This is a genomic window from Amphritea sp. GJ51-11 (genome assembly GCF_055808735.1).
In genome coordinates, this window is sequence record NZ_CM147881.1 from 3,325,001 (window position 1) to 3,382,671 (window position 57,671).

Annotated in this window: 56 protein-coding genes, 1 rRNA gene and 1 riboswitch (2 of these 58 running past the window's edge); of the genes, 21 read left to right on the forward strand and 36 right to left on the reverse strand. The window is 49.1% G+C overall.

Annotated elements, in window-relative coordinates:
• The 3 genes from AC0L4K_RS14845 to aceK form a co-directional block, all read right to left on the reverse strand.
• Window positions 1–254, reverse strand: a 16S ribosomal RNA gene (locus AC0L4K_RS14845) (it extends 1,287 nt beyond the left edge of the window).
• Window positions 255–895: 641 nt separating this feature from the next.
• Window positions 896–1,879 carry a TAXI family TRAP transporter solute-binding subunit gene (locus tag AC0L4K_RS14850; RefSeq protein WP_473266928.1) on the reverse strand — a complete coding sequence of 328 codons (984 nt, stop codon included), beginning with the start codon at window positions 1,877–1,879 and terminating at the stop codon, window positions 896–898.
• A gap of 121 nt (window positions 1,880–2,000) precedes the next feature.
• The gene (gene aceK / locus AC0L4K_RS14855) at window positions 2,001–3,722 is read right to left on the reverse strand and encodes a bifunctional isocitrate dehydrogenase kinase/phosphatase (RefSeq protein ID WP_473266930.1); all 1,722 of its coding nucleotides are present in this window, start codon (window positions 3,720–3,722) and stop codon (window positions 2,001–2,003) included.
• A gap of 146 nt (window positions 3,723–3,868) precedes the next feature.
• On the opposite strand from aceK, the gene pfkA reads away from it, so the two are divergent.
• Window positions 3,869–4,873, forward strand: a complete 1,005-nt coding sequence (pfkA, locus tag AC0L4K_RS14860; protein WP_417228064.1) for a 6-phosphofructokinase — start codon at window positions 3,869–3,871, stop codon at window positions 4,871–4,873.
• Between the two features lie 50 nt (window positions 4,874–4,923).
• On the opposite strand, the gene AC0L4K_RS14865 is transcribed toward pfkA, so the two are convergent.
• Window positions 4,924–5,646, reverse strand: coding sequence for a lipoyl protein ligase domain-containing protein (locus tag AC0L4K_RS14865; RefSeq protein ID WP_473266931.1), 723 nt, complete (start codon window positions 5,644–5,646; stop codon window positions 4,924–4,926).
• 93 nt (window positions 5,647–5,739) lie between these two features.
• Between AC0L4K_RS14865 and zapE the strand changes: the two genes are divergently transcribed.
• Both zapE and AC0L4K_RS14875 read left to right on the forward strand, forming a co-directional pair.
• Window positions 5,740–6,888, forward strand: a complete 1,149-nt coding sequence (gene zapE, locus AC0L4K_RS14870) for a cell division protein ZapE (protein ID WP_473266933.1) — start codon at window positions 5,740–5,742, stop codon at window positions 6,886–6,888.
• A 34-nt stretch (window positions 6,889–6,922) separates the two neighbouring features.
• Window positions 6,923–7,528, forward strand: coding sequence for a DUF502 domain-containing protein (locus AC0L4K_RS14875; protein ID WP_473266934.1), 606 nt, complete (start codon window positions 6,923–6,925; stop codon window positions 7,526–7,528).
• On the opposite strand, the gene AC0L4K_RS14880 is transcribed toward AC0L4K_RS14875, so the two are convergent.
• Window positions 7,525–8,166, reverse strand: a complete 642-nt coding sequence (locus AC0L4K_RS14880; RefSeq protein WP_417228068.1) for an MBL fold metallo-hydrolase — start codon at window positions 8,164–8,166, stop codon at window positions 7,525–7,527. The two genes, AC0L4K_RS14875 and AC0L4K_RS14880, sit on opposite strands and share 4 nt — an antisense overlap.
• Window positions 8,167–8,304: 138 nt before the next feature.
• Between AC0L4K_RS14880 and AC0L4K_RS14885 the strand changes: the two genes are divergently transcribed.
• From AC0L4K_RS14885 to AC0L4K_RS14895, 3 genes are all read left to right on the forward strand, one after another.
• On the forward strand, window positions 8,305–8,769 hold the full coding sequence (locus tag AC0L4K_RS14885; protein ID WP_473266936.1) for an aminoacyl-tRNA deacylase: 465 nt from the start codon (window positions 8,305–8,307) through the stop codon (window positions 8,767–8,769).
• Between the two features lie 122 nt (window positions 8,770–8,891).
• Window positions 8,892–9,155 carry a DUF5062 family protein gene (locus AC0L4K_RS14890; RefSeq protein ID WP_417228070.1) on the forward strand — a complete coding sequence of 88 codons (264 nt, stop codon included), beginning with the start codon at window positions 8,892–8,894 and terminating at the stop codon, window positions 9,153–9,155.
• A gap of 1 nt (window position 9,156) precedes the next feature.
• The gene (locus tag AC0L4K_RS14895) at window positions 9,157–9,681 is read left to right on the forward strand and encodes a nucleoside 2-deoxyribosyltransferase (protein WP_417228071.1); all 525 of its coding nucleotides are present in this window, start codon (window positions 9,157–9,159) and stop codon (window positions 9,679–9,681) included.
• Window positions 9,682–9,733: 52 nt separating this feature from the next.
• On the opposite strand, the gene thiC is transcribed toward AC0L4K_RS14895, so the two are convergent.
• From thiC to radC, 11 genes are all read right to left on the reverse strand, one after another.
• Window positions 9,734–11,614 carry a phosphomethylpyrimidine synthase ThiC gene (gene thiC, locus AC0L4K_RS14900; protein WP_473266939.1) on the reverse strand — a complete coding sequence of 627 codons (1,881 nt, stop codon included), beginning with the start codon at window positions 11,612–11,614 and terminating at the stop codon, window positions 9,734–9,736.
• A gap of 102 nt (window positions 11,615–11,716) precedes the next feature.
• Window positions 11,717–12,151, reverse strand: a complete 435-nt coding sequence (locus AC0L4K_RS14905) for a hypothetical protein (RefSeq protein ID WP_473266940.1) — start codon at window positions 12,149–12,151, stop codon at window positions 11,717–11,719.
• A 49-nt stretch (window positions 12,152–12,200) separates the two neighbouring features.
• A riboswitch (TPP riboswitch) is annotated at window positions 12,201–12,309 on the reverse strand.
• A gap of 640 nt (window positions 12,310–12,949) precedes the next feature.
• Window positions 12,950–14,002, reverse strand: a complete 1,053-nt coding sequence (locus AC0L4K_RS14910) for an MJ1255/VC2487 family glycosyltransferase (RefSeq protein WP_417228074.1) — start codon at window positions 14,000–14,002, stop codon at window positions 12,950–12,952.
• A 28-nt stretch (window positions 14,003–14,030) separates the two neighbouring features.
• Window positions 14,031–14,564, reverse strand: coding sequence for a phosphatase PAP2 family protein (locus AC0L4K_RS14915; RefSeq protein ID WP_417228075.1), 534 nt, complete (start codon window positions 14,562–14,564; stop codon window positions 14,031–14,033).
• Between the two features lie 72 nt (window positions 14,565–14,636).
• On the reverse strand, window positions 14,637–16,928 hold the full coding sequence (locus AC0L4K_RS14920) for a putative bifunctional diguanylate cyclase/phosphodiesterase (protein ID WP_473266942.1): 2,292 nt from the start codon (window positions 16,926–16,928) through the stop codon (window positions 14,637–14,639).
• A gap of 42 nt (window positions 16,929–16,970) precedes the next feature.
• Window positions 16,971–17,549: an alpha/beta fold hydrolase gene (locus AC0L4K_RS14925; RefSeq protein WP_473266944.1), complete on the reverse strand. Its 579-nt coding sequence runs from the start codon at window positions 17,547–17,549 to the stop codon at window positions 16,971–16,973.
• On the reverse strand, window positions 17,456–17,878 hold the full coding sequence (locus AC0L4K_RS14930) for an alpha/beta hydrolase (RefSeq protein ID WP_473266946.1): 423 nt from the start codon (window positions 17,876–17,878) through the stop codon (window positions 17,456–17,458). Before AC0L4K_RS14930 ends, AC0L4K_RS14925 begins: the two co-directional genes overlap by 94 nt.
• Complete coding sequence (gene mutM / locus AC0L4K_RS14935; RefSeq protein ID WP_417228078.1) at window positions 17,878–18,690, reverse strand: bifunctional DNA-formamidopyrimidine glycosylase/DNA-(apurinic or apyrimidinic site) lyase; 813 nt, start codon at window positions 18,688–18,690, stop codon at window positions 17,878–17,880. Before mutM ends, AC0L4K_RS14930 begins: the two co-directional genes overlap by 1 nt.
• 96 nt (window positions 18,691–18,786) lie before the next feature.
• Window positions 18,787–18,942 (reverse strand): 50S ribosomal protein L33, encoded by a 156-nt coding sequence (gene rpmG / locus AC0L4K_RS14940; protein ID WP_019622531.1) that lies wholly within the window; start codon window positions 18,940–18,942, stop codon window positions 18,787–18,789.
• A gap of 11 nt (window positions 18,943–18,953) precedes the next feature.
• Window positions 18,954–19,190 carry a 50S ribosomal protein L28 gene (gene rpmB, locus AC0L4K_RS14945; protein ID WP_126160021.1) on the reverse strand — a complete coding sequence of 79 codons (237 nt, stop codon included), beginning with the start codon at window positions 19,188–19,190 and terminating at the stop codon, window positions 18,954–18,956.
• A 210-nt stretch (window positions 19,191–19,400) separates the two neighbouring features.
• Window positions 19,401–20,075: a RadC family protein gene (gene radC, locus AC0L4K_RS14950; RefSeq protein ID WP_473266948.1), complete on the reverse strand. Its 675-nt coding sequence runs from the start codon at window positions 20,073–20,075 to the stop codon at window positions 19,401–19,403.
• A gap of 157 nt (window positions 20,076–20,232) precedes the next feature.
• On the opposite strand from radC, the gene coaBC reads away from it, so the two are divergent.
• The 5 genes from coaBC to AC0L4K_RS14975 all read left to right on the forward strand — a co-directional run bounded on the left by coaBC (window position 20,233) and on the right by AC0L4K_RS14975 (window position 25,227).
• Complete coding sequence (gene coaBC / locus AC0L4K_RS14955; RefSeq protein ID WP_417228080.1) at window positions 20,233–21,432, forward strand: bifunctional phosphopantothenoylcysteine decarboxylase/phosphopantothenate--cysteine ligase CoaBC; 1,200 nt, start codon at window positions 20,233–20,235, stop codon at window positions 21,430–21,432.
• A gap of 19 nt (window positions 21,433–21,451) precedes the next feature.
• Window positions 21,452–22,891: a phosphomannomutase/phosphoglucomutase gene (locus tag AC0L4K_RS14960; protein ID WP_473266950.1), complete on the forward strand. Its 1,440-nt coding sequence runs from the start codon at window positions 21,452–21,454 to the stop codon at window positions 22,889–22,891.
• Window positions 22,875–23,789 carry an acetylglutamate kinase gene (gene argB / locus AC0L4K_RS14965; protein ID WP_417228082.1) on the forward strand — a complete coding sequence of 305 codons (915 nt, stop codon included), beginning with the start codon at window positions 22,875–22,877 and terminating at the stop codon, window positions 23,787–23,789. The genes AC0L4K_RS14960 and argB overlap by 17 nt, the downstream gene beginning before the upstream one ends.
• Window positions 23,789–24,385 carry a nucleoid occlusion factor SlmA gene (slmA, locus tag AC0L4K_RS14970; RefSeq protein ID WP_417228083.1) on the forward strand — a complete coding sequence of 199 codons (597 nt, stop codon included), beginning with the start codon at window positions 23,789–23,791 and terminating at the stop codon, window positions 24,383–24,385. The genes argB and slmA overlap by 1 nt, the downstream gene beginning before the upstream one ends.
• A 74-nt stretch (window positions 24,386–24,459) precedes the next feature.
• Complete coding sequence (locus AC0L4K_RS14975) at window positions 24,460–25,227, forward strand: sulfite exporter TauE/SafE family protein (RefSeq protein ID WP_473266951.1); 768 nt, start codon at window positions 24,460–24,462, stop codon at window positions 25,225–25,227.
• Between the two features lie 212 nt (window positions 25,228–25,439).
• On the opposite strand, the gene AC0L4K_RS14980 is transcribed toward AC0L4K_RS14975, so the two are convergent.
• From AC0L4K_RS14980 to gpmI, 4 genes are read right to left on the reverse strand one after another with little or no spacing between them, the layout of a single operon-like run.
• The gene (locus AC0L4K_RS14980) at window positions 25,440–26,342 is read right to left on the reverse strand and encodes a divergent polysaccharide deacetylase family protein (RefSeq protein ID WP_417228085.1); all 903 of its coding nucleotides are present in this window, start codon (window positions 26,340–26,342) and stop codon (window positions 25,440–25,442) included.
• The gene (locus AC0L4K_RS14985; protein WP_473266953.1) at window positions 26,339–27,676 is read right to left on the reverse strand and encodes a S41 family peptidase; all 1,338 of its coding nucleotides are present in this window, start codon (window positions 27,674–27,676) and stop codon (window positions 26,339–26,341) included. The genes AC0L4K_RS14980 and AC0L4K_RS14985 overlap by 4 nt, the downstream gene beginning before the upstream one ends.
• Window positions 27,677–27,730: 54 nt before the next feature.
• Window positions 27,731–28,873, reverse strand: a complete 1,143-nt coding sequence (locus AC0L4K_RS14990) for a murein hydrolase activator EnvC family protein (RefSeq protein WP_473266954.1) — start codon at window positions 28,871–28,873, stop codon at window positions 27,731–27,733.
• A gap of 33 nt (window positions 28,874–28,906) precedes the next feature.
• A complete protein-coding gene (gpmI, locus tag AC0L4K_RS14995; RefSeq protein ID WP_473266956.1) occupies window positions 28,907–30,457 on the reverse strand; it encodes a 2,3-bisphosphoglycerate-independent phosphoglycerate mutase in 1,551 nt (516 codons plus the stop codon).
• Between the two features lie 324 nt (window positions 30,458–30,781).
• Between gpmI and AC0L4K_RS15000 the strand changes: the two genes are divergently transcribed.
• From AC0L4K_RS15000 to secB, 3 genes are read left to right on the forward strand one after another with little or no spacing between them, the layout of a single operon-like run.
• Complete coding sequence (locus AC0L4K_RS15000) at window positions 30,782–31,195, forward strand: rhodanese-like domain-containing protein (protein WP_417228089.1); 414 nt, start codon at window positions 30,782–30,784, stop codon at window positions 31,193–31,195.
• Window positions 31,196–31,197: 2 nt separating this feature from the next.
• The gene (gene grxC, locus AC0L4K_RS15005; RefSeq protein ID WP_417228090.1) at window positions 31,198–31,452 is read left to right on the forward strand and encodes a glutaredoxin 3; all 255 of its coding nucleotides are present in this window, start codon (window positions 31,198–31,200) and stop codon (window positions 31,450–31,452) included.
• Window positions 31,453–31,475: 23 nt separating this feature from the next.
• A complete protein-coding gene (gene secB / locus AC0L4K_RS15010) occupies window positions 31,476–31,964 on the forward strand; it encodes a protein-export chaperone SecB (protein WP_417228091.1) in 489 nt (162 codons plus the stop codon).
• Between the two features lie 82 nt (window positions 31,965–32,046).
• On the opposite strand, the gene trmL is transcribed toward secB, so the two are convergent.
• From trmL to glnA, 4 genes are all read right to left on the reverse strand, one after another.
• Entirely contained in the window at window positions 32,047–32,511 is a 465-nt protein-coding gene (trmL, locus tag AC0L4K_RS15015; RefSeq protein WP_473266957.1) for a tRNA (uridine(34)/cytosine(34)/5-carboxymethylaminomethyluridine(34)-2'-O)-methyltransferase TrmL, read from the reverse strand.
• A 54-nt stretch (window positions 32,512–32,565) separates the two neighbouring features.
• Window positions 32,566–33,990, reverse strand: a complete 1,425-nt coding sequence (glnG, locus tag AC0L4K_RS15020) for a nitrogen regulation protein NR(I) (protein ID WP_417228093.1) — start codon at window positions 33,988–33,990, stop codon at window positions 32,566–32,568.
• Complete coding sequence (glnL, locus tag AC0L4K_RS15025) at window positions 33,987–35,054, reverse strand: nitrogen regulation protein NR(II) (RefSeq protein ID WP_417228094.1); 1,068 nt, start codon at window positions 35,052–35,054, stop codon at window positions 33,987–33,989. Before glnL ends, glnG begins: the two co-directional genes overlap by 4 nt.
• Window positions 35,055–35,318: 264 nt before the next feature.
• Window positions 35,319–36,722: a glutamate--ammonia ligase gene (gene glnA / locus AC0L4K_RS15030; protein ID WP_417228095.1), complete on the reverse strand. Its 1,404-nt coding sequence runs from the start codon at window positions 36,720–36,722 to the stop codon at window positions 35,319–35,321.
• A 440-nt stretch (window positions 36,723–37,162) separates the two neighbouring features.
• Here glnA and typA point away from each other — a divergent pair, with 440 nt between their 5' ends.
• The 4 genes from typA to AC0L4K_RS15050 all read left to right on the forward strand — a co-directional run bounded on the left by typA (window position 37,163) and on the right by AC0L4K_RS15050 (window position 41,395).
• Window positions 37,163–38,980: a translational GTPase TypA gene (gene typA / locus AC0L4K_RS15035; protein WP_417228096.1), complete on the forward strand. Its 1,818-nt coding sequence runs from the start codon at window positions 37,163–37,165 to the stop codon at window positions 38,978–38,980.
• A gap of 100 nt (window positions 38,981–39,080) precedes the next feature.
• Entirely contained in the window at window positions 39,081–40,031 is a 951-nt protein-coding gene (pip, locus tag AC0L4K_RS15040) for a prolyl aminopeptidase (protein ID WP_473266959.1), read from the forward strand.
• Window positions 40,032–40,059: 28 nt separating this feature from the next.
• On the forward strand, window positions 40,060–40,497 hold the full coding sequence (dtd, locus tag AC0L4K_RS15045) for a D-aminoacyl-tRNA deacylase (RefSeq protein WP_417228098.1): 438 nt from the start codon (window positions 40,060–40,062) through the stop codon (window positions 40,495–40,497).
• A 4-nt stretch (window positions 40,498–40,501) separates the two neighbouring features.
• Window positions 40,502–41,395 (forward strand): AEC family transporter, encoded by an 894-nt coding sequence (locus AC0L4K_RS15050; protein WP_473266961.1) that lies wholly within the window; start codon window positions 40,502–40,504, stop codon window positions 41,393–41,395.
• A 112-nt stretch (window positions 41,396–41,507) separates the two neighbouring features.
• On the opposite strand, the gene AC0L4K_RS15055 is transcribed toward AC0L4K_RS15050, so the two are convergent.
• The 12 genes from AC0L4K_RS15055 to gyrA form a co-directional block, all read right to left on the reverse strand.
• Complete coding sequence (locus tag AC0L4K_RS15055) at window positions 41,508–41,789, reverse strand: ComEA family DNA-binding protein (RefSeq protein WP_473266962.1); 282 nt, start codon at window positions 41,787–41,789, stop codon at window positions 41,508–41,510.
• A gap of 82 nt (window positions 41,790–41,871) precedes the next feature.
• Window positions 41,872–42,579 (reverse strand): orotidine-5'-phosphate decarboxylase, encoded by a 708-nt coding sequence (gene pyrF, locus AC0L4K_RS15060; protein ID WP_473266964.1) that lies wholly within the window; start codon window positions 42,577–42,579, stop codon window positions 41,872–41,874.
• 32 nt (window positions 42,580–42,611) lie between these two features.
• Window positions 42,612–43,781: a lipopolysaccharide assembly protein LapB gene (lapB, locus tag AC0L4K_RS15065; RefSeq protein ID WP_473266966.1), complete on the reverse strand. Its 1,170-nt coding sequence runs from the start codon at window positions 43,779–43,781 to the stop codon at window positions 42,612–42,614.
• Between the two features lies 1 nt (window position 43,782).
• Window positions 43,783–44,088: a lipopolysaccharide assembly protein LapA domain-containing protein gene (locus AC0L4K_RS15070; protein WP_417228103.1), complete on the reverse strand. Its 306-nt coding sequence runs from the start codon at window positions 44,086–44,088 to the stop codon at window positions 43,783–43,785.
• A gap of 25 nt (window positions 44,089–44,113) precedes the next feature.
• Window positions 44,114–44,413, reverse strand: a complete 300-nt coding sequence (ihfB, locus tag AC0L4K_RS15075; RefSeq protein ID WP_473266968.1) for an integration host factor subunit beta — start codon at window positions 44,411–44,413, stop codon at window positions 44,114–44,116.
• 70 nt (window positions 44,414–44,483) lie between these two features.
• Window positions 44,484–46,160 carry a 30S ribosomal protein S1 gene (rpsA, locus tag AC0L4K_RS15080; protein WP_473266970.1) on the reverse strand — a complete coding sequence of 559 codons (1,677 nt, stop codon included), beginning with the start codon at window positions 46,158–46,160 and terminating at the stop codon, window positions 44,484–44,486.
• A 26-nt stretch (window positions 46,161–46,186) separates the two neighbouring features.
• Window positions 46,187–46,870 carry a (d)CMP kinase gene (cmk, locus tag AC0L4K_RS15085; protein ID WP_473266972.1) on the reverse strand — a complete coding sequence of 228 codons (684 nt, stop codon included), beginning with the start codon at window positions 46,868–46,870 and terminating at the stop codon, window positions 46,187–46,189.
• Between the two features lies 1 nt (window position 46,871).
• Window positions 46,872–49,085, reverse strand: a complete 2,214-nt coding sequence (locus tag AC0L4K_RS15090; RefSeq protein ID WP_417228107.1) for a bifunctional prephenate dehydrogenase/3-phosphoshikimate 1-carboxyvinyltransferase — start codon at window positions 49,083–49,085, stop codon at window positions 46,872–46,874.
• Window positions 49,086–49,092: 7 nt separating this feature from the next.
• The gene (gene hisC / locus AC0L4K_RS15095; protein ID WP_417228108.1) at window positions 49,093–50,208 is read right to left on the reverse strand and encodes a histidinol-phosphate transaminase; all 1,116 of its coding nucleotides are present in this window, start codon (window positions 50,206–50,208) and stop codon (window positions 49,093–49,095) included.
• Between the two features lie 14 nt (window positions 50,209–50,222).
• Complete coding sequence (pheA, locus tag AC0L4K_RS15100) at window positions 50,223–51,323, reverse strand: prephenate dehydratase (protein ID WP_417228109.1); 1,101 nt, start codon at window positions 51,321–51,323, stop codon at window positions 50,223–50,225.
• Between the two features lie 24 nt (window positions 51,324–51,347).
• Window positions 51,348–52,430 (reverse strand): 3-phosphoserine/phosphohydroxythreonine transaminase, encoded by a 1,083-nt coding sequence (gene serC / locus AC0L4K_RS15105; RefSeq protein WP_417228110.1) that lies wholly within the window; start codon window positions 52,428–52,430, stop codon window positions 51,348–51,350.
• Window positions 52,431–52,649: 219 nt separating this feature from the next.
• Window positions 52,650–55,304, reverse strand: a complete 2,655-nt coding sequence (gyrA, locus tag AC0L4K_RS15110) for a DNA gyrase subunit A (protein WP_473266974.1) — start codon at window positions 55,302–55,304, stop codon at window positions 52,650–52,652.
• Window positions 55,305–55,547: 243 nt separating this feature from the next.
• On the opposite strand from gyrA, the gene ubiG reads away from it, so the two are divergent.
• The 3 genes in view from ubiG to AC0L4K_RS15125 are tightly spaced (at most 21 nt apart) and all read left to right on the forward strand, a layout consistent with a single transcriptional unit that may run on beyond the window.
• The gene (gene ubiG / locus AC0L4K_RS15115) at window positions 55,548–56,273 is read left to right on the forward strand and encodes a bifunctional 2-polyprenyl-6-hydroxyphenol methylase/3-demethylubiquinol 3-O-methyltransferase UbiG (RefSeq protein ID WP_473266976.1); all 726 of its coding nucleotides are present in this window, start codon (window positions 55,548–55,550) and stop codon (window positions 56,271–56,273) included.
• Window positions 56,274–56,276: 3 nt separating this feature from the next.
• On the forward strand, window positions 56,277–56,957 hold the full coding sequence (locus tag AC0L4K_RS15120) for an HAD family hydrolase (RefSeq protein WP_473266977.1): 681 nt from the start codon (window positions 56,277–56,279) through the stop codon (window positions 56,955–56,957).
• Window positions 56,958–56,978: 21 nt separating this feature from the next.
• On the forward strand, window positions 56,979–57,671 hold the 5' portion of the coding sequence (locus AC0L4K_RS15125; protein WP_473266979.1) for a YciK family oxidoreductase. Its footprint extends 48 nt past the window's final position; the window shows 693 of its 741 coding nt (coding positions 1–693); its start codon is at window positions 56,979–56,981; the stop codon falls past the right edge of the window.

Consider the following 57,671-nt stretch of genomic DNA (forward strand, 5'->3'; position numbering starts at 1 on the left):
ACCAACTAGCTAATCCGACGCAGACTCATCTGATAGCGCAAGGCCCGAAGGTCCCCTGCTTTCCCCCGTAGGGCGTATGCGGTATTAATCCAAATTTCTCTGGGCTATCCCCCACTACCAGGCAGATTTCTACGCGTTACTCACCCGTCCGCCGCTCGTCAGCGGGTAGCAAGCTACCCCTGTTACCGCTCGACTTGCATGTGTTAAGCCTGCCGCCAGCGTTCAATCTGAGCCATGATCAAACTCTTCAGTTTAAATCAAAGATATCGGAAAATGATATCTTGTAAATCTAGCTCAAAGCATTAAACAACTTGCATAAAAACATCTTCATGAATTTACTTATGTGTCGCTTACTTTGATAAAGCTTTTGTGCTTCATCTCAACAAGCGCCCACACGAATTATCTGATCTATCTGTTAAAGAGCGTTGCTATCAACGTTCAGCCGTTTGGGCTGCTGTCTCAAGCGAGGTGCGTATTTTACTCAACACCCTGATGAAGTCAACCATTTTATTTAAGAACTTTTAGCAAACTCTCAAATGAAGTCGGTGACTTCCTGTTCAATTTTTCGCTGTTAAAAGCCTGCGTTAAACGCCGTGCTTTCAATGGGCTAATCGAACAGCTCAACTTGTTTCAGTAACCGTTTCCGGTGGCTGTCTCAAGCGAGGAGGCGCATTCTACACTGCACAGCCAATGAGTCAACAGGACCAGCACGAAAAAGTTAAGATTTTATGAAAAAGATTATTTTTTAAACAAAAAGCAACTCAAGCGCGGCTAATCCGCTGACTTTGGTCTCTGGACCAAGAGCTTAAAGCCCATCGCGCTAGGAAGAAGCGCCAACCAAATGACAAAAACCGCCTCGCGGCGGTTTTACGGATAACGTGACAAGCGTCTTACTTTACTTAAGCAGTCCAACCTCTTTGAAGTACTTTACCGCTCCAGGATGCAAAGGCTGCCCACCTAACACTCTGACCATGTCTTCTTTTCTCAACTGAGCAAAAGCAGGGTGAAGTTTTCGAAATGTATCGAAGCTATCAAATACAGACTTAACTAAGTTATAGACGACTTCGTCTGACGTATCCGTTGACGCAACTAACATGCTTTTAACCCCAAAGCTTTTTGTCAGTCGATCATTACCTCGGTAATAACCAGCCGGAATCTCTGCGTGTTGATAATAACTATGGTCGGCGATCAGTTTATCAATCACAGGACCACTCACATCGACCAATACGCTATCACAGGATGTGGTTGCTTCTTTAATCGCCCCACTTGGATGGCCAATGATATAGACCATCGCATCGATCTCACCCTCGCATAACGCATTTGCCTGTTCTGATGCTTTCAATTCTGCGGCTAAAGTAAAATCACTTTTACTCCAGCCCTTTGCTTTCATCAGTGTTTCCATCGTGCCTCGCTGGCCCGAACCCTGAACACCGAGATTCACTTTCTTGCCCTTGAGGTCATCAAACTTGCGTATACCGTTGCCAGCACGTGCTAACACGGTAAAAGGCTCAGAGTGAATCGAAAAAACAACTCTCAGCTTATGATTAGGGCCTGCTTTAGCAAATTTACCCGTGCCATTATAGGCGTGATGAAACCAATCTGACTGAGTTATACCGAAGGCAATGTCTTTATCGGCGATTAACTCTAAGTTAGCAACAGAGCCTGCGGTGCTTTCTGTTGCACAACGAATACCGTGGTCAGCTCGTGTTTTATTAACTAAACGGCATATTGCTCCACCGGTGGGATAGTAAACGCCGGTTACTCCGCCCGTACCGACAGTAATTACTTCTTTCACAGGTTCTGCTGCAATGGCACCCATTGATGCCACACTAACCCCAAATGCGATAACCCATGAGGTTATTGTGTTGCGAAAAGCCATATTCCACTCCTTTGAATTATTATCAGAACCCGGAATTTACGCCGATTATAACAGTTTAGTCGATCTATAATATTACAGTGACCATCGATTGAATAGCCCGGCCGAGCGCCTGCATACGTACTTACCTGTTAAACCGGTGTCCTGTTCTATAGGGGAATAGATCAATAATTGCCCCCTTGCTAACTTCAGTTTGTATATTGGTCCACCAAATAGGATCTAGCAAATCACCGTGTAGTTCATTAAAGACCTTGCGGATGCGTCGATCACAGGCGGTGAGCAGACTAAACTCCTCGGGGAAAACATCATTGGTAGATACGGAATACCAAGGTTCCGCCGCCATCTCTTGCTCAGGATAAAGAGCTTCAGGAATATCTCGAAAGTGGCACTCGGTCAGATACATAATTTCATCATAATCGTAAAATACTACCCGACCATGCCGTGTCACACCAAAGTTCTTGAACAGCATATCTCCGGCAAAAATATTCGCTGCAGCGAGTTCTTTTATACACTGCCCAAACTCATGGATGGCTAAATACACGGCTTGCTCGTTATTCTGACGCAACATTTCATCAAGGTAGATATTCAACGGAATCATGCGCCGCTCGGTCCATAGGTGCTTAATCACAACCTCATCGCCAACAATATCCACCGTAGAGGCGGCAACACTTAATAACTCATCGAGTAGCCTCTTTGAAAAACGCTTTCTCGGAAGCGAAAAGTTAACAAATTCTTGGGTATCGGCCATCCGTCCCGCTCGGTCGTGACGTTTGACCAGTTGATACTTCCCAATCACTCCATCTCGAGTTATCTTTTTGGAGGTCGAGAATCGATCCTTAATAATTTTAAACACCACTGGATAGGACGGTAATGTAAACACCGTCATCACCATACCTTTGGTACCCGGTGCTATCTCAAATTGGTCCGTTGAAGCAGCTAAGTGCTGCACATAATCACGATAAAACTCTGCTTTTCCCTGTTTATAAAAACCAATGGCATTATAAAGCTCAGCAATGGATTTCATCGGGATCAGTGAATGCAAGAAACGGATAAACGCGGCGGGCACCGCAACATCGACCAGAAAATAGGCCCGCGTAAAGCTGAACACGATCGACACGTCATTTTCGTCCACTAGCACGGTATCGATATAGACCCCACCACTCTCGTTATTCAATACGGGCAAGATAAAGGGCACAGAGCGAGTGGCAAAATTCACTCGCCCGACGATATAAGCACCTTTATTACGGAAGAAAACGGTTCTGATAACATCTACAACAATGCCATCATCCACCATTTCTTCAGGAAACTGCGTGCGAATATAGCGCAGCAGGTTACTGATATCTCTACGTTTATTCTCCCATGGAACCGCAAAGCGATAATCCTCCAGCAACTGATTAAGAAAGGCCACCAGCCCATCGGTCAATGTATAGCGCCGATAGATCTGATCAGCCCCATCGTCATGACATAAGCTTGGGGAATGAAGAAACATGTACTGATCACTAATCTGTCGATGTTTCAGTAGGCGACAATAGATGGAGTTATAAAATGTCTCCCCTAACTCAGCATCCTCTTGATCGTTCATGTTTTTATGATAGTGGGCTTTACTCGCGAGCCACAGCGCAGTGTCTAGACTATCCTCCACCTCAGCCACAATACGATCACTAACCTGATCGACCATCGTGCTATAAAGATCGATCCGCTGCGCCGATAAATGCTGAATAGCTTGCCAATCGGCCGCCTCAAAACAACGCTTCGCCTGACGGGTAATCGCCTGAAATTGCTGTCTGTAGTGGTTAAAGCCATCTCGAATCAGATGGGCTACCCATTCGGCTTCACGTTGGTTCATTAAGCTTCAATTGTCATTATGTTCTTTTATAGTATCTAGCAGTGATTGTTCTGAGTTGCCATGAATTGGCAAAAAGCTAGCTGAAATAGTTGTCTAATCCAACTATCTGCATAATATTAGAACTATACCCTTTGAGAGATATGCCTATGTATCACCTTCCTCAGCTGAATAAAAATACCAATATTAGTGCGATCGCGGTAATGACCAGCGGTGGGGATTCACCCGGCATGAATCCCGCGATTCGCAGTGTGACTCGAGCCGCACTGAATCAAGGTGTTCGTGTGTTTGGTATTAACAAAGGTTATAGCGGCCTCATTATCGGTGATATCACCGAACTAAAAAGCCGTGATGTCACCAATATCGTACAGCGGGGCGGTACAATTCTGAAAAGTGATCGATGCGAAGCCTTTAAAGACCCAATGGTACGTAACCAAGCCGCAGAGATTCTTAAAGAACGCGGTATTGGTGGGTTAATCATTATTGGTGGGGACGGGTCTCTCACAGGGGCACACCTATTTACCCACGAAACGGGCATCCCAGTGGTTGGTTTACCAGGCACTATTGATAATGATATCTATGGTACTGACGACACGATCGGCTTCGATACCGCCCTCAATACCGCCCTCGAAGCGATCGACAAAATTCGTGACACAGCAGTATCCCATGAACGTATCTTTTTGGTCGAAGTGATGGGACGCAACTCCGGTCATATTGCCTCTCAGGTTGGCGTCGCCTGTGGTGCGGAAATGATTATCGTACCGGAGGTTGATTTTAAACTTGCGACCCTGAGCTTCACCCTCGCGAACCAACGGGCTGAAGGTCGTGGCAGTAGCGGTATTATTGTTGTCGCAGAAGGCCCAAGACCCGGCTTGACTTATCGATTAGCGCGACAACTGGAAATTGATGGTCAAACGGCGGGGGTATGTATTCTCGGCCATATACAACGGGGCGGCCGTCCCACAGGCCATGACCGAGTACTGGCTTCTTGCCTTGGGGCCTCAGCGGTAACTTATCTGCTCGCGGGCTTCAGCGATATTATGGTGGGTATTACGAAAAGTAAGATAACAGCAATTCCCCTACTCGATATTATGGAGAAGAAGAAACCCCTCAACCCCGAACTGGTAGAACTCGCTCAACTGTTACATAAATAACCGATAAAATGTGGAAGCTTATAACAGTAGAAAACAGCTTAGGCTGGTTTCTACTCGAATGCAGCATTGATCTGCGTGCTAAATGTATGAATCAGTGAAGGAAGCAGTTGTTCGGCCGCAATACCAGACAAGCTCTGCGCATCACTATTCAAATCTGCTAAGGATTCTCCCCGCAGCGGATTATCCACCACGATCGAACTCAGTAGCTGCCAATCGCAAGGGGATAGATGTAACCCGCTCACTAAAGCAACCCCTTTACGCTTTCGTATCTGAGCCAATCCCACCAACTTGCGCCCATCAAGACTGACAACTTCACCATGTGACAGCGAGGCATAACAGGCCCACTTTAAGTCCTTTTCCTGACTGACCGTTTTTGATTGTTCAATCATCGCCTGATCGACCCCTTTACATGGCACACCGCAGGCCGTCAGGGTATCGATCCAAATCGCTTCTAACCAAGAAAAGATCTCAATAATATTCTGTTTTGCCAGTGAATGTTCAGGTGGGATAAAAACCGTCACACTTAACATCCAGGGACCGGCCAGCACCGCGCCTCCACCGGAACGTCGTCGAACGAGCGGTAAGCCGGCATTTTCAGCCCGACTCAATTGACCAGTATCAGGGCGTTGAGAGCAACCCAGAATGACCGCCGCCTGATCATATTGCCACAGTAACACCTGCGGTTCTTCAACCCCCACTTCAAGCACTTCACTGATACGCTGCTGTTCATCAGGCATCGAACCGATGACCATTGACTGAAAATTGTTGTCCATAATGTCCCCCTAGCGTCAGAGGCAGGAAGATTAACCTATCTATACCCTTGGGAAAACCATTATCATGCGACTGTCAAAAACGGAACTTCAGTGATGCAAAAAGACTTTATCGATATTTATCAACAGGCCCTTTCCCGAAACGGCTATCAACAGGACCCGCAGCAACGCTTGCTGGCCGAAGCGCTTAATCAGTTCTATCAAGCGTTACAGTCCGGTGCGTCTCACAAACAACCAACACAAGGGATCTATATCTGGGGGCCCGTCGGACGAGGCAAAACCTTTCTAATGGACCTGCTTTTTGCCCATATCGCTGAAGCCACCAGCCTGCGCTACCACTTTCACCGCTTTATGGCTCAGATCCACCAGCAACTGCGCGAGCTGCAGGGTAAATCAGACCCGCTGGAATTGATCGCTAAAAAGCTGGCACGCCAATACCGGCTTATCTGTTTCGATGAGTTTTTCCTTAATGATATTGCCGATGCCATGATTCTAGGCAAACTGATTAAAGGGTTGCTCAAGCACGGCGTCATTCTGATCACCACTTCTAACAGACCACCGGAGAACCTCTGTAAAGACCCACTGTTTGAAGACCGAGTGAAACCAATTATTGCGATGATTAATCAGCAGATGCAGATCTTTAATCTTGCAGGTGACACCGATCATCGACTGCGCTCTCTGACGCCCGCCCCCTGTATTTTCTATCCGGGCGATCAGCATCAATCTTCTGACACGGACCAGCAGTTAACTCAACTCTATACCCATATCAGCCAAGCAGCCCCCTGCTCCGATGAGGTAGCCGTTTTACAACGCCCCATACCGGTTAGAGGGATGAGTGCAGATTGTATCTGGTTTGATTTTGAACATATCTGTATGGGCGCGCGCAGCCAGATGGATTACATCGATCTGGCCAACCGCTTTAAGCATATTTTTGTCAGTCAGATCCCGCGCTTGGGTAGCCACAGCCGAGAACAGATTAAAGCCCGCGGCACAGAAGATGGCATTGAGGCGGTTAAAGCCGGAGAGCGGCAGGTTTTACTGGGCAGTATGGATGATCCCGCGCGCCGCTTTATTAGTCTGGTTGATGAACTTTATGATCGTAACATTAATCTATTTCTCAGCCTTGAGGTCCCATTAGAGGAACTCTACGGCGAGGGTAGTTTGATCTTTGAATTTGCCCGGACATACAGCCGCCTAACAGAGATGCAGTCGCTGGAATATCAGCAATCAACCTCGATGACTTAAGCCCATTAATGCCGCTTTGATAGGAACAACTTTCATGACCACACTATTACGTTTTTTCTTTCAGGGTTTACTGATTCTGCTGCCGTTTGTGCTCACGATCTATCTGGTCTTTTTAATCTTTACTGCACTGGATGAAACGCTATTTTCCGCAGCAGGCTCACTGCTTAGCTACTTTATACCAGGGCTACAAGCCGGTGCCACCGAAACGCTACTGGGTATCCTGCTCACCGTTGCCATTATTATTCTCACCGGCATTGCAGGCTCACTCTACCTCACTCGCTTTTTGATGAATATCATCGGCGCACTGATGGAGCGAATCCCCGTCGTAAAGCTGCTCTACAACTCCCTAAAAGATCTGTTCCAAGCGCTGCTGGGGGATCAAAAAAGCTTTGATAAACCCGTGATGGTCTATTTAAACCAAGAAAAAACCATCAAGGTCATGGGGTTTATCACCTGTGAAGATATGAGTAGCTTTGGCTTGGATCAAGATGTTTCAGTCTACTTACCGGACTCATACAATTTTTCTGGCAACCTAATTATTGTTCCCCGGGATCTAGTCGTGCCATTGGATGTCAGCGCCGGTAAAGTTACCACCTTTATTGTCAGCGGCGGCGTATCGACCACCGACAAAACCTCTTAACCGCGATGATCACTGACAAAGGGGTTAGTTTTACGCTCATGGCCTAGGGTCGACATCGGCCCATGGCCTGGAATAAAGGCCACTGAATCGCCTAGCGGGAACAGCTTACCTTTAATCGAGTTGATCAATGTTCCGTGATCCCCTTGAGGGAAGTCCGTGCGCCCGATCGAGCCTTGAAACAACACATCGCCCACCTGCGCTAACTGACTTTCTGGGCTATAAAACACGACATGACCAGGGGTATGACCCGGGCAATGTAATACCTCAAGCGTTTCATTACCAACCGTGACTTTATCACCATCCTCAAGCCAGCGATCCGGCGTAAAAATTTCCACCTGGGGAAAACCAAACATCTGACTTTGCTGAGGTAAGCCATCAATCCAAAACTGATCTCCTTTATGCGGTCCCTCGATAGGCACACCGGTACGCTTTACCAACTCAGCGGTACCGCCGGCATGATCAATATGAGCATGGGTCAGAAGTATTTTTTCCAACACCAAACCGAGCTCTTCTAGCTTAGCCATCACCTTATCGATATCGCCACCGGGATCGACCACCGCCGCTTTTTTACTCTCATCACACCACAACAGGGTGCAGTTCTGCTGGAATTGAGTCACCGGAATAATACTGTATTTCATAGAGATGCCGTGATGGTTGAAAAGTGTTCCCGCAGTATACCTATTTCTGAACTATCCTTCGATGTACGAGGCGGACAAACAAGATCCGCCGGCAATAGCATTCAGAACCGATGGTTGACTCTGAAGGAGGTTAGTTCGATGTCTGTATCTCCAACCCTACAAACATTTCTTAATCAAGGCGATATCCCCTACCGCCTTATTCGACACCCTTATACAGAAACATCACTCAGTTGTGCACTTGCCGCCCATGTACCCGCACGACAAATGGCGAAAGGAGTGGTGCTGAGCGATGACGAAGGTTTTATGATGGCCGTCGTCCCCTCTGACCGGCGGGTCGATCTAGATGCGATCAATCAAACGATGGGCCGAATCTTTTCACCCGCCGCGCAACGGGATGTGAAGATTCTGTTTCGCGATTGTAATAAAGGTGCGGTTCCTGCACTGGGGCAAGCCTACAATGTGCCGGTGATCTGGGACGATCACTTAGCAAATGAACCTGATTGTTATATGGAAGCAGGGGATCATCAAGATCTGCTCTGCTTCTCACAAACGACATTCAAACGAGTCATGTCAGAAAAACCCCACGGCATGATCAGCCACTAACGAAAATAATTAAAACCATCGGGATGGCTCCATCCCGATAAAATACCCGTTATATATTTACCCTGCTCGGCCAGCTATGCGATAGTGACAACCCATTCCTATAAGTGCCGCTGGAGAGAGCAATGAAAAAGTTGAAGCATGAAGCTGAACTGGTTAAAGAAGCGATTCGTATTGGTGGTGTCTACATGGTGAAACGTGGTGCTGGGCAATTTGAAGCTACCGATAGCGCCAGCAATAAAATCACCGCCATTTACCGACTATTGGTGCTGGATAAATTGATTCAACCATTAGCTAAAGGCGATGAGAGCGAGCCGAATATGAAACACAAACTCGCCCTGTGGATAAGTCGCCAACTCCCTAAAGGCCATCCATTGCTGGAGGAGTGATATGCCGAGCATCTATCTAGCGGGACCGGATGTGTTCTGGCCCAATGCCATCGAACTGGGTGCAGCCAAAAAACAGTGTTGTCAACAATATGGCTTTGAAGGACTCTTTCCGCTGGATAACACTCTCGACCTATCTTCGTTATCCCCTTATCAAGCTGGGCTGGCAATCTATCACGCCAATATAGCGTTAATGGACCGCTGTGACCTGATCATCGCCAATATGACACCGTTCAGAGGCCCAAGTATGGATGTCGGTACAGCGTTTGAAATGGGGTATATCACCGCCCTCAACAAGCCCGTCTGGGGTTATTCACTGGATGGGCGACTGTATAGTGACAGAGTCGATGGCATAGAAACCGATGCCGATGGCTTGAGTATTGAAGCGTTCGACATGGCCGATAACCTGATGATGATTGGCGCATTGGAACAACGGGGCGGGTTCATCACCGAGCCAAACAGCCAAACCATCGATAACCACCTCGCCGTATTTGAAAAACTACTGCGACAGATACACAAAAGCCGCTAATATCAGCGGCTTTTTCTGTTCTAATCAATCACAGCGTTAAACAGGAACTTCATTACACCTTGTGATAAATCTCTGCACCGGTCTCTTTAAACTCCTGAGATTTTTCCTGCATCCCTTTATCGGCTGCGGCCTGTATCGATGCGATTTGGCTTGCATCCAAATCACGGACTTCCTGAGAGATTTTCATCGAACAGAACTTAGGCCCACACATCGAGCAAAAATGCGCCACCTTGGCGGATTCCTTTGGCAAGGTTTCATCGTGATAGGCCCGAGCCGTATCGGGGTCTAGACCAATATTAAACTGATCTTCCCAGCGGAACTCGAAGCGTGCTTTGGACATCGCATTATCACGAATCTGAGCACCCGGATGTCCCTTAGCCAGATCGGCAGCATGAGCGGCGATCTTATAGGTGATGATACCGGTTTTAACATCATCTTTATTCGGCAACCCTAGGTGCTCTTTCGGTGTGACATAGCAAAGCATGGCACAGCCATACCAACCGATCATCGCCGCACCGATGCCTGAGGTAATATGATCATAGCCAGGAGCAATATCAGTAGTCAGAGGTCCCAAGGTATAGAATGGCGCTTCATGACACTCGGTCAACTGCTTATCCATGTTCTCTTTGATCATATGCATCGGCACATGTCCCGGACCTTCAATCATCACCTGCACATCGTGCTTCCAAGCAATTTTGGTCAGCTCACCAAGGGTTTCAAGCTCTGAGAATTGAGCTTCGTCGTTGGCATCATAGACCGAACCTGGACGCAGACCATCCCCAAGAGAGAAGGAGACATCGTAGGCTTTACAGATCTGACAGATATCTTCGAAATGCGTGTAAAGGAAGTTCTCTTCGTGGTGCGCCAAACACCATTTAGCCATGATAGAGCCACCGCGGGAGACGATACCGGTCATCCGCTTCGCCGTCATCGGTACATAGCGCAGCAAGACACCAGCATGAATGGTAAAGTAATCCACCCCCTGCTCTGCCTGCTCAATCAGCGTATCGCGGAACACTTCCCAGTTAAGGTCTTCAGCCACGCCACTGACTTTCTCCAGTGCTTGATAAATCGGTACGGTACCAATAGGTACAGGGGAGTTACGCAGAATCCATTCCCGGGTTTCATGGATATTTTTACCGGTAGACAGATCCATAATGGTATCCGAGCCCCAACGGATACCCCAAGTCATCTTCTCGACCTCCTCTTCAATAGAAGAACTCAGTGCCGAATTACCGATGTTGCCATTAATTTTTACCAAGAAATTACGGCCAATAATCATCGGCTCAACTTCGGGGTGGTTAATGTTAGCAGGAATAATTGCCCGACCTTCGGCCACTTCTTGGCGAACAAACTCAGGGGTTATCTCATCAGGAAGCTTCGCCCCGAAGCTATGCCCAGGATGTTGCTGCGCGACAACATTACCTTCAGCACGGGATTTCGCCAACTTCATATTCTCACGGATGGCGATGAACTCCATCTCCGGCGTGATAATCCCTTGGCGGGCATAATGCAACTGAGTCACGTTTTCACCCGGTTTAGCTTTTAACGGCTTACGGGTCAATTCAAAACGTAAGTTATCCAAACGCAGATCTTGCTCACGGGCACGGCCGTACTCCGAGCTTAGGCCCTCCAAACGTACAGTATTATTACGTTCAGCAATCCAGTCAGCACGCAACGGCGCCAAGCCTTTACGCACATCGATGTTAGCCTCAGGGTCGGTATAAGGGCCCGAGGTATCATAGACATACAGCGGGTCGTTCTTTTCACCGCCCATATCAGTCGGTGTATCATCCAAGGCAATTTCACGCATCGGTACTCGCACATCAGGGCGAGAACCCTCAACGTACACCTTACGGGAGTTGGGAAACGGCTGAACAGAGGCTTCATCAACCTGAGCGCTGCGACTGAGAACGGTTTGATTATCTGACATCGTATTACCTGTGTTTTGATTTTCTTGTTATAAAATTCCAGCTAAAAACAGCTGGTTACCCTTATGAGTAGTAATGCTGCAGCCGATTCTGCAGACTTAAATTTATGCTGATAGCCACGCTGTACACCCTGACCGCCAACGAATAGCCGCTGCGCACTCAAAACCTCGTCTTTTAACCCGGGTGTCTGAGTCGTTCGTGGGTAGCACAATAGTTTGGCAGCTAAGCCGAGAGTTAGAGCGATCAATGGTATTGTTGAAACGAGCCACATCACCTTTTTCAATGAGCAAGGCCGACTTATTAACGAAAGTGTTAGGTTTATATAGAATCAGGCCCGTAGCGACACGGTCACCCCGGTCTGCGATGACTGGCTTGACGATAGGATTGAACACAACAGAAAAAATAACCTGCACGGTCAGGTCTGGTTTGACGAAGTTACGCACTAAGGCAAACAAAGCTTTGAGGCTTGCTCGAATAGAGACACTTGCACCCTTGAGGGCAGCAGTCGTATGTATGATAGAAATGTTTGTTTCAGACATCTGTACAGACCTAGCTTATGAGCTAAACCGTGTACAAAAAAAAGACAGCATGGCGGTTTATCTCGATTTCCTACGCCGGTATTAACCGGATCAGGTTCGCGGGTTATTGGTCTATTTAAGTCCAACTCTCAGCCCAAAGGGCACCCCGACAAGATGCTGAATAGTTTATGTGCAAGTTTTATAGATGTCCATCTTTCAACAAAAAAATGACAGGTGAGCCTTTTCAGACCACCTGAACTCAATACTTATTCCCCACTCACAACAAAAATAAGACTTTTTCCTATATCTCCATATCTATGCTTCGATCATTATGTGCTTCAGGAAGTAACAATGTTCTGGATAGAACACAGGACGGCCACGATACGCGGAACAGGAAGCATGGATTGCTGGCATGATGCCTTGGATTAACCGCACGGAAAACGGATGCCATATAAAGAGAGTGCTTAAGGGGAATTAAGCGCTCTTTTTTTATCTTCACAATTAGCGCTAAGTAAAATATCCATCACCATAGAAATAGGATTTTTTCCTATGGTGCTTAAAGCCGCTAAATAGGATACTGATTTTGACGGATCGATGGCCTTCACGGATGAAGGAAGGATGAACAAAGGATTGTCGCTTAGCAAACACTGATGAAAGGGATATAAGGATATCACGGCGGGAAGCCGGATAAGTTTCATCACAAACGGATTTAATAATAGTGATGCTAGGCATGTAAAAGAGAGCACTTAAGTGAAACTGAGTGCTCTCTTTTTTATATCTGCAATTTAACTTGCAAGCGTTAAGCTAAACAAACGATAACTAACTCAACGCTTGAGGTTCCAACTGATCGAACAAACGCTCTTGCCAAAGCGCTTGCGCTAATTCAGTGGGAGTTTGAGCGCGGCCGTCATGTATCCAACCAGCTAACGCTGCCGCCACATCCGGGTAAACCACCGGTTCCGGCGATGGCTGTTGTACCCAGCGATAAAACTGCTCCGCCTGTAGTTCAGAAAATACCTCGGCAAGACCTAAATGCTGTAACACAGCGGCATTGGAGACCTGCTCAGGTTGCCCTGACAAAGGTTTCGTTAGTAGCTTTTTACCCGCCTGTAACACCTCACTGGATAAACCAAAACCACTATTGGCAATAACCCCTTCACAACAGGCTTGAGCTTGGCGAAACGCCTCACGAGATAGCGGTCGCCAAAGAATATGGCCGTCATCTTCAGGCTGATCGATATCGCAATAAACATGAAATTCAAATTCACTAAAGGGTAATAACCACTGGCGAATCTGCTGACGCTCTTCAAATGGCAAATAGACCAGAATCATGCCCGCCTGCTGACTAGTCGGGTAAGGCTGAGGTTCTATTAACGGCGGTAAAATCGGCCCATTAAAGTGATGCCAATGCAATCCTATCCCTTGCTGTACCGGGGCAAAAAAACGGATCATTGGCAGCATAATACGCCCAACGCCCGGCCCCGGGAGCGGATAACGAAAGGCGTATTGATGAGCGATACCAATACAGGGTTTCTTTTGTAGCTTCGCTGCCCAAGCGGTAATAGGCTCAAAATCACTGATAATCAGATCATACCCCTGCAGATCCAGCGCCCGAATATCACGAACCAACTGTATAAAGTTATTCTGTCTAAGGCTGCGCCAACGATCAATCCGCCCATCTTTAACGCTAAAGGTTAAACCACGACGCACCTGATAATCACCGAAAGGTTCCATATTAAAGAGTTTCTCAGGAGGCCGACCGCTAAACAGGAAATCAACCTCGATCCCCTCTTTTAACAAAGCCGGCGCCATCACTCTAGCCCGGGTAATATGACCATTCCCCGTCGCCTGAACACCATAAAGAATTTTCATAACGGGTTTCCCCTGCAAAGACGAGATTCTAGAAGAGGTCTATCAGATTTAGACCAAGCGCAGCAGAAATCAGCCCGAGTGCCGCACCGGCGAGAATATCGGTCGGGTAATGCACGCCGAGAAAGACCCGTGCCAACGCAATAAGCCCAGCTAAGGTATAGGCCAGCACCATAAAGGCGGGATAATAAACCGCCAATAGCGTAGCAAATACGAACGCTGCCGCGGCATGGCCTGAAGGCAAGCTGAACTTATCTGAAGGGATTATTTGAGGAGTAACATCCGCAAAACGATCACAGGGTCGGTCACGTTTGATGAGTTGTTTTAAGCAGAGATAAATCGGCAGTTCAATCGCAAAGACAAACAAGCCCGCTAGTAGAAACTCACTGCCATGCAATGGCTCTAACCATGCGAGCAGTAAGCCAATAATGAGATAGAGGCTACCATCCCCTAACTTGGAGATGAGTCGACTCAAGGTGGGCATCACCGGTAATCGGCAGGTACCAAAGCAGAGGTAATAGAGGGAAACATCGAAAGCGGCTAAACGTTGTTGAAATGCACTCATGGTTCTGAACCCAATGTTTGCTGTTTGACAACATTTTCGCTCAGAGACTGTTACAAAGTGGTGAACAAGGATTTACGCTTCGGTGACAGGCTCTTTCTCTACGGCACTAATCGCTGTCACCGATGCTGAAATTTTCCGCAATAACGCCGGTGTAATTAAATCGGGTTTTAACGGACGGCTAAATAGATAGCCCTGTGCATGCTGACATCTCAACCCGAACAAGATTTGATATTCTTCATCGGTTTCCACGCCTTCCACGATAACATCCATATTTAAAGCGTTCCCCATCTGCAACGAAGCCTTAACAATTTGCAGGCTGGAGTAATCATGGGTGATGCCGCGAATAAACCCTTGGTCGAGCTTAAGCTTGGTTACCGGTAACTCTTTTAAATAGAGTAACGATGAAAAACCCGTACCAAAATCATCGATCGAAAAACACACGCCCCGCTGGGTCAGTTTGCTCATCGTCTCTTTCGCCTGCACACGATCCCCAAGAAACACAGATTCGGTGATCTCTAACTCAAGTTTCTCAGCGGGGAAGCCACTTTGTTCCAGCGCATTTAACACTTTGCTCGCAAAATCCGATTCAACAAACTGCTTCACGGATACATTCACCGCCAAGCGATCGAAGCTCAATCCCTGTTTAAGCCATTCACAGCCCTGCTTACAGGCTAACTGCAGTACCCGGTCGCCTAGGGTCACAATTAACCCTTCCTGTTCGGCGAGGGCAATAAATTTATCCGGTGGGATATTGCCAAACACCGGGTGACTCCAACGGGCAAGCGCTTCAAAACCCATCACTTCACCGCTACGCAGAGCGATCTGCGGCTGATACTCAAGATAAAATAGATCTGAAGACAAGGCGCCCGCCAAGGACACCACTAACTGTTGATTTTCGTGCAGTTGATCACTCATGTCGGAAGTGTAAAAAAAGTAGCTGCCGGCATTTTTCTTTTTCGCTTCATGTAGTGCAAGATCTGCCTGTTCAAGCAGTCGCAGGGGGTCATTAAGCTCCCCTTCTTGTATCGAAATACCCGCCGTTGCGGTCAAAGAAAAGCTCTGATCACCAGAAACAATAGGCAAGCTAATCTCGGCGATTAAACGATCGGCAAACTGGCTCAAAGAGGTCCGGTTAGCAGAGTGTCGAAGCAATACGGTAAACTCATCGCCGCCATTACGGGATAGCACCGAACCGCCACTCAAGCGCGCCTGGAGCCGCTCACTCATGTGCCTAAGAACATAGTCTCCCATTTTCTGGCCGTGAAACTCATTGATCAGGCTAAAGTTATCTAAGCCGATTAAAATAACACAGGTGGTTTGCTCTTCTGAGCAAGGTAAACGGATATATTCTGCCAGCGTTTCCGCCATAAATTGCCGGTTGTAAGCGCCGGTTAACTCATCATGGTAGGCAAGAAAACTCACCTCTTTCTGAATCTCTTTACGATAGGAAACTTCTCGTTTCAGAGAACGGTTCCATAGAATAACAATCAACAGCAGCACACTGGTTAAACCAAAACCAACCACGACCAACCATTGCGTCAGTGTTTTAATATCGACCCGCTGAGTATCTTCTGGGGTTAACCAACGGTTGGCGATCTCCTGTCGTTGCTCTGGGGTAATAGAGGCCATCGCTTTATCGACTAAGATGCCCATCATCGGCTTATCGTTACGTGTACCAAAGGTCAGGTGATAATCAAACCCCACATTACCTACGATACTAATATTATCGATGCCATCTTTTACCGAATAGAAATAACCTGCAGCAGCAGAGCCGCCCACAGCCTCAACTTGACCGGCCCCCAGTAAGTTGAAAGCAGCCCGCAGGGTTGGTGTTGCAACAAGATCAATCTCAGGATAGTTACTGCGGATATAATTTGCTAACGCTGTTCCCTCAGGCACGGCAAAGCGCTTGCCGGCAAAGTCAGACATTTCTGCCTGACTAAAGCGGCCTTTCTGGGTGTATATTTTATTCGATAGATGTGAATAGACGCGGGTGAAATTTAGGTAATGATGACGATCTTCTGTCTCACTGACAGCCACCGCAATATCAACCGTACGGGCTTTCGCCGCCACCATTAAGGCACCGTAACTTTCAAACACCTGATGTTGAAAACCGGCCCCTAAAGCATCTTCAATCAAGTTAAGATAGTCCATCGACAGGCCTTGAAGCCTGCCATCCTCACCACGTTTAGATAGATAGGGAGGCATCACCACCACACCGACCTTCATCGAGGCGCGGTGCATCTCAAGCCATTGAGATTCTTGCTCTGTTAGATCAATTTGAGCGGTCGCCGTAAGCGACACTATCATTAGAAAAACTGACACCAGTAAAGGTGCCAGTTTAGCACGTAGAGTAGCCGTCATATTTATTCTTGTAATTACTCTTATCCTAAAGAATATTAACGACTAGGGTTGCAACCAGTCTGCAATAATATCGGCTAATTTAAGCGGCGCAGTCAGCGGCATCATATGACCCTCGCCCGGCACACTCACTAGCTCTATGGGCTGCTCGGCTTCAAAGATAACCCGGCGCGCATAGCCAATAGACAATACTTCATCTTGGTCGCCTTGCACAATCGCTATCTCAAACGGATAACGTTTTTTCATAATGCCGGCTTTACGACTAAACACACTGGCCAACGTTTTAAAGGGATAATCGAGCACTAGCATCGGATCTTGGTTAATTAACCGACCAGCGGGATGCCCTGCTAATAGCTCATGATAATCCACCAGCCAAGAGAGGGGCAAACGAACCGAAGGAAACAGCATAGCGCTGCCCCAAGTCCACTGCCAACCGATAAAATGAAACAGATCCGGAGGCACTTCCGTGGTTAATAAAGTGCCACAAACCACCTTCGTGATACGCTCATCATGCTCTGCCGCAGCCACGGCTAACAGCGCACCCACAGAGTAACCATACATGTAGAATGGACCAGCATAACGCTGCTCCAAAGCATCAATGACTTCAGAGACACTCGTTTGCACACTTTCAACGGTGTAAGCCCCACGCTCCCCCCGGAATAACCATGCCCGGGTGGGTCAATCGCAACGACATTAAAACCTCGATCAGAAAGGTGACTCAGCATCGCCGCATAAAGCTCACCATAGGTACCGATACCCGGTAGAAACAGTAGCACCGGAGAATCCGCATGATGTTCATAGACTTCACAATGAATCGGCAATTCACCGACATGGAAGGTTTTACGTTTGACGAGAAAGGGTTCGCTCCCCAAAGCCTTCTGTAAATCTTCCCGCGTTGAGTTAATTTCACCACCTTTAGGGGTAGGTTTCAAAAGAGGTTCTATCGTTTCCATCAATGTTGACACTCCGGACAGTAAACAGTGGATCGCTGACCGAGACGTATCTCTTTCAACGTTGACTTGCAGTGATGGCATAACTCACCACCACGACCGTACACGTTCAGTTGTTGCTTAAAATATCCGGGCTTGCCATCACCACCGACAAAATCTTTCAATGTTGTACCTCCCTGTTCTATTGCTCGGGCCAACACCGACTTAATCTCATCAACGAATCGACTCAGTCTGGCGGCAGAAATATTCCCTGCGGCCCGTTTAGGATGAATGCCTGCACTAAAGAGTGCTTCGTTAGCGTAAATATTACCCACGCCTACGACAACCTGACTATTCATAATGAACTGTTTGATCGCCTGCTTTCGCCCAGCGCAACGCTGTTGCAGATAACTGGCTGAAAAATCACTACTCAGAGGCTCTGGCCCCAACTTTTCCAGCAGCGAATGTGATTCACCTAACGGTTGCCACAATACTGAGCCAAATCGACGCGGATCTGTCAGTCGCAATGCCATACCACTATCGAGAACCAGATCGACATGATCATGATAAGCCGCTGGCTGCTCGGCACTGACCATATAGAGACTACCAGACATCCCCAGATGAATCATTACTGCACCCCGGGGAAGATGAATTAAAAGGTATTTCCCCCGCCGAGTCACCGAACTCACCTGACCGTTAACGACCCATTCTGCCAGCTGTTCCGGTATTGGCCAGCGCAACTTCGGCTGGCGAATGGTAACAGCGGTAATCGTGCGTCCCTCTATGTGAGGTTCAATACCGCGACGGGTGGTTTCAACTTCAGGTAATTCAGGCATATTCTCTAAACTTTAGGTTAATCAGCGCTATGCTAAGGATCGCAGGCACAAAAAAACCCGGACTAGGCCGGGTTTTTTGTCTAGCCAAGATTATTATTACTTAATCTTCGCTTCTTTGTACATAACATGCTGACGTACAACAGGATCGAATTTCTTCATTTCCAGCTTGTCAGGGGTAGTACGTTTGTTCTTAGTAGTGGTGTAGAAGTGACCAGTACCAGCAGATGAAACCATCTTAATTTTATCGCGCATAATCGTGCTCCTTAAACTTTAATGCCGTTCTTACGAACATCAGCCAGCACAACATCGATACCTTTCTTATCGATGATACGCATACCTTTAGAAGAAACGCGCAGACGTACAAATTTCTGCTCGCTTTCTACCCAGAAACGGTGCCAGTGCAGGTTCGGCAAAAAGCGACGACGTGTGCGGTTCAATGCGTGGGAAACGTTGTTTCCTGCTACAGGGCGTTTACCTGTAACCATGCAAACTCGAGACATGACAAATACCTTACTTATAGTTTATGTAACTTCTATCAGATACTTATTGGATCAGAAGCGATACGTCCCAGATAAATAGGGCCGCTTCATTATCCTCAGGCGGAGCGTCCAAACCAAAGACTCAAATCCCGTACCGGTGGATAGAAGAGCGCGCATTGTACAGAAAACAAACGCCACTGGCTATACAGGCTGAGTATTTTTTATTCTGCCTCAAATCATCCCTCTTTCAGCGAGGGAAACCGTCACGCCTGCGCCCACCACCATATGATCCAACAGGCGAATATCAACCAAATTTAACGCCTCTTTAATGCGTAAGGTGATGTTCTGATCCGCCAGACTCGGCTCGGCCACACCGGAAGGGTGGTTGTGCGCCAAAATAATAGCCGCCGCATTATGCTGTAGCGCCAGTTTCACCACTTCCCGGGGATGCACCGTCGCGCTATCGATCGTCCCCTGAAACAACTCCTCATAGCAGATCACTCGATGTTGGCTGTCTAGCAATAAGCAGGCAAACACCTCTCGGCTTCGATCACTTAACTGCAGTTGTAGATAATCCCGAACTAAGTCCGGTGATGTCAACGCAGAATCTCGCTGCAACTGTTCGGCATAGCAGCGTCGGCTAATCTCCAGCACGGCCTGCAGCTGAACATACTTTGCAGGCCCCAACCCAAGTTCGGCGCAAAAGGTCGCTTGATCCGCATTTATTAACGCCCGTAAACCACCAAAACGGCGCAACAGTCGACGAGCAAGATCCACCGCACTACAGCCTTTGACGCCGGTGCGCAAAAAAATAGCCAGTAGCTCGCCATCCGATAAACTTGCCGCGCCCTGATGTAATAGCTTCTCCCGGGGACGCTCCGCTTCGGGCCAGTCAGTAATCGCCATATTCACATCCTTGTGTCATTTAATCTCATTTTGACCTAACTCATCTGAGTGTAGACCAGCCCTCCGTGTGCCGCCGTGGGAATGTAACTCGACCGGAGATAGTGGTATCTTATGCTCCCTCAATGACCCTATATATGCAGATATAAAGTTATCCGGTATGCAAAGACTCACGAACAGACAGATTGTTTTAGGTATCACGGGTGGTATTGCCGCTTATAAAAGCGCAGAACTGACTCGCCTATTAAAAGGCGCAGGGGCTGATGTTCAAGTGGTCATGACCCCTGCCGCGATCGAATTTATTACGCCACTGACATTACAGGCACTCTCTGGCAACCCGGTACACTTGCATCTACTTGATCCCGAAGCCGAAGCCGGCATGGGTCATATTGAACTGGCTAAATGGGCCGATATGATCCTTATCGCTCCCGCCAGTGCTGATTTTATGGCACGACTCAATAGCGGCCATGGCAATGACCTCCTGAGCACTCTCTGCTTAGCAACCGAAGCCCCTGTCGTACTTGCACCCGCAATGAATCAAGCGATGTGGCGTGACCCACAGACCCAAGCAAACGCCACCAGCTTAGCAGCAAAAGGGGTTCGTCTGCTTGGCCCCGGCGTCGGTGAACAAGCTTGTGGTGATACCGGTCCCGGCCGCATGTTGGAACCACTTGATATCGCCAGCCAAGCGGCCGCACTGTTTGATCGCGGCTTACTGACAGGCAAGCGGGTTGTTATCACCGCCGGCCCCACCCGTGAAGCATTAGATCCGGTGCGCTATATCAGTAATCACAGCTCTGGCAAGATGGGTTACGCCCTCGCTGAAGCCGCCATTGATGCCGGCGCACAGGTGACGCTCATTAGCGGCCCCGTCAACCTGCCAGCACCACCCCGGTGCCAACGGGTTATGGTTGAAAGTGCGGAACAGATGCTGGCCGCCTCACTGGAAAACATCGATCAATGTGATATTTTTATCGCCTCAGCTGCCGTCGCCGATTACCGTCCCTCTGCTGTTGCCGAGCATAAGCTGAAAAAAGGCAAAGAGGAGATCATGGAACTCCACCTGATCAAAAATCCCGATATCGTCGCCACCGTAGCCGCGTTGGCAAACAAACCATTCACCGTCGGCTTTGCCGCCGAAACCCGGGATGTGGTTCATTACGCCCAGGATAAATTAACCCGGAAGAAGCTCGATCTTATTATTGCTAATGACGTCTCCCGCAGCGATATCGGTTTTAACAGCGATGATAATGCCGTCACAGTGGTCAGCCATGATCAGGTGCAGCAAGTGCCGCTATGCAGTAAACGCCAGCTAGCCGGTAAGTTAATCGATATTATTGCCGCCCAACAGCCACGCTGAATCAGGAAACCGTTAACCGTTGAAGTCACAGCAACTCAATCCGGCAATCTTTCGCGCCTATGATATTCGCGGTGTCTACCCCGACAGTCTTAATGCCGCTAGCGCACTGCTGATCGGCCAGGCGATCGGCAGTGAGGCCCTTGAACGAAAGCAGAAAGCGATCTGTGTGGGCTATGATGGTCGATTATCCAGCCCCGACCTCAGTCAGGCGTTAATCCGAGGCTTATTACGCAGCGGCATTGATGTTATCGAGCTAGGTATGATACCGACCCCAGCGCTATATTTTGCGACTCACGCACTGCATACGGGCTCAGGCGTTATGGTCACCGGCAGTCACAACCCTGCCGACTATAACGGTTTCAAAATCATGCTCGGTGGTCATACGCTCTCGGGGGACGAGATCCGCGGGCTTTACCAGCGTTGTATGGCCGATGAGTTAGCTCAAGGTAGCGGCTCCTTAAAACAGCAGACAATCGATACACGCTACCTTACACGGCTGTTAGAGGGCCGCCAGCGACATAGACCGCTGAATGTCGTCGTCGATTGCGGCAATGGTGTACCAGGCCCCTTTATTGTTGCACTCCTGCAACAGTTTGGTTGCCAAGTTACACCCCTTTACTGCGATGTTGATGGTCACTTTCCTAACCATCACCCCGATCCAGAAAAACCTGAAAACCTGATCGACCTAATCACTAAAGTCCGTGAACTCAAAGCAGATATTGGTTTAGCCTTAGATGGCGATGGTGATCGCCTCGCCGTCATCAGCAATCAGGGGGAGATCATCACCCCGGATCAGCTTATCTGTTTGTTTATTCAAGACCTGCTGCAGCGTCGCCCCGGCGTTGAAATCGTCTATGACGTAAAGTGCTCGCTCAATTTAGGTTTATTGATCGATAAACTCGGCGGTATCGGCGATATGTGGCGTTGTGGCCATTCGATGATCAAGAACCGAATGCGCCAGACCGGCGCACTCTTTGGCGGCGAATTCAGCGGCCACCTGTTTTTCGCCGAGCAATGGTATGGCTTTGACGACGGCCTTTATGCTGCTATCCGTCTGCTGGAACTGCTCAGCAACAACGAACGCTCGGCAGCTCAACTGTTTAGTCAGTTTGCGCCACTGCCTTGCACCCCGATGATTAACATTGCTGTCAGTGATGAAGACAAATTTCAGTTGATCGATGAGATAAAAAAATCAGACTTTTCACCCGCCACCGTTCATGACATCGATGGCCTACGGGTGGAATACAACGATGGTTGGTTTGGTATTCGCCCCTCGAATACCACCCCTATGTTAACCTTAAGAATCGAAGCATTAACCGCCGCGGCACTCCAGCGAATCAGTCTTCAGGTGGAACAAACACTGAAACAGGTGATGCCAGACTTGCAAATACCTGAGTTAGCGGTTACAAACTACACAAACCCTACAAATAGAGACGATATAGATGCCACTGTCACGTAAAGAAGCGATCAATACCGCTAACGTGCTAAGCGAAGCACTCCCTTATATTCAGCAATTTTCGGGCAAGACCGTGGTGATCAAATACGGCGGCAACGCTATGATTGATGAAAAGCTGAAAGACAGCTTCGCCCGCGATATCGTGATGATGAAATTGATCGGCATTCACCCCATAGTGGTACATGGCGGCGGCCCTCAGATTGGTGAGTTACTGGACAAACTGTCGATTGAATCCCACTTTGTAAACGGCATGCGCGTCACCGATGCGAAAACCATGGATGTGGTGGAAATGGTGCTAGGTGGTATGGTCAACAAAGATATCGTCGGCCTCATTAATCGCAACGGCGGCAAAGCCATCGGCTTAACCGGTAAAGACGGCATGCTATTAGGGGCACGTAAATTGAAGGTGAAACACAAATCACCGGAGATGTCGGCACCTGAAATTATCGATATAGGCCATGTTGGCGAAGTCGATCATGTGAATACCAAAGTGCTCGACATGCTCAGCAACTCAGACTTTATCCCCGTCATTGCCCCGATTGGGGTTGGCAGCGACGGCGCGTCTTATAATATCAACGCCGACCTCGTGGCTGGTAAAGTCGCCGAAGTCTTGCAAGCAGAAAAACTCATCCTACTCACCAACATCAACGGTCTCTTAGATAAAGAAGGCAATGTTTTGACCGGCCTGACGACTCAAGAAGTCGATGAGCTGATTGAAGATGGCACGATCTACGGCGGCATGTTGCCAAAGATCGATTGCGCCCTCAGTGCGGTAAAATGCGGCGTCAACAGCGCTCATATTATCGATGGTCGTGTTGAGCACGCCTGCATTCTCGAGCTCTTTACCGATGAAGGTGTCGGTACACTGATCACCAACCAGACCCGCAAGGTACAAGAATAATGGCGGCAGAGGCAAAAGAGAAACCATCCCGGCGAGAGCAAATTTTGCAATCGCTGGCGATGATGTTGGAAAGCGATCCAGGAGCCCGGATTACCACCGCGGCACTGGCCAAGCATGTAGGCGTATCGGAAGCGGCACTGTACCGCCACTTCCCCAGTAAGGCGCGGATGTTTGAAGGGCTCATCACCTTTATTGAAGACACCATGTTTAGTCGAATCACGATTATTACCGGTTCGGATGCCAACGCACTCAAACAGTGTGAGCAGATCTTAACTCTGCTACTCGCCTTCGTTGAAAAAAATCCCGGTATGGCCCGTATTTTAACAGGGGATGCACTGTCCGGCGAAACCGACCGTTTACGCCAGCGTATCAATCAGTTTTTTGAGCGTATGGAAACCCAGCTAAAGCAGATAATGCGAACTGCTGAGCAGACTGAAGGATTGCGAACCGAGCTGCCAACCGGGGCAACCGCTAACCTTATGCTAGCCTGCGCCGAAGGACGCATTCGTCAATTTGTCCGCACTGAATTTAAAGCGAGACCCACACTCAACTGGGCCGATCAGTGGGGCATTTTAGCCGCGGCGGCGAGTCGATAAGCTGGCTAAGGCTCCTATTCAATCGCTCTACCACTAAAAGGTGCTATTCAGTAGGCCTTTGAGATTGACGCAACATGCTTATCGAACAACTCAGCTTGGTCTTTATCTCCCTGCTAGCCAATGGTCTTTCGGCCATGGCTGGCGGTGGTGCGGGTTTACTGCAACTCCCAGTATTACTGTTTCTCGGGCTAAGCTTCAGCAGCGCCTTAGCAACCCATAAAATCGCCAGTGTCGCATTAGGTATCGGTGCCACCTTACGCCACCTACGCGAGAAATCCCTCGATCGCAGCTTCTGCCTGTTTATACTGGCTTGCGGTCTCCCCGGCGTCATACTCGGTGGCATTCTCGTCTTACAACTGCCGGAATCCTTAACGATCCTTAGTCTCGGCTTACTCACTTCAGGCTTGGGCCTATATTCTATCTTTAAAGCCCAGTTGGGCATGACCCTTGAACCCCGCAACCGTGACTTTTATGGCATGCTGATTGGTGGTCTAGTCTTGGGATTAATCGGTATTCTTAATGGTTCACTCACCTCAGGCACCGGTTTATTCGTGACTCTCTGGCTAGTGCGCTGGTTTGGGTTGGACTACAAATCTGCGGTTGCCTACGTATTGGTGCTCGTGGGTTTATTTTGGAACGGCTCCGGCGCAATCACGGTCGCCTTACAACAACCCCCTCACTGGGAATGGTTACCGGCATTAATTACCGGAGCGGTTATCGGTGCCTATACCGGTACTCATCTAGCCCTGAGCCGTGGCAATGACTGGGTTAAGCGTGCCTTTGAAACACTGACCATCGTAGTGGGTATTAAACTAATCTATGATGGCCTGATGATGCTCTAACTCCCGATTAAAACCGAATACAGAAACCTCTACACAAGGCGATAGCTTGTTTGCTAAGACCACGGGCCATCGCAGCCAGAGGCAACTCCGACAACAGCACTAATAAACCACGCCTGTAGGAGACCCTTCTCGGGGCAATAATGAATGGGGAAAAACAGATCGGATATTAAGAAGAATATCGTGCGATTGGCTTTTTAAACCTCACATTCACCCTAAGGCCGCGTTAAGACGGGCGTCTCTTTCGCGGAAGTTTGATCACGCAACGCTAGATGAGGCAGACAATGATCTTGCTGGTCACACGCAGGCGTTAATGTCTCGGCGAGTCGCTGAGCATCCACCAACCGTCGCGCCTCAGCTTGTTGTAATAAAAAACCACTCGGTGCGACCAACTGAACGCCCTGCTCACCCATTGCCGGTAACGCCTGCTGTAGATAACGAATGGTTACCGGGTAGGGATGGCAGATCAACACAGCAAAGCCTTGTTCCTGCGCTAGCTTGATACCATAGCGAAACTGCTTATCGACAAATGCAGTGGTCTGCTCATGATCGAGAAACACATCCCGCATCAGCCAAGGAATGCCACGGGAATAGGCCGACTTCCAAGCAACGGTTTGACTCGTGGTACGACTATCGAGAAAAAACAGCCCCTGCTCTGCCAGCACGCCCATCACCCAATCCATTTTCTGGCGACGCTGGGTTAACAAGCTACCCATATGGTTATTCACACCGGTCACATGAGGCACTGCGGCAATATCACTGCGCAGCACTTGTTCTAATTGCGTTTGATTGAGGCTGTCGGTCAGCGCGCCAGGCCCCAGTCGTAAATGAGCAGCATTGGCCATCGGAGCATGCAGCATCACCTCTTTTCCTTGACGGAAAGCCATCTCGGCGAGTGTGACACTATGGGGAGTATGGGGTAAAACAGAGTAAGCAATGGGACCGGGCAAGTTAATCGCTGCGATCCCTTTTTCCAAACTATTACCGATATCATCGATAATGATGATTAAGCGCGCCGATGCTGTGTCAGCCAAAACCGGCTGAGACAACATCGGTAGACTAAGCAGACTGGCAGCAAAGAAGAGGTTAAACCACCGCGGCCGCCAAAAAGCATTCACTGGATTGTAGATGCCGGCTGAACCTTGGTAGATTTAGCACCCGACCGCACCACCGCGAGCCCTTTCAATAGATTAAGCGCCTCATACAATTGGAAGTCATTCTCCACAATGGAAACCAAGGGTTCAGACGGATCATCGGCCTCGGCTTTAGCATTTTCAAGGTGGCCACTTAGATCCCGTTCTTTAATAAAATTACCGGACTCTTTAAGGTTCACATCTGCTTCAGCCACGTAGATATCTGGCACAATCCCCTGCGCCTGAATTGAACGTCCGAGTGGAGTGAAATAACGGGCCGTTGTGAGTTTTAGGGCACGGTCTTTAGTCAGCGGCAAAACGGTTTGCACCGACCCCTTGCCAAAGCTATCAACCCCCATAATAACGGCGCGGGACTGATCTTGTAGTGCACCGGCCACGATTTCAGAGGCAGAAGCAGAGCCCTGGTTAATGAGGACCACAATCGGCACACCATTATCGACAAGCGTCTTCTGTGTTGCATTATAACGCAGTTCAGAATTAGCCACCCGGCCTTCGGTATAGACAATCAGCCCTTGATCCATAAATGCATCACAGACTTCCACCGCGGCCCGCAGAACACCCCCGGGATTGTTTCTCAAATCGAGAACTACACCACTTAATTCACTTTGGCTTTGCAGCTTCTCTATCGCCAACTGTAAATCTTTACCGGTGTTAACTTGGAACTGTGTAATGCGCAGATAACCGATACCACCATCCAGCAAGCGCTGTTTCACACTGGCCACTCGGATAATATCTCTTACGACCACAATCTCGAGAGGCTTATCTTCGCCCTCACGCACTACGGTCAGAACCAGTTCAGAACCGGGTTTGCCACGCATCAGCTTTACTGCGTCCGCCAGCCCCATACCCTGTACCGGCTGGTCACCCAACTTGATAATCAGATCACCGGCTTTAACACCTGCTCGCTGAGCTGGGGTATCATCAATCGGCGCAATGACACGGATAAACCCATCTTCTACGCCGACTTCGATGCCTAAACCGCCAAACTCACCGCTGGTATGACTCTGCAGATCGGTAAAAGCATCAGCGCCAAGATAGGCCGAATGGGGATCAAGCCCCGCCAACATACCACGCACAGCATCTTCTAATAACTTAGCGTCATCAACCGGCTCGACATAAGAGTTTTTAATGCGTTCGAAAACTTCGGTAAATAACCGAATCTCTTCCAGCGGGATACTCTTAGCCGCCTCACTTTGAGGCGTAACATCCGCGGCAAACAGAGGTGTCGCGCCCCCGCTCAGCAGGCAGGTCAGCAGCAGAGGTTTAGTCAGGCTGGATAGCTGTTGCTTCAGCGTCATGGTTCATCCTTTTTTAGACATCTGTAAAATATAAAAGCAGCATAACCGCTACCACTACCTTCTCGCCAGCCATTTAAGCGGATCCGTTGAATTTCCCTTATAGCGAACCGCAAAATAGAGTCCGGATTCATCACTACCACCACTACTACCGACAGTAGCCAGTTGGTCTCCGGCGGAAACCCACTCGCCCACATCGCTTAACAGCGATTCATTGTGGCCATAAAGGCTCAAATAACCGGCACCGTGATCGACAATAATTAACAACCCATAGCCCCTTAACCAGTCAGAAAAGACCACCCGACCATGATGCACTGCCGTCACCGGCTGGCCCGTTTTCTGTGCCATCAACACGCCTTCATAGCGAATCCCGTCACGGGTGCTACCAAAACGACGACTGATCTTTCCCTTTGTCGGCCAAGGTAAGCGACCTTTTAGGTCACGAAACGCTTTTTCATCACTACCAATGGCGATTTTTTCAATCGACTGGCGAATCTGTGTCAGCAGCTTTTCAAGCCGCTGCTGATCTGCCTGCATCGATTTTAGCTTTTGGCTATCGGTATTCAGTTGATTTTGTAGTTGGCTCAAGGCCACTTGACGCTCTTTACGCACCGACGCTAGATCATCGGAACGCGCTTTCAGTAGATCGCGTCGGTCAAAAATACTTTGCTGCGCGGAACGAATCGCCTGCTCCGCCTGTTCTAATCGAACTAAACCCGCCCGAAACGCTTCGAGACGCTGACTCAGGGTTTTATTGATCCGATCATAATAACGCAACATACGTGAGACCTGTTCAGGATCCCGCTGGGTCAACAGCAACTGCAAACGCGGCAGATGGCCAGCTTTATATTGCTGACGCAGCTGTTTTTCCAGCCCCACGGCTTGCTTTCGCAAGGATATCAGCAGTGGCTTTTTCTCCTGCTCCAACTGTCGCAACTGCGCTTCGGCATCTTTCAATTGCTGATTTAGGCGTCGCAGCTCCCGCGTTAGCTCACCGATACTCTGATCCGTACGACGCAGTTCTCGCTGCACAGAAGCGTGCTCACCCTTCAGTGAGCCGAGATTTTTACTCAGTTTAGCGATCGTCTTTTTCAACGACACTATTTCGGCCTCAGTGGCTTTTTCTTGGGCAGCAAAAAGCGGCGACGTAAGCAAGAGCAACACCGCGGTTAAGGCTAGAATCAATCGTTTTATCAGCATACGAAAAGGCCGTTCAACGAACGGCCCGCATCCTTAGCCAATATCAGCTAGGGAATGGCCGGTCATCTCTGACGGCTGCTCTAACCCCATCAGCGCCAACAAGGTGGGTGCTAAATCACACAGCGCACCATCTTTGAGGCGCAACTCTGCTTTACGGGGACCATCATAAACCAACGCTACAGGCCACAGAGTATGCGCCGTATGTGCCTGACCGGTTGTTGGATTGACCATCAACTCAACATTGCCGTGATCCGCCGTAATCAGCGTTTCACCGGCAACTTCCTGCATCGCCTCAAGCACTCGGCTGATACACTGATCAATAACCTCAACCGCTTTAACCGCGGCCGCAAAATTACCGGTGTGCCCTACCATATCCGGATTCGCAAAATTACACACGATCAGATCAAACTTGCCACTCTCGATCGCAGCCACCAATTTGTCGGTCACTTCCGGTGCGCTCATCTCTGGCTTCAAATCGTAGGTTGCCACATCCGGTGATGGCACCAAAATACGCTCTTCCCCCTCATAAGGCTGCTCTTCACCGCCATTAAAGAAGAAGGTGACATGGGCATATTTTTCCGTTTCAGCAATGCGCAACTGCGTTTTATGCTGTTTAGCAAGAAAATCACCCAAGCTATTAAATAGTTTAACCGGTGGGTAGGCGCAATTTGCCTGAATATCAGCCGCATATTCCGTCATCATCACATAATCCGATAATGCCGGTGTCGCTGCCCGGGCAAAACCATCAAACGCGGTGTCTACAAAGGCCCGGGTAATCTCACGTGAACGGTCTGGACGGAAGTTAGCACAGATCACCGCATCATGATCTCTGATTAACCCTACTGGTTGGCCATCCGTACCAATAATCGTGGTCGCCTGTACAAACTCATCATTCTCGTCACGCTCATAAGCGTGCTGTAACGCATCCATTGCCGACGTTTCATAACAAGGGGCCAAACCGGTGGTCATCGCATCATAGGCTAACTGCACCCGCTCCCAACGATTATCCCGATCCATTGCAAAGTAACGGCCAACCACGGTCGCTATTGCCCCCGTGCCCAAAGCCGCAAATTTCGCTTCTGCCGCCTTAATAGAGTCACTCGCACTGCGAGGCGGCATATCCCGACCATCCAAAATTGCATGCAGATAAACCTTTTGCGCGCCCCGCTTAACCGCCATTTCTAGCAACGCAAATATTTGTGCTTCGTGACTGTGTACACCACCGGGGGATAACAGCCCGGTCACATGCACTGCACCGTTTGCCGTTACCGCTTTATCAATGGCAGCGGTGAGCACTTCGTTGTGATAAAAGGTGCCCTCTTCGATCGCCTTATTGATACGGGTGAAGTTTTGATAAACAACCCGTCCAGCACCGATATTCATATGCCCAACTTCAGAGTTGCCCATCTGCCCATCCGGCAGACCCACGGCGAGACCCGAGGTGGCGATACGGCTATGGGGCGCTTCTGCCATCAAGCGATCCCAAGTCGGGGTACGGGCCGCCGTAATCGCACTGGATTCGGTTGCTTCTACACCGAAGCCATCAAGAATAATTAACGCTTTTGGGGATCGAAGATCAGTCATAGAGGTTCTTTTCACTCAGAGTTGTTTTAGAGTTTTAAGCTGTTATTCACAGCTGAGCCAGTGGCCGGCTATTTTACTGACAAAACACGCCAATGGCGAATTCTCCCGGAAAACCGACAGAAGATTAAAAAAATTGCCGGTCATATCCCATATCCTCCTCATTGATCATTTTTCATCGCTATTTCCCCCTCATAGCTGTTACCTGTTGCGCTTTGGCAAGGTATACTTACCCGCTTTAAAAACTATCATGACGATCGACTTAGATTTCACCCTCTGCATTAAGAGACCGAATTTAAGTATCTTCAAACTGGCCGGATACAGAGAATGGAACAACTGCTCGAATTCATCACCAATAATTTTATGCTGGTAGCAGCGTGGGCACTGACCCTCGCCATGCTGCTGTGGACTGAACAGAACAAAGCGGGCAAATCTGTAGGCACCCATGAAGCAACCCGGCTGATCAATAAAGATAACGCCGTGATTCTGGATATCAGACCGAAGAAAGAATTTACCACCGGCCACATCACCGATGCCGTCCACATTCCGGTGACGGAACTCGACAAACGCATCACCGAGCTGAACAAACATAAAGAAAAGCCGATTATCGTTGTTTGCAATATCGGCCAGACAGCCGGAGCGGTTAGCAAAAAGCTAAAAACAGCGGGCTTTGAAAATGTTGTACGTCTATCGGGCGGGATGACAGAATGGAAAGCACAAAGTCTACCGGTGATTAAATAGTCATGTCGCAAATAACGCTATATAGCAACAGCTGGTGCCCTTTTTGCCGCAGAGCAAAAATGCTGCTGGATCAAAAAAACGCCCACTACAACGAAATTAATGTTGAAGCGGTTGCGGGTGCTCGTCAAGAGATGATTCAACGCAGTGGCCGGACATCGGTACCGCAAATTTTTATTAACGATCAACATGTCGGCGGATGTGACGACCTGTTTGCACTGGAACAGCAGGGCAAACTGGATACGTTACTGGCTGACTAACTCAATTATCAGGATATAAGACCATGGCAGAGAACGATCAGAGCGCACAAGAACAACAAAACCCTCAGTTTGCTATTCAGCGGGTTTACCTGAAAGATGCGTCTTTTGAAGCACCAAACTCACCAAAAGTATTCACTCAACAGTGGCAGCCAGAAATCAACCTGGATATGAATTCAGCGACTGCAACCTTGGATGAAGGTGTTTTTGAAGTTGTTCTGACCCTGACAGTTACCGCTAAAAATGACAATGACACAGCCTTCCTCGTTGAAGTACAGCAAGCTGGCATTTTCACTATCACCGGTCTGGCCGAAGCTGAACTGCACCACACGCTAGGCGCTTTCTGCCCAAGCATTCTGTTCCCTTATGCCCGCGAAGCCATTGATAACATGGTCAACAAAGGTAGCTTCCCAGCACTGATGCTGTCACCCGTTAACTTTGATGCGCTGTATGCGCAACAGATGCAACAGCAAGCGCAAGCAGCTGCCGCCACTGAAGAAGCCCCACAGCACTAAGCAAAACAACGCTCAACACGAGCCGAGCGCTAAAAAAACCGGATGCTTATCCGGTTTTTTTCGACTGAAATGTAGCATTCGGTCAGGCACCACCATCGAAACCCAACTGACGCCAAGCCTCGTAAACCACCACAGCCACCGTATTAGACAGATTCAAACTGCGGCTATCAGCCTTCATTGGCAAACGCAGTCGCTGCTCGCTAGGTAAACTATCTAATACATCCGCTGGTAGACCACGGGTTTCCGGACCAAAGAGCAAGATATCACCGGCACTAAAACTGGCCCCGGTATAGTGATCACTTCCCTTCGTTGTCAGCGCCCAAAGAGTGCCACCCGACAGTTCATCCAGACAACTCTGCAAATCAGGATAGCGTCCAACCTGAGCGAATTCATGATAATCCAGCCCCGCACGGCGTAACTTCTTATCATCAAAATCAAATCCCAGTGGTTCAATCAGGTGTAACTTAAACCCGGTATTCGCACACAGACGGATAATATTACCGGTATTGGGTGGTATTTCCGGCTGGTAAAGCACAACGTGAAGCATAAAAAATCCCTGACACTCAATGAGGCAGAGATTATAGCTGAAACTGACTAAAGATTACTCCTCTAGCGTTTCCGGCACATCATCCATACCCAGCTCTTTGATCTTGCGGGTTAGCGTGTTACGCCCCCAGCCCAACAATAACGAGGCATCCCGGCGGCGACCCGCAGTTTGCTTCAGCGCGGCCTCTATCATAATTTTCTCAAACGCAGGCACCGCTGTATCCAGAATCGATGTCGATCCCTGCTGCAACTGCTTTTCAGCCCAGTTACGTAACGCTTTCTCCCAGTTTGAAGTGACGACCTGCTCATCACCGGTCTGTTCCAACAGCTCTGGCGGCAAATCACCGACCAACACTTCCCGGCCCGAAGCCATCACTGTCAGCCAACGACAGGTATTTTCGAGCTGACGCACATTACCCGGCCAAGGAAGGTTACTTAAAAACACCTCGGTATCTGGATGCAGCAACTTTGATTCAACACTTAGCTCTTCGGCTGAACTTTGCAAGAAGTGACGTGTAAGGCGAGGAATATCTTCGCGCCGCTCCGCCAGCTTAGGGATATGAATACGGATAACATTAAGGCGGTGAAATAAATCTTCACGGAAACGTCCTTCCTGCACCAACCGCTCAAGGTCTTGGTGGGTCGCCGCAATAATACGCACATCGACCTTCACCGAAGTATGTCCACCTACCCGATAGAACTCACCTTCTGCCAGCACTCGCAATAAGCGCGTTTGAGTGTCCGCCGGCATATCACCAATCTCATCAAGAAACAGCGTGCCACCATCGGCTTGCTCAAACCGCCCCGGTCGAGCCGCGGCCGCACCGGTAAAGGCGCCTTTCTCATGGCCAAACAGTTCGGATTCGATTAGATCTTTGGGGATAGCCGCCATATTCAACGGAATAAATGGTTTTGGCGAGCGCGGGCTATGCTGATGCAACGCATTAGCAACCAACTCTTTACCGGTACCGGATTCACCATTGATCAATACGGTGATATTCGATTGAGACAAGCGCCCTATCGCCCGAAAAACCTCCTGCATCGCCGGTGCTTCACCAATGATTTCAGTCTGCGCTTCGGGCTCTTCACCTCGCTGTTGCTGCTGTTCACGGGCGTGCTCCACGGCGCGCATCACCAATGCTGAGGCTTCATCGATATCGAACGGCTTAGGTAGATACTCGAACGCACCCCCTTTATAAGAAGCCACCGCACTATCCAGATCCGAATGGGCCGTCATAATAATAATCGGCAGTTCAGGATGCTCCGCATTGACCCGCTCAAGCAGATCCAAGCCGTTGATGCCTGGCATACGGATGTCACTGACAACAACATCAGGCGACTCACGGGAAAGCTGTTGCAACATGCTGTCGCCACTTTCGAACAGCGTCACCCTAACTCCTTCGCTGGAGAGGGCCTTATCCATCACCCAACGAATTGAACGATCATCATCTACAATCCATACAGATGCAGCCTTAGTCATGATTGTTGCTCCAATGGTATTAATAGTTGAAAACAGGTTTCACCCGGGACGCTACGGCATTCAATCAGCCCCCGGTGTTGCGCTAATACTGATTGCGCTATGGATAACCCAAGCCCGGTGCCGGCCGCTCGACCACTCACCATGGGGTAGAAAATCTTTTGTAATAACTCTTCAGGAATACCCGGCCCGTTATCCGTTATTTCAACGCAACACACCAAGCGGTGCATTTCGGCACCCAGTGTTAAATTACGGATAACCCGAGTACGCAACACGATACGAGGCTGATCAATATTGGCTTCCTGCAGTGCCTGCATACTGTTTCTAACAATATTCAGCACCGCTTGTATCAGTTGCTCCCGATCCCCCATAAACTCAGGCAAACTGGGATCATAATCTCGCTGAACATAGATCTGACCAGCAGCTTCGGCGGTCACTAAACTACTGACATGCTCCAGTATGGAATGAATATTAACCTCCTCCATACGAGGCATTTTATGTGGTCCAAGCATCCGGTCGACGAGATTACGTAAGCGGTCAGCCTCATCAATGATGACCCGGGTATAATCGTGCAAGGCCTCATCAGGTAGCTCACGCTCAAGCAGCTGCGCCGCCCCCCGCAAACCGCCTAATGGGTTTTTAATCTCATGGGCTAAGCCTCTCACCAGAGAGATCACCGTTTCATGATTACTGAGTAACTCTTCTTCTCGAGAGATACGGATCAACCGATCTCGCGGGGTCAGTTCGATCAACACCAACTGACCATATTTTTGCGGCATGGGATTAACACTGTAGTCGATGGTAATCTCACGTCCGCCCAGCGTGACGAGCTTCGCCTCACGCTTAGTAAATGGATGGCCCTTTTCAAGTGCCGCAAGTAGCGCATTCTGATCATCATCGACCAGAAACCAGTCATGAAAAGGTAATTGAGCCAAACGACGAGCACTGGACTCGAGCAGCATTTCTGCCGCGGGGTTCATATACACCAACTGCAACTGCCCATCGACCAACACCGTCGCCGTCGATAAACTATCTAATATGTGCTTATGCAAATCAGGTGTTTTCATCTTTGATGCGATACCTCAAGAACTTGCCTATATGCCATTCTCTATTCATAAGTACGGCGGTTATAAAGATAACTGCAAAAAGCAAACCAACTTAGTGCAGACAAAAAAATAAGCCCGGTAGCGGGCATTTCCGGTCATATCGAGATGTTTTAGATCGCCGCCTGACGCTTTAGCATAACACTCTGCGCACTCTTTTGGGGCAACGTTATTTTGGATAAAAAAAAGCCTCCACGCGGGAGGCTCTTTTCAGTTAATCGCTAGCGATTAAACAGAGTAGTACAGGTCAAACTCAACAGGGTGAGTTGTCTGGCTTATTTTTTCACACTCTTCAGTTTTCAGTGTGATATAAGCATCAATCATGTCGTCAGTGAACACGCCACCAGCTGTCAAGAACTCACGATCATTATCCAACGCTGCCAAGGCTTCTTCAAAAGAAGTCGCAACGGTTGGAATCGCCAACGCTTCTTCAGCAGGCAGGTCATATAGATCTTTATCGGCTGGATCGCCAGGGTGGATCTTGTTCTTAATACCGTCTAGGCCAGCCATCATCAGTGCTGCAAAGCACAAGTAAGGGTTGGCAGATGGGTCTGGGAAACGTGTTTCGATACGGTAAGCTTTAGGGTTAGTCACGTATGGGATACGGATAGAAGCAGAACGGTTACGGGCAGAGTACGCCAACATAACAGGGGCTTCAAAGCCTGGTACCAAACGCTTGTAGGCGTTAGTTGATGCGTTAGTCAGAGCATTCAGCGCTTTCGCGTGTTTAATGATACCACCGATGTAGAACAACGCTGTTTCACTCAGGCCCGCATAAGCATCGCCATGGAAGATATTAACGCCATCTTTAGACAGTGATTGGTGAACGTGCATACCAGAACCGTTATCGCCAACCAAAGGCTTAGGCATAAAGGTAGCGGTCTTGCCATAAGCGTGAGCAACGTTATGGACACAGTACTTCAGAATCTGTACTTCATCGGCTTTAGCCGTCAGCGTGTTTGGACCTACACCGATCTCACACTGGCCAGCGGTTGCTACTTCATGGTGATGTACTTCGATTGTCAGGCCCATCGCAGTCATCGCATCGCACATAGCGGCACGCAGGTCATGCAGTGAATCAACTGGCGGTACTGGGAAGTAACCTCCTTTAACCCGTGGACGGTGACCGGTGTTACCACCTTCGAAGCTGCTGTTAGTCGACCAAGAAGCTTCTTCAGAACCGATAGAGTAGCCGCAACCACTGATATCAGCGTGCCATTTAACTTCATCAAACACGAAGAATTCTGGTTCAGGGCCAAAGATAGCCGTATCCGCGATACCGGTTGATTTCAGGTAAGCTTCAGCGCGCTTAGCAACAGAACGTGGGTCACGCTCGTAACCTTGACCGGTGGTCGGCTCAACGATGTCACAACGCACGATAATAGTCGTGTCTTCAGCAAAGGGATCCATCACAGAAGCAGAATCGTCTGGCTGCAGAATCATGTCTGATTCATTAATGCCTTTCCAGCCGCCGATGGAAGAACCATCGAACATTTTGCCTTCTTCGAAGAAGTCTTCGTTAATTTCGGTGACCGGGATTGTAACGTGCTGCTCTTTACCATGAGTATCGGTAAAACGCATATCAACCCACTTAACATCATGCTCTTTGATCAGATTCAGAGTCTCTGACATGTGACTTTCTCCACTAGATTATATTGCCAGACCCCCAACCGATTGCGTAAGACATATTAATAGTCCAACCAGTCAGGCTTGTTTCGCTTTTAAACAGCAAGAGGTATGCCAGTAAACACAAGCACCGAAAACACGCGACATCTAGCAGCTTTGATCGAATTTGAAACAATGACAGCCCTTAATAACGAACCAAAATAGAGCATGCAAAACAAATAACGAACCAAAATAGTGCGAGCGACGTTTTCCCGATTTACCCTTAACCTCGCTGCCTCAAAAAGGTGCCATCATAATACGCTAACCCATAGGACTTATCCTCTAAAAGAGATCGGCAAACCAGAAAAAAAACTATTTTTACGATTCATCTCATAAGAAAGACGCAGCCGACTGATAACTCATGTATAATGCGCGCTTCTAAAATTTGTCTGCACAGGTTCCCAGACGTGATCGAAAAATTAAGAAACATCGCAATTATTGCCCACGTTGACCATGGTAAAACCACTCTGGTTGATAAACTGCTTTCTCAGTCCGGTACGCTGGGACGTCGCGACGAAGGCACTGAACGGATCATGGACTCCAATGATCAGGAGAAAGAACGCGGTATCACCATTCTGGCAAAAAACACTGCCATTGAGTGGAATGATTACCATATCAACATCGTGGACACCCCCGGACACGCCGACTTTGGTGGCGAAGTAGAACGGGTTCTGTCAATGGTTGATTGCGTATGTCTTCTGGTTGACGCTGTTGATGGCCCAATGCCGCAAACGCGCTTTGTAACACAGAAAGCGTTTGAGCAAGGCCTGCGCCCTATCGTTGTTGTTAACAAGGTTGACCGTCCGGGTTCACGTCCTGACTATGTTATCGATCAGGTTTTTGACCTGTTTGACAGCCTCGGCGCAACCGACGAACAGCTAGACTTCCCAATCATCTACGCCTCTGCTCTTAACGGTGTTGCGGGTAAAGAGCCAGATGCATTGGCAGATGATATGACGCCACTGTTTGAAGCGATCATTGAGCACGTTAACCCACCACAGGTTGATACTCAGGGTCCTTTCCAGATGCAGATCTCCGCACTGGACTACAACAGCTATGTGGGTGTTATCGGTGTAGGTCGAGTCAGCCGTGGTTCGGTTAAACTGAACCATGTGGTTAAAATCATCGACCGCGACGGCAATGTCCGTAACGGTAAAGTACAGAAGATCATGGGTTACCTTGGTCTGGATCGTGTTGATGTTGAAACAGCTCAAGCGGGCGACATTATCTGTATCACCGGTATTGATGCCCTAAACATCTCCGATACTTTGTGTGATCCGTCAGCTGTCGAAGCGCTGCCTCCGCTGTCTGTCGATGAGCCAACAGTATCCATGACCTTCCAGGTCAACGATTCTCCTTTTGCCGGTAAAGATGGTAAATACGTCACCAGCCGTAATATTAAAGACCGTCTGGATCGCGAACTGATTCACAACGTTGCACTGCGCGTTGAACAGGGCGACTCTCCTGAGAAGTTCAAAGTATCGGGTCGTGGTGAACTACACCTATCCGTACTGATCGAATCTATGCGTCGTGAAGGCTTCGAACTGGGTGTGTCCCGTCCTGAAGTAATCCAGAAAGAAGTCGACGGCAAAACCCACGAGCCTTTCGAAACCGTGATGATTGATGTTGAAGAACAGCATCAAGGTAACATCATTGAAGAACTAGGCAAGCGTCGCGGCGATATGAACAATATGGAAGTCGACGGCAAAGGCCGTGTACGCCTGACGTTCCTTATCCCATCTCGCGGACTGATCGGTTTCCGTTCACAGTTCCTGACCATGACTTCCGGTACCGGTATCATGACGTCCGTCTTTGACCACTACGGTGAAGTTAAAGAAGGCGAAGTGATCAGCCGTAACAACGGTGTTCTGGTATCAATGGTAACCGGTAAAGCACTGGGTTATTCACTCTGGAACCTGCAAGAACGTGGCCGTCTGTGCGTAGAACCGAATATCGAAGTCTACGAAGGTATGATTCTGGGTATTCATAGCCGCAATAACGATCTCGCGGTTAACCCAATCAAAGGTAAGCAGCTGACCAACGTACGTGCCTCCGGTACTGACGAGAACATTCAGTTGACGCCTCCGGTTCGCTTTACCCTAGAACAGGCTCTGGATTTCATTGAAGATGACGAGCTGGTCGAAGTAACGCCGATCTCTATCCGTATTCGTAAGAAGTTATTGACTGAAAACGAACGTAAACGTCACTCACGTTCAGGTAAGTAAACTCTTTTAGTTTTACTCTCCTGCACGTAAATAGCCCGGACAGCGACTGCTGTTCCGGGCTATACTCCCGGTGTCTGTCAGCTCACAAGGACACCCAGATATGAACATCCTCTTTCCCGATATCAATCCTTATAAACAGCACCAACTGGCTGTTGATGATCTGCACACCCTCTATATAGAAGAGAGTGGCAACGCCCAAGGCATCCCGGTTCTATTTATTCATGGCGGCCCCGGTGGCGGCACCAGCGGCACTCACCGCAAATTCTTCGATCCCGAAAAGTATCGTATTATTCTGTTTGACCAGCGCGGCTGTGGACAATCAACACCCCACGCAGAGCTCACTGACAACACAACACAAAACCTAATCAGTGATATCGAACAGATTCGCGAACATCTTAATATCGATCAATGGCTGCTCTTTGGCGGCTCTTGGGGGTCAACCCTCAGCTTACTCTACGCCGAGAGCCATCCAGAACGTGTCTCAGGGATGATCCTTCGTGGCATTTTTCTGTGCCGTGAACGGGATATACGCTGGTTCTATCAAGAAGGCGCCAGTGCTATTTTTCCTGACTACTGGCAAGAGTACCAAAAGGTCATCCCACCACAGGAACGTGGTGACATGCTGCAGGCTTACCATAAACGACTAACCTCAGAAAACGATATTGCCCGAATGTCTGCCGCTAAAGCCTGGTCTATTTGGGAAGGCCGCTGCTCGACACTTAACCCTAACAATGATGTTGTCGACCATTTCGGAGCCCCACATATCGCTCTAGCGATGGCTCGGATAGAAGCCCACTACTTTATCAACAATGCTTTTATCGACACCAATCAGATCATTCGCGATGCCCATAAGATTCCGCATATCCCAACCGTTATCGTACATGGCCGTTATGATATGGTGTGCCCAATTGAGCAGGCTTTCGCCTTGCAACAGGTACTACCTCAGGCAGAACTCCATATCGTTAGAGATGCAGGGCACAGCGCATTTGAACCCGGTATTACCGATAACCTGATCAAAGCGACCAAGCAGTTCTCGCTATCGAAAGCCTGACAGAGCAACACACCAGCAAGGAACACAGTTGAAAGCACTTATTCAGCGGGTCAATGCCGCATCAGTTGATATTGCCGACGAACGTCACGCCCAGATAGGCCCTGGCATACTGGTATTACTCGGGGTTGAGAAAACCGATGACGAAGCCTGCGCCGACAAGCTGCTGCAGAAAATACTGCATTATCGTATCTTCAGCGATACCGAGGGCAAAATGAACCTCAACTTGCAACAGCACAACGGCGGGCTGCTAATCGTCTCCCAGTTCACGCTCGTCGCCGACACCGCCAAAGGGTTACGACCCGGCTTTTCCAAAGGCGCCAGCCCACAACAGGGCGAAGCCCTCTATGACTACTTTGTTCAGCAAGCCCAAGCCCTCCATCCGGAGGTTGCCAGCGGCCAGTTTGGTGCCAACATGCAAGTCAACCTCATTAATGATGGCCCCGTAACCTTTCTACTGGAAGTATAACCCGATGGACACCACCGCCTTCGCCTTGGCTGAACGTATCTTCCTTACGGTATTCCCCCTCTTCGCCATCGTGCTGAGCGGCTACCTTTATGGCCGCTATAAGAAACCCGATATGACACTGGCAAACCAGCTCAATATGGATATCTTTGTGCCCGCGCTGGTGTTTTTCGTGCTGTCGGACAAATCCTTCGATCTGGTTAAATATCAAGGGCTGGCCATGGCCGCGGCACTCGTCATTCTCGGATCGGGTTTGTTACTCTGGCCATTATGCAAAGTACTTAAGGTGCAGGCCAAAACATTCCTCCCGCCGATGATGTTTAGCAACAGTGGCAACCTCGGCCTACCGTTAATCATTCTCGCCTTTGGTGAACAAGCACTACCCGCTGCGATTATGCTGTTTATTGTAGAAATGACGCTACATTTCACTGTGGGCATCTATATGATGGATCACCGCACTAATCCTTGGCGACTGCTGCGAATGCCTATCATCATTGCCACCATCGCCGGCCTAACATGGAGCAACTTGAGTTTGCCGATGCCAGCGTCGATCGCCACGAGCCTCGATATGCTCGGTCAGATATCGATTCCACTCTTGCTATTCACGCTAGGGGTTCGACTGATCACCGTCGACTTTAGTGCTTGGAGGATCGGCGTAACTGGTGCCGTGCTGAGCCCACTTGCAGGCATCCTGATCGCCTATGCGGTACAACAACTGCTTCACCTCGATGCGGAGCAGTTTGTCTACCTAATCATTTTTGGCGCCTTGCCACCGGCAGTACTCAACTACATTGTCGCCGAACAATACAATCAAGAACCCAAGCAGGTCGCTTCAATTGTATTATTAGGAAACATGGGCGCTCTCCTCTTCATTCCGGCCACCTTGGTCTTTGTGCTATAAAAAAAGGCTGCCATCGGGCAGCCTTTAACATACAAACTAAGCTTTGGGTTTCGACGCTGAGTTCCAGCACTTCAGTCTCAAACCTAAAGCACTCACTATGCACACTTAAACCTTACTGCGGATCCTCAACGGCGATACTCTGGAGGTTTTTCGCCACGGTGGCACCACCAATACCTTTCACGTTTGCCAATTCATCAATCGTTTTGAACGGCCCATTGGTTTCACGATATTCAACAATCGCCTTAGCCTTAGCAGGCCCAACCCCTTGCAATACTTCGGCAAGTTGGTCAGCGGCCGCGGTGTTGATATTCACCATCGGTTCGGCAAAGACTCCCAAGGGCAAACTCAGACACAGCAGCAGTAACAACGACTTTAAGCATGAAGTCCGTTTCATAGTTATTTCCTTCTGTTTATTAAACCAAAAAACCAGCATAAACTGGTTTTTACAGTAATAGCACAAAATAAAAAGGTGACAACTATCGTGCTGCAAGAATCTCCTGCTCAATACGCGCCAACGCCGCGACAGGTGCATCTGACTGGGTAATCGGGCGACCAATAACCAGATGAGTGCTTCCCGCGCTAATCGCTTCTCCCGGCGTCATAATTCGCTTCTGATCACCTGTCGCAGCATCAGCAGGTCGAATCCCCGGCGTCACCAGTTGAAAATCAGGCGTTATAATCTGCCGTAATGGTTTCACTTCCTGAGCCGAACAGACAACACCATCTAAACCGCTGTTTTGAGTCAGCAGGGTCAATCGTTTAACCTGTTCCAATGGCTCAATATCTAAGCCGATGTCCGCCAAATCCTGACGTTCCATGCTGGTCAGCACGGTAACCGCAATCAGTAGTGTTTTTGCACCATTGACCTGATCCAGTTCATTCCGTGCCGCCTCCATCATCCGCCGGCCACCAGAAGCATGAACATTGACCATCCAGACCCCCATCTCAGCCGCCGCACGAACAGCCTTAGCAGTGGTATTCGGGATATCATGAAATTTTAGATCTAGAAAAACATCAAAGCCTTTCCCATGAAGCGCTTCGACCACCGCAGGTCCCGCTCGGGTAAACAGCTCTTTACCCACTTTTACGCGACATTTTTCAGGATCCAGCTGCTCTGCCATTGTCAGGGCGGCAAGTTGATCCGGATAATCCAACGCAACGATAACCCGTTTAGTATCATTCATTTACTTACATCTCATACAAATTATGATCCTGGCTATTCACCCTCAAGCCCATGGATCGGTTTAGTCGTCCCCCAGTTCTGACAGGAGGGACATTGCCAATGCAGCGACTTACCCGAAAAACCGCACCGCTGACAGTGATAGACCGGCTTGCTCAACTCTAACTGCCCTGTTAGCCCTCGCAACACCATCAGGCTTTCATTCGCGCCTTTTGATGCATGAGTGATATAGAGGTCGATTAGCTGGTTAAAGCCTTTTATCGAAGGGCGCTGCTTTAATTGATCGGTAATAAAGGCACCCGCAGGATAAGCCCCTTGCTGTTGCAAAATAATATCGCCAAGGGCGAGCATAATACTGGTTGAGGGATATTTATTCAGCCACTGTTTCATCAATCGTTCAAACTCAGAAGTCTGATTTAATTCATGGTAGCAATGCTTCAAGCGCTCAATGGTTTCAGACAGGAAGGTGCTATCTTGCTGCGCAACCTGTTTTAACGTCGCGATGGCCTTTTTCCACTCTTGCTGCTTGATGGCGATATCGGCCAATAACAGATTGGCGCGTACGGCATTTTTGTCAAACGTTAACGCTAAATTCAACTTAGCACTCGCGTGGCGATAACGTTGCTGCGCAATATAGCCTTCAGCCAGCTCACAGCAATAATGACTCAACTCAACGTCTAGTCCCGGCCGCTCAGTAACGCTCAGCTGTTTAGCCACATCAAGAGCTTGCTGCCATTCCTGTTCTTTAGCGTAGAGCTTAATCAGCAACGCGGAGGCTTTTTGTAACACATCAGCACTCGAACGCTGGGATCTAATTTCTAATAACAGATTTTCGGCACGATCAAGTAAACCGACCGCATAGTAATCCCGTGCCAACGCCATTTGGATGCGCATGAAATCATCATGGGAAAGATCTGAACGAGCCAGTAAGCTCTGATGAATCTGAATGGCACGTTGAACGTCACCTTTCTTACGAAAGAGTTTAGCCAGCGCGATATGGGCAGGAATGGTATCAGAATTAATTTCCAGGGCACGAATAAAGCTATCGATAGCTTCATCGGTTTTTTCACTCAACAAAAAGTCGAGACCGCGAAAATACTCCTGCTGCAGGGTATTTTGTGGCTGTTTATTATTCTGCTGACGCCCTAGTAACCAACCAATAGCAACCGCAACGAACAGCGGAATAATAAACAGTAAATCATTCATATCAGGTAGCGCGTTTTAACGCCGCAGTACGCAGCTGATCAAGCTCCTTATCGGCTGAGCTAATTTTACGTTTTGCCGCCTGAAGCTTAAGCTTCAAGACCATGACAAAAATGCTGCTGACCACAACCCCAGCAATACCACCGACAACAAAACTCGCCATCAACCACAATGATAAGCTAGCTTCGGGAAGCGTAAAGAAAAATAAGTTAATCGAAACCAGCTCAGTATTCAGCGTGGCAAAGGTCCAGCCACAGAACAGAAATACCAGACACAGCGCCAGTACCAGCAATATTTTTAACCAACGCATTATTTACCCCTACTGTTAATTAATCCTAAGATCGTTCATTTTTCAAACTATCGTTGACCTGCTCACGCAACTCTTTACCCGGCTTGAAATGCGGTACATATTTAGCATCCAGCGAAACAGAATCGCCCGTTTTTGGATTACGGCCCACCCGGGGTTCACGATAGTGCAGGCTAAAACTGCCAAAACCTCTTATCTCAATACGATCTCCTTGAGATAAAGACTCTGTCATGTGGTCCAGCATAGTTTTAACGGCCAACTCTACATCTTTGATAGAAAGCTGTTCATTCTGGTCAATCAAACGCTCGATCAGTTCAGACTTCGTCATGCTCACCCCCTGACATTAACAGATCTGACCTACTGCCAGTCCGCTTATCAGACATTATATTTATTCGTTACTATTTCTTTTCCAACTGAGCCCTGATGAGGTCACCGATGGTTGTCGGCCCTTCAGAGTCAATCTGTTGATGCTTAATTGCATCCAGAGCTTGGTTTTCCTGTTGTTTTTCCAACTGCTTTATCGATAACGCTATTGTTCGCGCACGCCGATCTATATTGACGATCAACACATCGATAGTTATTCCAATCCTAAAGAGCTGACTGAGATCCCCTACCCGCTCAATCGAGGCTTCCTGTACCTTAACACTGCCTTCTACGCCTTCAGCCAAGCGAAGCTGTAACTGTTTGGGCTCAACCTGAATAATATCCCCTTGGACAATCGAGCCTTTCGGATGACTTGCGGTATAGCTTGTAAATGGATCTGCAGATAGCTGCTTAACGCCTAGGGAGACACGTTGCCGCTCACTATCAACCGACAACACCACCGCAGTAACCGTATCGCCTTTATGGTAGGCCTTAACCGCCGTTTCTGCAGGTTGATCCCAAGACAGATCTGACAGATGCACAAGGCCGTCAATGCCACCTTCCAAGCCAACAAACAGACCAAAATCTGTAATCGACTTAATAACGCCCGAAACCTCTGTATCTTGAGCATAGGTTTCGGCAAAGCGATCCCAAGGGTTTTCCTGGCACTGTTTGATACCCAAAGAGATCCGTCGACGCTGATCATTGATATCAAGAATCATGACCTCAATCGAATCACCCACCTGCACCACTTTGGATGGGTGGATATTCTTATTGGTCCAGTCCATCTCAGAAACATGCACTAAACCTTCAATACCCGGTTTAATCTCGGCAAAGCAACCATAATCAGCGATATTGGTGACCTTAGCACTCACGCGACTACCGACCGGATGAGCCGTTTTAAACTCATCCCAAGGGTCTGGTGTTAACTGCTTCATCCCCAGCGAAACACGCCCTTTATCCCGATCATAGCGTAAGACCTTAACATCGATCTCATCGCCAATACTCAGTAACTCACTAGGATGCTTAACTCGCTTCCAAGCAATATCGGTAATATGGAGTAAACCATCAACCCCGCCTAGGTCGATAAAAGCACCGTAATCGGTCAGATTTTTAACCATCCCTTTAACGGTCATGCCTTCATTAAGGGTCGCCAGTAACTTATCACGCTCTTCATTATAAGCGGTCTCCAGCACTGCCCGGCGTGACACCACGATATTGTTCTGTTTAGCGTCTAATTTGACCAGTTTGAATTCGAGTTCTTGATTTTCAAGATGAGAGGTATCACGAAGAGGACGAATATCGACTAAAGAACCCGGTAGGAAGGCACTAATGGTATTCAGATCAACGGTTAACCCACCGCGTACCTTACCGGTAATTCGGCCGGTCACGATGGTATCGTTTTCAAAGGCTTGCTCAAGCACCAACCAAGCTTCAGCGCGTTTCGCTTTTTCTCGCGATAGTAATGTTTCGCCAGAACCATCTTCGAGAGAGACCAGCACCACATTCACCTGATCACCGGCGCTAACGCTCAATTTGCCATCGTCATCTAGAAACTCATGTCGGGGAATATTACCCTCCGACTTGAGCCCCGCATTAACCACGACAAAATCACCGTCAACCGCGACAACCGTCGCGCTAACAACCGAGCCCGGCTGCATATCCAGCTCGGTTAAACTCTCCTCAAACAGCTCAGCAAAACTCTCATTCATACCGGCCAAACCTCATATGTTTACCGTTAACGCAATCCTTTATGTCGTGCCTGATCTAGTACCGAAGCCAATACCGCTTCGATACTCAACTCAGTGGTATCAAGACATATTGCATCTTCAGCGGGTTTGAGAGGCGCTACAGCGCGGTTCATATCACGCGCATCTCTCGCCTGAATATCCGTCAATATTGTCTGAAGACTAGCACCCAGCCCCTTATTTATCAACTGGTTATACCGACGGTTAGCACGCTCTTCAGCGCTAGCCGTTAAATACACTTTTAGCGGCGCTTGCGGGAATACTACCGTACCCATATCACGCCCATCAGCAATCAAACCCGGCGCTGCAACAAACGCCCGCTGGCGTTCGAGTAAGGCATCTCTGACGGAACCAATCGCCGCAATCACCGAGGCATCAGCACCACACTCTTCGGTGCGGATCGTATGGGTAACCTCTTCACCTTCCAAGATGATAGTGACTTCATTCTGATTAGCGGAGGTTTCGAACTGCACATCGAGGTGTGCCGCCAATACAACTAAGGCGTTTTCATCATCCAGTGCGACACCGTGATGCCGCGCAGCCAACCCAACCAAACGATACAGGGCACCACTATCAAGCAAGTTCCAACCCAATTCTCGGGCTAGCAGGCTACAGATGGTTCCCTTACCTGATCCACTCGGACCATCAACTGTAATAACTGGGAAATCTCCCATGTTACTTCTCCTCTTTGCGAACCTTGATACCTACCTGCTGAGCCAGCTCAACAAAGTTAGGAAACGATGTGGCAACATTGGCACATTCATGAATCTCAATAACACCCTTAGCCCGCAAGGATGCGATAGCAAAAGACATGGCAATGCGATGATCATCATGGCTTTCAATGACGCCACCGCCCATCTCGCTACCACGAATAATGGCACCGTCCGGTGTCCCTTCGATATCCGCACCGAGGGTTTTCAAGCCATCGACCATCGCTTGAATACGATCACTCTCTTTGACTCGCAGCTCTTCGGCGCCCGTCAATACCGTTTCGCCTTCGGCGCAGACTGCAGCAATAAACAGTGCTGGGAATTCATCAATCGCTAACGGCACCTGATCTTGTGGTATATGGATACCTTTAAGAGGCGCATAACGGATACGAATATCGGCCACCGGCTCACCACCCACTTCTCGCTCGTTGAGCAGTTCAAGATGACTGCCCATCGCCCGAAGAATATTGATCACACCGATACGCGTTGGGTTAATGCCTACATGCTCAAGGGTGATATCAGAATCCGGACAGATCGCTGCAGCCACCATAAAGAAGGTTGCCGAAGAGATATCCGCGGGCACATCGATTTTAGTCGCCTTAAGCGAGCCACCACCGGTGAGGGACACCTGATTACCCGCCACATCAACCTGATAACCAAAGCCTCGTAACATCCGTTCGGTATGATCGCGAGTGGGTGCGGGTTCAGTCACGGTTGTTTCGCCTTCGGCATAGAGCCCCGCCAACATGACACAGGATTTAACCTGCGCACTGGCCATCGGCATCTCATAACGGATCGCTTTGAGTGACTGCCCCCCTTTAATTCTCACCGGTGGGCAACCATTCTCGTCGGTTTCGACTTGCGCGCCCATCAACCGTAGTGGTTTCGCTACGCGCTCCATGGGACGCTTACTCAGGGACGCATCGCCACTGAGTTCAGAATCAAATGCCTGACCGGCTAACAAGCCCGACATCAGGCGAATCGTGGTGCCGGAGTTACCCACATAGATAGGCCCTGGCGGTTGGCGTAGACCATTGATGCCCACACCATAAATTTTAACGGCGCCCTGATGCGGTCCCTCAATCACCACTCCCATATCGCGGAACGCTTGCAAGGTTGCAAGGCTATCCTCGCCTTCTAAAAAGCCGGTGACCTCGGTGGTGCCATCGGCTAAGGAGCCCAACATAATTGAACGGTGAGAAATCGACTTATCACCCGGTACGCGGATAGTGCCCTGCACCTGTCCACCGGGTTGAGCGTAAAATGTTGCGTCTTTTATTTTCATATTTTGAGTGTAGGCCGAACCTGATAAAATTTTTGAAAAATGTTCTCGTGCAGCTTTCGCGCGGGTAAAAATACCCAGCATCGCCTGACTTTCTTCTGCTTCAATCGCGTCTCTCAACCGCTGTACGCCGGCTGAAAATTCATCAATCTTCTGTAAAATGGCAGACTTATTGGCAATACCAATGTCGTGCCACATGGTTGGATCACTGGCGGCAACCCGGGTGAAATCACGGAAACCACCGGCGGCATAACGAAAGATTTCAGTGCAATCTTGCTCGCGGGCAAGAGTATCGACCAATGAGAAGGCCAATAGATGTGGCAAGTGGCTAGTTGCAGCCAGTACTTCATCATGCCGTGCCACATCCATCTGCAACACTTCAGCTCCCACAGCCTGCCACATTCGAGCAATCAGTGTCACCGCTTCGCGATCACTCTGCGGTAACGGCGTCAGAATAACCTTATGATGCTCAAACAATGTTGCATCCGCTGCGGCTATACCGCTTTTTTCTGAGCCCGCAATCGGGTGCCCAGGGATAAACCGAGCAGGTAGTTCACCAAACAGCCTTTCAGCAGCTTTGACCACATTACCTTTAACGCTGCCGACATCCGTCAGAATGGTCTCAGGCCGTAAAACAGGTTTTAGCTCAGCCAACACCGATTCAATCGCCTTAACTGGCACCGCCAACACAATGACATCGGCACGAGCCGCTTCAGCCAACAAATCCTCTGCCGCTTCATCAATTACACCGAGTCGCAAACCGGTCGCTAATTCATCGCTATCACGGTCGTAGCCGATCACCGTGCGGCAAATACGGTGACTACGCAGCGCACTTGCCAGCGACCCACCAATTAATCCTAAACCAATGACTAAAACTCTTTCAGTCAAACATCTCACGATCTATTTACCCTTTCTCACGGCTATTCAGCACTTTCGTAAATGCAGCCAAAAAGCGGCTATTTTCTTCCGGCAGGCCAACGGTCACCCGTAAGTGGTTGGGCATTCGATAGTTCGCCACCGGCCGGACAATAACCCCTTGCTGTAACAATGAAGCATATATTGGCGCTGCATCAGTGCCGCAATCAACCGTAATAAAGTTACCTACTGAGGGTATCCAATTAACACCTAATTCGCTAAAACCCTGTTCTAATTGCGCTATACCACTACGATTAACCTCAATACTGCGCTGCAGATAGTCTGTATCATTCAATACAGCGGCGGCCGCTTCCAATGCTGGGATATTGACGTTAAAGGGCTGCCGCACCCGGTTTAATAGATCGGTAATCGTACTATTCGCGACGCTATAGCCAATGCGCAATGCGGCCAAACCAAAGGCCTTTGAGAAGGTCCGTGTGATAATCAAATTTGCAAAATCATTTTGCAGTGCTAATCCCGATAAATAACTCGGTTCGGTAACATATTCAGCATAAGCCTCATCCAAAACCACCACGACATGCTCAGGCACCTTAGCCATAAAGCCGCGCAACGCCTCACCGGAAAACCATGTACCGGTCGGGTTGTTTGGATTCGCGAGGAAAATAACCCGGGTTTTATCGGTGACCGCTGCCGCCATCGCATCCAGATCATGACCCCAATCTTTGGCGGCAGTCACGACCGCTTTAGCCCCCGTTGCCTGTGCTACCAGCATATAGACAATAAATGAATGCTCTGAGTAAATAACCTCATCTCCGGGCAACACAAAAGCACGGCCAATCATCTCGAGTACATCATTCGAGCCATTACCTAGCGTTAGGTGATCGGTTCGATAGCCATAGTGTGCAGACAATGCCTCTTTCAACTTAAAACCACTTGCATCAGGATAGCGACAGCTGTCGGACAGCGCGGCTTGCACCGCCGCTATCGCAACCTCACTGGGGCCCAGCGGGTTCTCATTACTGGCCAGCTTAATACTGTTACTAATACCCAGCTCACGCTCCAACTCTTCCACCGGTTTACCCGGTTGATAAGGTTGAAGCCCCTGAACACCAGACGTCGCCAGTTGATAGAAATCACATGCCATTAATTTTCTCCAGATCAGAGGACCGCAACCGGATATGAACCCAACAATTTAAGCTCAACTGTTTCAGACTGCAGTTCACGTAGAACGTTCTGAATATGCTTATTAGCCGCATGCCCCTCAAAATCAATATAAAAAACTGAGTGTGAGTTTTCCGTGCTTGCTGGCCGGGTTTCAATGCCCGTCAGGCTGATTTTATGTTTGTGGAAATGTTCTAGTAACTCATACAATGCGCCCGCTTTATCGCGCACAGTCACCAGAATAGAGGTTTTATCTTGACCACTTTCGCCAACTTCTTGATCACCTACGATCAGGTAACGCGTACTGTTATCTGACTGGTCATCGACATTACGGGCGACAATATTGAGCTGATATAGATCGGCCACCAAATCACTGGCAATCGCCGCGGCACCTGAACCGAACTTAATCGCCATCCGCGCCGCTTCCGCATTGCTGCTAACGAGGATACGTTCGGCGGATAAAAAGTGAGCATCCAGCCAGCTACGACACTGCGACAGTGTTTGCTGAGGCAAATAGATGCGGGTGATACCGTCGAGATTATCACCATCAGCACGCAAAACATGGTGATGGATGCGTAGCTCGACCTCACCGCAGATCATAAGATTAAAGCGTTTAAAGAGATCAAGTGTATGACTCACCATGCCTTCGGATGAGTTCTCGATGGGCACAACACCATAATGAGCGCCACCGGACTCCACTTCACGGAAAACTTCATCGCCGCTATTAAATGGAATACAGTGGGCTGAGTGACCAAAATGCTTGCTCGCGGCCTGCTGAGTAAAGTTACCTTCAGGTCCCAGAAACGCTACATGCATCGGTTTTTCCAGCGCCAGGCACACCGACATCACTTCACGAAACAGCCGTGCTACCTCATGGTCGGCAAGCGGCCCTTCGTTACGCTCCATCACCCGGCGCAACACCTGAGCTTCACGTTCAGGACGGTAAAATACCGCATCCTTCGGGCCCTGATATTTCTCTTTAACCTCAGCCACCTGCTGAGCACAGCGTGCACGATCATTCAGCAGCGTATGAATCTGCCGGTCGATTAAATCGATCTGATCGCGCAGAAGCTTAAGTTCTTTTTCCTGATCACTCATTATTACCGCCCTCTACTGCCTGACTTATCCGTGACGCTGTGAAAAGTCCTGCATAAAGTCGATCAACGCATCCACACCCGCTTCTGGTACTGCGTTATAGATACTCGCACGCATACCGCCGACCGAACGATGACCCGGAAGGTTCAGCAGACCACTTTTTTCAGCCTCGGCCAAAAACAGTTTATCCAGTTCTGCGTTCGCCAGAATAAAGGGAACATTCATCCAAGAACGGGCATTAACCGCCACAGGGTTTGAATAAAATGGATTGCTATCGATCACGCTGTAGAGTTTCTCAGCCTTGCGACGATTAACCTCAGCCACGGCTTCAACACCGCCCTGCGCTTTGAGCCACTTAAACACCAGCCCTGCCAGATACCAACCAAATGTAGGCGGCGTATTGAGCATAGAATCAGCGTCTGCGGTGACTTTATAGTCATAGAGAGCAGGCGTAGAAGGAAGGATATCACCCAGCAAGTCTTCGCGAATAATGACAACCGTCAGCCCTGCTGGGCCGATATTTTTCTGCGCACCGGCGTAGATCATACCAAAACGACTAACATCGACCGGACGGGAAAGGATATTAGATGACATATCCGCTACCAACGGCACATTCCCGGTGTCAGGGATATAATCAAACTCAACCCCGCGAATGGTTTCATTCGGCGTGTAGTGCACATAAGCAGCTTCAGGATTAAGCTTTAGCTCATCCTGAGAGGGTGCACGGGTAAAATTATTGTCTTCCATACTCGCTACAACGTTTACATCACAGTAACGTGCGGCTTCTTTGATAGCTTTCTTGGACCAGTCACCGGTATTGATATAGTCAGCGGTCGTTTTGCCCCGCAACAGGTTCATCGGAATCATGCTGAATTGGCTACTAGCACCACCCTGCATAAAGAGAACCTTATAGTTATCGGGAATCTGCATCAAATCACGCAGATCTTGTTCAGCTTCAGCCGCCACACCCACAAACTCGGGACTACGGTGACTCATTTCCATAATGGAAAGGCCAAGACCATGCCAATTCAATAGCTCTTGCTGAGCCAGTTTCAGGACATCTTCAGGCAGTGCAGAAGGACCCGCACTGAAATTATAATTACGTGTCATTTTGATAGATCTGCTACAAAGTTCGTAAAAGTGGTTCTGTATAAACTTGTGTAAAACCGATTATCCAAAACCGATTGTGTAAAAACCGGTTATACCATCAACCGGCAAAGCCAAACCGCGACAATTCAACGGGTAATCTAGCGCAATAAAGCGCCTTTAATAACGGTTCACTAAGACAAAAATGTGCGGCCAGTGCCGCACATTTTTTAGCCTCAATGATTATGCTTGATCATCATCAAGCGGAGCCTCAGGACTCTCTGGTGTTTCAGGGTTATCCGGTGCGTCATCCACAACCTCGACATCGCCCTCAACGACCTCAGTGTCAATTAGCTCATCGTCCGTTTCTTCCGGCTCTTCTATACGAGCCACACCGACAAGGTTTTCATCCTCAGCCACCCGGATCACTCGGACCCCCTGAGTGTTACGACCTAAGACAGAAATCTCATCGCTGCGAGTACGTACCAATGTGCCCTGATCACTGATCAGCATCACATCATCGCCTTCAAACATCTGCACTGCACCGATCAACTCACCGTTACGGTCGGTGCACTGCATGGCGATAACACCCTGCCCACCACGACCATAGGTCGGAAAGTCTTCAACCGCGGTCTGCTTACCATAACCATTAATACTGGTAGTCAGAATGCGGCCATGTTCCTGAGGAATGATCAGCGAGATAACCTTCGCATCTTGCGCTAGTTTAATACCACGGACACCACGAGCGGTTCGCCCCATAGGTCGTACATCATCTTCGGCAAAACGAATCGATTTACCCTGGCTAGAGACCAGCATCACTTCGGCAGTACCATCGGTAATCGCTGCACCGATCAGGGTATCCCCTTCATCCAGCGCCAACGCAATCAACCCGGTAGAACGAGGGCGGGAGAAGTTAACCAGCGGTGTTTTCTTCACCGTACCATCAGCGGTTGCCATAAATACATAATGCTCATCGGCATATTCGTTTACCGGCAGAATGGTGGTGATACGTTCACCTTCCTGCAACGGTAGAATATTGATGATCGGACGACCCCGCGCTGCACGACTGGCTTGTGGAATTTCATACACTTTGAGCCAATACACTTTACCTAAGTTGGTAAAGCACAAGATAGTATCGTGGGTGCTGGCAATCAGCAGTTTTTCGATAAAGTCTTCATCTTTAACCGCCGTTGCCGACTTACCTTTACCACCACGACGCTGAGACTGATACATCGTCAGTGGCTGGGTTTTGGCATAGCCACCGTGAGATATAGTCACCACCATATCTTCTTCGGCTATCAGGTCAGCCACGGTAAAGTCTTGCTGCGACGCGATGATATCGGTGCGACGTTCATCACCAAACTCTTCGACGATCAGCTCTAACTCTTCACGGATCACTTCCATCAAGCGCTCAGAGCTATTCAGAATCGCCAACAATTCGGCGATACGATCGAGCAATTCCCGGTATTCGGCGATCAGTTTTTCATGTTCCAGACCGGTTAAGCGGTGCAGGCGCAACTCAAGAATCGCTTGCGCCTGTACAGGAGACAGGTGATAGACACCGTCGTGCATGCCGTATTGCGCTTCAAGATCTTCCGGACGGCAGGCATTTTCGCCAGCACGTTCCAGCATCACTGTCACATCGCCGGGCTGCCATTCAGTCTCAATCAAACGTTCTTTGGCTTCAGCTGGGCTCGGAGAGCTCTTAATCATCTCGATAACAGCATCGATATTCGCCAGAGCAATCGCCAAACCTTCCAGAATATGGCCACGCTCACGCGCCTTACGCAGCAAGTAAACGGTACGGCGGGTAACGACTTCGCGACGGTGACGGATAAAGCATTCAAGAATGGACTTAAGATCGAGGGTACGAGGCTGCCCGTCGACCAGTGCCACCATGTTGATACCAAACACGTTTTGCAGTTGAGTCTGAATAAAGAGGTTATTCACCACTACTTCAGACACTTCACCTTTACGCAGTTCGATAACAATGCGCATGCCATCCTTATCGGATTCATCACGCAGCTCGGTGATACCTTCGAGTTTTTTCTCTTTAACCAGCTCGGCGATCTTTTCGATCAAGCGAGCTTTGTTCACCTGATAAGGGATCTCAGTAAAGATAATCGACTCTTTACCGTTCTTATCATTGGTTTCAATATGATGTTTGGCGCGCAGATAGATGCGTCCACGACCGGTTTGGTAAGCCTGCAGAATACCGGCCCGGCCATTGATAATAGCGCCGGTTGGGAAGTCAGGTGCCGGAATATATTCCATCAGCCCATCGATACCCAGCTCAGGATTATCGATCAGTGCAATACAGCCACGGACAATCTCGCCGAGGTTGTGAGGCGGAATATTAGTCGCCATACCGACAGCAATACCGGCAGAACCATTCACCAGCAGCGTTGGCACTTTAGTCGGCAACACTTCTGGGATCTGTTCGGTGCCATCGTAGTTTGGCACGAAATCAACGGTTTCTTTATCGAGATCAGCCAGCAGCTCATGCGAGATTTTCGCCATGCGAATCTCGGTATAACGCATCGCTGCGGCCGAATCGCCATCGACGGAACCGAAGTTCCCCTGACCATCGACCAGCATATATCGCATCGAAAATGGCTGCGCCATCCGTACGATGGTGTCATAAACAGCACTATCACCATGGGGGTGATATTTACCGATTACGTCACCTACCACACGGGCAGATTTTTTGTACGCCTTGTTCCAGTCGTTGTTAAGTTCGCTCATAGCGAACAGCACCCGACGGTGTACAGGCTTAAGTCCATCCCGTACGTCTGGCAACGCACGCCCCACGATTACGCTCATAGCGTAATCCAGATATGACTGCTTCAGTTCATCTTCGATGTTGACTGGCAGAATCTCTCTGGCTAAATCACCCATAATAGCTCTGGCTATCCTTGAATCTGACTGCTGAGAATTAAGTGGTTAAACCCACCCTGAAAGCGGTAAACCTTAAGCGCCCGAGTATACCATAAAGAAACACCAATACTCTCGCAAAATTAAGGTCTTGGAGAGCAGAATCAGTGTTCTGAGCAGTTCCCTAGCAGACTTCCTGTATTCGCCCCTGCAGCGGTGCTAGAATGTCGCAGAATTATGACCTGACACGAGCTTTTGGCGCAGAATATGACACACACCCAGAACAACACGGGCGCAAATATTGACCCCCAGGAAATCGCAAAATTCGAAGAACTGGCCAGCCGGTGGTGGGACCGTGACAGTGAATTCAAACCACTCCACGATATCAATCCACTGCGGGTCGACTTTATCGACCGAATAGCATCCCTGAGCGGCAAAAAAGTACTCGATGTTGGCTGTGGGGGCGGCATCTTATCCGAAGCGATGGCTCACCGTGGCGCGACCGTTACCGGTATCGATATGGGCGAAGCACCGTTAAAAGTCGCCAAGCTACACGGCCTTGAGAGCGGTGTCGGCGTAGACTATCGCCAGGTCACCGTCGAAGAGCTAGCCATTGAACAGCCTCAACAGTATGACATTGTCACCTGCATGGAGATGATGGAACATGTGCCAGATCCGTCTTCTGTTGTTGACGCCTGCAGCCAACTGGTAAAACCCGGCGGCCATGTTTTTTTCTCGACGCTAAATCGCAATCCCAAAAGCTATATGATGGCCATCGTCGGCGCCGAATATCTATTAAAGCTCGTCCCTAAAGGCACCCACGACTTCAATAAGTTCATCCGCCCATCTGAACTCGCCAACTGGATTCGACAGAGTGGTTTGCAGAGCGAAAAGATCACCGGCCTCACCTACAACCCTTTGAGCAAAATCTATAAGCTCAACGACCGTGATGTCGATGTCAATTATATGGTTGCCACCCGGAAGCCCGACTAAACAATGAAGAGATCACGACCTGAGGCTGTACTGTTCGACTTAGATGGCACGCTGATCGATACTGCGCCTGATTTTCACGCGGTAATCAATCAACTTCTAGCCGAACATCAACGCCCTCCCGTCAGCGCGGCCTTTCTGCGGCGCTATGTCTCTAATGGCGCACGCTCGATGATCGGCGCCGCCTTTGAACTCCCAGAACAAGACCCCGCGTTTGATACTCTCCATCCGAGAATGCTTGAACTCTACCTACAACATCTTGATGTCGACACCCAACCGTTCCCTGGCATCCCTGCACTGCTACACTGGCTCGGTGAACAACAAATACCTTGGGGTATCGTCACCAACAAGCCCGAATGCTACACCACCCCCGTCATGCGGGGGCTCAATCTACAGACCGCCCCCGGGACAGTTATCTGCCCAGATCATGTGCAGCAAAAAAAGCCCCACCCAGAAGCACTATTCCTCGCCTGCAAGGCACTCAATTGCACCCCCGAGCACAGCGTTTATATTGGCGATCACCGTCGCGATATTGAAGCCGGTCTAAGAGCCGGCATGCAGACCATCGCCGTCAGCTATGGTTACCTTGATGAGGGTGAAGATATAAATAGCTGGAATAGCCACTTCCGGGTCGATCACGCCAGTGACATCCGCCCTATTTTAGAAACCCTTTATTGCGATCGCTAGCGATCAGACACAGGAACAGCCATGTACGACTATCAGGCACCGGAAAACCTACTCCAAGAAAAAATCATTCTCGTGACCGGCGCAGGCGACGGTATTGGACGCGCAGCCGCCCTTAGCTATGCCGCTCACGGTGCAACGGTTATATTACTGGGCCGCACAGAAGAAAAGCTCAATACCGTCTACGACGAAATTGAGGCTGCCGGTTATCCACAGGCCGCAATCATTCCACTGAATCTAGAAACCGCTGGCGAAACGGATTTTGACCGCCTAGCGGCCATGTTAGAAGAAGAGTTTGGCCGAATCGATGGCATTTTGCATAATGCCAGCTTGCTTGGCATACGGACGCCAATAGAAAGCTATGATCCAATCGTATGGCAACAGGTGATGCAAGTGAACGTCAATAGCACTTTCATGCTAACTCAAGCACTGCTGTCCCTGACAAACGATTCAGAAGACGCCTCTATTATCTTTACATCGTCAGGTGTCGGCCGAAAAGGGAAGGCATTCTGGGGTGCTTATGCCGTGTCTAAATTTGCCACTGAAGGCCTAATGCAAGTGTTGGCCGATGAATTAGAACATAACCCCAATATCCGCGTTAATGCGATCAACCCTGGGGGGACACGCACCAATATGAGAGCGAACGCTTATCCGGCAGAAAATCCAGAAAGCAACCCTAGCCCGGAAGAGATCATGCCGCTTTATCTCTACCTCATG

Coding starts and splice junctions, on each gene's coding strand:
- AC0L4K_RS14850 (WP_473266928.1), bottom strand. CDS start 1,879: ATGGCTTTTCGCAACACAATAACCTCATGGGTTATCGCATTTGGGGTT.
- aceK (WP_473266930.1), bottom strand. CDS start 3,722: ATGAACCAACGTGAAGCCGAATGGGTAGCCCATCTGATTCGAGATGGC.
- pfkA (WP_417228064.1), top strand. CDS start 3,869: ATGTATCACCTTCCTCAGCTGAATAAAAATACCAATATTAGTGCGATC.
- AC0L4K_RS14865 (WP_473266931.1), bottom strand. CDS start 5,646: ATGGACAACAATTTTCAGTCAATGGTCATCGGTTCGATGCCTGATGAA.
- zapE (WP_473266933.1), top strand. CDS start 5,740: ATGCAAAAAGACTTTATCGATATTTATCAACAGGCCCTTTCCCGAAAC.
- AC0L4K_RS14875 (WP_473266934.1), top strand. CDS start 6,923: ATGACCACACTATTACGTTTTTTCTTTCAGGGTTTACTGATTCTGCTG.
- AC0L4K_RS14880 (WP_417228068.1), bottom strand. CDS start 8,166: ATGAAATACAGTATTATTCCGGTGACTCAATTCCAGCAGAACTGCACC.
- AC0L4K_RS14885 (WP_473266936.1), top strand. CDS start 8,305: ATGTCTGTATCTCCAACCCTACAAACATTTCTTAATCAAGGCGATATC.
- AC0L4K_RS14890 (WP_417228070.1), top strand. CDS start 8,892: ATGAAAAAGTTGAAGCATGAAGCTGAACTGGTTAAAGAAGCGATTCGT.
- AC0L4K_RS14895 (WP_417228071.1), top strand. CDS start 9,157: ATGCCGAGCATCTATCTAGCGGGACCGGATGTGTTCTGGCCCAATGCC.
- thiC (WP_473266939.1), bottom strand. CDS start 11,614: ATGTCAGATAATCAAACCGTTCTCAGTCGCAGCGCTCAGGTTGATGAA.
- AC0L4K_RS14905 (WP_473266940.1), bottom strand. CDS start 12,151: ATGTCTGAAACAAACATTTCTATCATACATACGACTGCTGCCCTCAAG.
- AC0L4K_RS14910 (WP_417228074.1), bottom strand. CDS start 14,002: ATGAAAATTCTTTATGGTGTTCAGGCGACGGGGAATGGTCATATTACC.
- AC0L4K_RS14915 (WP_417228075.1), bottom strand. CDS start 14,564: ATGAGTGCATTTCAACAACGTTTAGCCGCTTTCGATGTTTCCCTCTAT.
- AC0L4K_RS14920 (WP_473266942.1), bottom strand. CDS start 16,928: ATGACGGCTACTCTACGTGCTAAACTGGCACCTTTACTGGTGTCAGTT.
- AC0L4K_RS14930 (WP_473266946.1), bottom strand. CDS start 17,878: ATGGAAACGATAGAACCTCTTTTGAAACCTACCCCTAAAGGTGGTGAA.
- mutM (WP_417228078.1), bottom strand. CDS start 18,690: ATGCCTGAATTACCTGAAGTTGAAACCACCCGTCGCGGTATTGAACCT.
- rpmG (WP_019622531.1), bottom strand. CDS start 18,942: ATGCGCGATAAAATTAAGATGGTTTCATCTGCTGGTACTGGTCACTTC.
- rpmB (WP_126160021.1), bottom strand. CDS start 19,190: ATGTCTCGAGTTTGCATGGTTACAGGTAAACGCCCTGTAGCAGGAAAC.
- radC (WP_473266948.1), bottom strand. CDS start 20,075: ATGGCGATTACTGACTGGCCCGAAGCGGAGCGTCCCCGGGAGAAGCTA.
- coaBC (WP_417228080.1), top strand. CDS start 20,233: ATGCAAAGACTCACGAACAGACAGATTGTTTTAGGTATCACGGGTGGT.
- argB (WP_417228082.1), top strand. CDS start 22,875: ATGCCACTGTCACGTAAAGAAGCGATCAATACCGCTAACGTGCTAAGC.
- slmA (WP_417228083.1), top strand. CDS start 23,789: ATGGCGGCAGAGGCAAAAGAGAAACCATCCCGGCGAGAGCAAATTTTG.
- AC0L4K_RS14975 (WP_473266951.1), top strand. CDS start 24,460: ATGCTTATCGAACAACTCAGCTTGGTCTTTATCTCCCTGCTAGCCAAT.
- AC0L4K_RS14985 (WP_473266953.1), bottom strand. CDS start 27,676: ATGACGCTGAAGCAACAGCTATCCAGCCTGACTAAACCTCTGCTGCTG.
- AC0L4K_RS14990 (WP_473266954.1), bottom strand. CDS start 28,873: ATGCTGATAAAACGATTGATTCTAGCCTTAACCGCGGTGTTGCTCTTG.
- gpmI (WP_473266956.1), bottom strand. CDS start 30,457: ATGACTGATCTTCGATCCCCAAAAGCGTTAATTATTCTTGATGGCTTC.
- AC0L4K_RS15000 (WP_417228089.1), top strand. CDS start 30,782: ATGGAACAACTGCTCGAATTCATCACCAATAATTTTATGCTGGTAGCA.
- grxC (WP_417228090.1), top strand. CDS start 31,198: ATGTCGCAAATAACGCTATATAGCAACAGCTGGTGCCCTTTTTGCCGC.
- secB (WP_417228091.1), top strand. CDS start 31,476: ATGGCAGAGAACGATCAGAGCGCACAAGAACAACAAAACCCTCAGTTT.
- trmL (WP_473266957.1), bottom strand. CDS start 32,511: ATGCTTCACGTTGTGCTTTACCAGCCGGAAATACCACCCAATACCGGT.
- glnG (WP_417228093.1), bottom strand. CDS start 33,990: ATGACTAAGGCTGCATCTGTATGGATTGTAGATGATGATCGTTCAATT.
- glnL (WP_417228094.1), bottom strand. CDS start 35,054: ATGAAAACACCTGATTTGCATAAGCACATATTAGATAGTTTATCGACG.
- glnA (WP_417228095.1), bottom strand. CDS start 36,722: ATGTCAGAGACTCTGAATCTGATCAAAGAGCATGATGTTAAGTGGGTT.
- pip (WP_473266959.1), top strand. CDS start 39,081: ATGAACATCCTCTTTCCCGATATCAATCCTTATAAACAGCACCAACTG.
- AC0L4K_RS15050 (WP_473266961.1), top strand. CDS start 40,502: ATGGACACCACCGCCTTCGCCTTGGCTGAACGTATCTTCCTTACGGTA.
- AC0L4K_RS15055 (WP_473266962.1), bottom strand. CDS start 41,789: ATGAAACGGACTTCATGCTTAAAGTCGTTGTTACTGCTGCTGTGTCTG.
- pyrF (WP_473266964.1), bottom strand. CDS start 42,579: ATGAATGATACTAAACGGGTTATCGTTGCGTTGGATTATCCGGATCAA.
- lapB (WP_473266966.1), bottom strand. CDS start 43,781: ATGAATGATTTACTGTTTATTATTCCGCTGTTCGTTGCGGTTGCTATT.
- AC0L4K_RS15070 (WP_417228103.1), bottom strand. CDS start 44,088: ATGCGTTGGTTAAAAATATTGCTGGTACTGGCGCTGTGTCTGGTATTT.
- ihfB (WP_473266968.1), bottom strand. CDS start 44,413: ATGACGAAGTCTGAACTGATCGAGCGTTTGATTGACCAGAATGAACAG.
- rpsA (WP_473266970.1), bottom strand. CDS start 46,160: ATGAATGAGAGTTTTGCTGAGCTGTTTGAGGAGAGTTTAACCGAGCTG.
- cmk (WP_473266972.1), bottom strand. CDS start 46,870: ATGGGAGATTTCCCAGTTATTACAGTTGATGGTCCGAGTGGATCAGGT.
- hisC (WP_417228108.1), bottom strand. CDS start 50,208: ATGGCATGTGATTTCTATCAACTGGCGACGTCTGGTGTTCAGGGGCTT.
- pheA (WP_417228109.1), bottom strand. CDS start 51,323: ATGAGTGATCAGGAAAAAGAACTTAAGCTTCTGCGCGATCAGATCGAT.
- serC (WP_417228110.1), bottom strand. CDS start 52,430: ATGACACGTAATTATAATTTCAGTGCGGGTCCTTCTGCACTGCCTGAA.
- gyrA (WP_473266974.1), bottom strand. CDS start 55,304: ATGGGTGATTTAGCCAGAGAGATTCTGCCAGTCAACATCGAAGATGAA.
- ubiG (WP_473266976.1), top strand. CDS start 55,548: ATGACACACACCCAGAACAACACGGGCGCAAATATTGACCCCCAGGAA.
- AC0L4K_RS15120 (WP_473266977.1), top strand. CDS start 56,277: ATGAAGAGATCACGACCTGAGGCTGTACTGTTCGACTTAGATGGCACG.